52 protein-coding genes (1 of these 52 running past the window's edge) are annotated in these 56,885 nt (G+C 61.1%); 21 read left to right on the forward strand and 31 right to left on the reverse strand.

The features are described from left to right. Positions 1–133: 133 nt before the first annotated feature. Both AC1D1Z_RS11700 and AC1D1Z_RS11705 read right to left on the reverse strand, forming a co-directional pair. Positions 134–691 carry an RNA polymerase sigma factor gene (locus AC1D1Z_RS11700; RefSeq protein ID WP_003542247.1) on the reverse strand — a complete coding sequence of 186 codons (558 nt, stop codon included), beginning with the start codon at positions 689–691 and terminating at the stop codon, positions 134–136. 10 nt (positions 692–701) lie between these two features. Beyond that, a complete protein-coding gene (locus AC1D1Z_RS11705) occupies positions 702–908 on the reverse strand; it encodes a NepR family anti-sigma factor (protein WP_024319398.1) in 207 nt (68 codons plus the stop codon). Between the two features lie 256 nt (positions 909–1,164). Here AC1D1Z_RS11705 and AC1D1Z_RS11710 point away from each other — a divergent pair, with 256 nt between their 5' ends. The 4 genes from AC1D1Z_RS11710 (at position 1,165) to preA (ending at position 6,245) form a co-directional block, all read left to right on the forward strand. Then, entirely contained in the window at positions 1,165–1,959 is a 795-nt protein-coding gene (locus AC1D1Z_RS11710; RefSeq protein ID WP_018243259.1) for a response regulator, read from the forward strand. A 192-nt stretch (positions 1,960–2,151) separates the two neighbouring features. Then, positions 2,152–3,147 carry a sensor histidine kinase gene (locus AC1D1Z_RS11715; protein ID WP_018243260.1) on the forward strand — a complete coding sequence of 332 codons (996 nt, stop codon included), beginning with the start codon at positions 2,152–2,154 and terminating at the stop codon, positions 3,145–3,147. A gap of 407 nt (positions 3,148–3,554) precedes the next feature. Then, complete coding sequence (locus AC1D1Z_RS11720; RefSeq protein ID WP_477850582.1) at positions 3,555–4,916, forward strand: NAD(P)-dependent oxidoreductase; 1,362 nt, start codon at positions 3,555–3,557, stop codon at positions 4,914–4,916. 15 nt (positions 4,917–4,931) lie between these two features. Beyond that, entirely contained in the window at positions 4,932–6,245 is a 1,314-nt protein-coding gene (gene preA, locus AC1D1Z_RS11725) for an NAD-dependent dihydropyrimidine dehydrogenase subunit PreA (RefSeq protein ID WP_018243262.1), read from the forward strand. Positions 6,246–6,322: 77 nt separating this feature from the next. Here preA and ftrA read toward each other — a convergent pair whose 3' ends face one another. Continuing rightward, positions 6,323–7,324 carry a transcriptional regulator FtrA gene (ftrA, locus tag AC1D1Z_RS11730; protein ID WP_130652926.1) on the reverse strand — a complete coding sequence of 334 codons (1,002 nt, stop codon included), beginning with the start codon at positions 7,322–7,324 and terminating at the stop codon, positions 6,323–6,325. Between the two features lie 70 nt (positions 7,325–7,394). Here ftrA and AC1D1Z_RS11735 point away from each other — a divergent pair, with 70 nt between their 5' ends. Next, positions 7,395–7,805, forward strand: coding sequence for a rhodanese-like domain-containing protein (locus AC1D1Z_RS11735; RefSeq protein ID WP_130652927.1), 411 nt, complete (start codon positions 7,395–7,397; stop codon positions 7,803–7,805). Between the two features lie 113 nt (positions 7,806–7,918). Here the strand turns inward: AC1D1Z_RS11735 and AC1D1Z_RS11740 are convergent, their stop codons facing one another. Further along, positions 7,919–8,941 (reverse strand): zinc-dependent alcohol dehydrogenase family protein, encoded by a 1,023-nt coding sequence (locus AC1D1Z_RS11740; RefSeq protein WP_130652928.1) that lies wholly within the window; start codon positions 8,939–8,941, stop codon positions 7,919–7,921. A 102-nt stretch (positions 8,942–9,043) separates the two neighbouring features. On the opposite strand from AC1D1Z_RS11740, the gene AC1D1Z_RS11745 reads away from it, so the two are divergent. From AC1D1Z_RS11745 to AC1D1Z_RS11755, 3 genes are all read left to right on the forward strand, one after another. Then, on the forward strand, positions 9,044–9,943 hold the full coding sequence (locus AC1D1Z_RS11745) for a LysR family transcriptional regulator (protein ID WP_018243266.1): 900 nt from the start codon (positions 9,044–9,046) through the stop codon (positions 9,941–9,943). A gap of 141 nt (positions 9,944–10,084) precedes the next feature. Continuing rightward, positions 10,085–10,621: a biliverdin-producing heme oxygenase gene (locus AC1D1Z_RS11750; protein ID WP_130652929.1), complete on the forward strand. Its 537-nt coding sequence runs from the start codon at positions 10,085–10,087 to the stop codon at positions 10,619–10,621. Beyond that, on the forward strand, positions 10,618–13,185 hold the full coding sequence (locus AC1D1Z_RS11755; protein WP_130652930.1) for an HWE histidine kinase domain-containing protein: 2,568 nt from the start codon (positions 10,618–10,620) through the stop codon (positions 13,183–13,185). The genes AC1D1Z_RS11750 and AC1D1Z_RS11755 overlap by 4 nt, the downstream gene beginning before the upstream one ends. Before the next feature lie 5 nt (positions 13,186–13,190). On the opposite strand, the gene AC1D1Z_RS11760 is transcribed toward AC1D1Z_RS11755, so the two are convergent. Next, the gene (locus AC1D1Z_RS11760) at positions 13,191–13,868 is read right to left on the reverse strand and encodes a TetR family transcriptional regulator C-terminal domain-containing protein (RefSeq protein WP_018243269.1); all 678 of its coding nucleotides are present in this window, start codon (positions 13,866–13,868) and stop codon (positions 13,191–13,193) included. A gap of 276 nt (positions 13,869–14,144) precedes the next feature. On the opposite strand from AC1D1Z_RS11760, the gene AC1D1Z_RS11765 reads away from it, so the two are divergent. Genes AC1D1Z_RS11765 through hydA form a run of 3 tightly spaced genes read left to right on the forward strand, consistent with a single transcriptional unit; the run spans position 14,145 to position 17,439 of the window. Further along, positions 14,145–15,398: a Zn-dependent hydrolase gene (locus AC1D1Z_RS11765; RefSeq protein ID WP_130652931.1), complete on the forward strand. Its 1,254-nt coding sequence runs from the start codon at positions 14,145–14,147 to the stop codon at positions 15,396–15,398. Further along, complete coding sequence (locus AC1D1Z_RS11770; protein ID WP_130652932.1) at positions 15,398–15,982, forward strand: endonuclease domain-containing protein; 585 nt, start codon at positions 15,398–15,400, stop codon at positions 15,980–15,982. Before AC1D1Z_RS11765 ends, AC1D1Z_RS11770 begins: the two co-directional genes overlap by 1 nt. 2 nt (positions 15,983–15,984) lie before the next feature. Then, positions 15,985–17,439 carry a dihydropyrimidinase gene (gene hydA, locus AC1D1Z_RS11775; RefSeq protein WP_130652933.1) on the forward strand — a complete coding sequence of 485 codons (1,455 nt, stop codon included), beginning with the start codon at positions 15,985–15,987 and terminating at the stop codon, positions 17,437–17,439. A gap of 58 nt (positions 17,440–17,497) precedes the next feature. Here the strand turns inward: hydA and AC1D1Z_RS11780 are convergent, their stop codons facing one another. Continuing rightward, positions 17,498–17,911 (reverse strand): cupin domain-containing protein, encoded by a 414-nt coding sequence (locus AC1D1Z_RS11780; RefSeq protein ID WP_130652934.1) that lies wholly within the window; start codon positions 17,909–17,911, stop codon positions 17,498–17,500. Positions 17,912–18,005: 94 nt separating this feature from the next. On the opposite strand from AC1D1Z_RS11780, the gene AC1D1Z_RS11785 reads away from it, so the two are divergent. From AC1D1Z_RS11785 to AC1D1Z_RS11815, 7 genes are all read left to right on the forward strand, one after another. Further along, positions 18,006–18,782: an ABC transporter ATP-binding protein gene (locus AC1D1Z_RS11785; RefSeq protein WP_018446866.1), complete on the forward strand. Its 777-nt coding sequence runs from the start codon at positions 18,006–18,008 to the stop codon at positions 18,780–18,782. 58 nt (positions 18,783–18,840) lie between these two features. Then, a complete protein-coding gene (locus tag AC1D1Z_RS11790; protein ID WP_027683377.1) occupies positions 18,841–19,770 on the forward strand; it encodes an ABC transporter permease in 930 nt (309 codons plus the stop codon). After that, positions 19,767–20,894 carry an ABC transporter permease gene (locus AC1D1Z_RS11795; RefSeq protein ID WP_477850589.1) on the forward strand — a complete coding sequence of 376 codons (1,128 nt, stop codon included), beginning with the start codon at positions 19,767–19,769 and terminating at the stop codon, positions 20,892–20,894. Before AC1D1Z_RS11790 ends, AC1D1Z_RS11795 begins: the two co-directional genes overlap by 4 nt. A 58-nt stretch (positions 20,895–20,952) precedes the next feature. Then, on the forward strand, positions 20,953–21,924 hold the full coding sequence (locus tag AC1D1Z_RS11800) for an ABC transporter substrate-binding protein (RefSeq protein WP_018243277.1): 972 nt from the start codon (positions 20,953–20,955) through the stop codon (positions 21,922–21,924). 613 nt (positions 21,925–22,537) lie between these two features. After that, positions 22,538–23,728 carry an efflux RND transporter periplasmic adaptor subunit gene (locus AC1D1Z_RS11805; protein ID WP_018243278.1) on the forward strand — a complete coding sequence of 397 codons (1,191 nt, stop codon included), beginning with the start codon at positions 22,538–22,540 and terminating at the stop codon, positions 23,726–23,728. 12 nt (positions 23,729–23,740) lie between these two features. Then, complete coding sequence (locus tag AC1D1Z_RS11810) at positions 23,741–27,067, forward strand: efflux RND transporter permease subunit (RefSeq protein WP_130652935.1); 3,327 nt, start codon at positions 23,741–23,743, stop codon at positions 27,065–27,067. Between the two features lie 167 nt (positions 27,068–27,234). Beyond that, on the forward strand, positions 27,235–27,918 hold the full coding sequence (locus AC1D1Z_RS11815) for a Crp/Fnr family transcriptional regulator (protein WP_130652936.1): 684 nt from the start codon (positions 27,235–27,237) through the stop codon (positions 27,916–27,918). Positions 27,919–28,008: 90 nt separating this feature from the next. On the opposite strand, the gene ureG is transcribed toward AC1D1Z_RS11815, so the two are convergent. The 18 genes from ureG to AC1D1Z_RS11905 all read right to left on the reverse strand — a co-directional run bounded on the left by ureG (position 28,009) and on the right by AC1D1Z_RS11905 (position 44,557). Next, positions 28,009–28,620, reverse strand: coding sequence for an urease accessory protein UreG (gene ureG / locus AC1D1Z_RS11820; RefSeq protein ID WP_003590582.1), 612 nt, complete (start codon positions 28,618–28,620; stop codon positions 28,009–28,011). A 90-nt stretch (positions 28,621–28,710) separates the two neighbouring features. Next, positions 28,711–29,382, reverse strand: a complete 672-nt coding sequence (locus AC1D1Z_RS11825; RefSeq protein ID WP_130652937.1) for an urease accessory protein UreF — start codon at positions 29,380–29,382, stop codon at positions 28,711–28,713. Positions 29,383–29,388: 6 nt separating this feature from the next. Beyond that, complete coding sequence (locus tag AC1D1Z_RS11830) at positions 29,389–29,997, reverse strand: urease accessory protein UreE (protein WP_130652938.1); 609 nt, start codon at positions 29,995–29,997, stop codon at positions 29,389–29,391. Positions 29,998–30,083: 86 nt separating this feature from the next. Beyond that, complete coding sequence (locus tag AC1D1Z_RS11835; RefSeq protein WP_018243283.1) at positions 30,084–30,947, reverse strand: GGDEF domain-containing protein; 864 nt, start codon at positions 30,945–30,947, stop codon at positions 30,084–30,086. Between the two features lie 331 nt (positions 30,948–31,278). Beyond that, entirely contained in the window at positions 31,279–31,950 is a 672-nt protein-coding gene (locus AC1D1Z_RS11840) for a TIGR02117 family protein (protein WP_130652939.1), read from the reverse strand. Positions 31,951–31,981: 31 nt separating this feature from the next. After that, complete coding sequence (ureC, locus tag AC1D1Z_RS11845) at positions 31,982–33,694, reverse strand: urease subunit alpha (protein ID WP_018243285.1); 1,713 nt, start codon at positions 33,692–33,694, stop codon at positions 31,982–31,984. Between the two features lie 3 nt (positions 33,695–33,697). Further along, positions 33,698–34,321 carry a Urease operon accessory protein gene (locus AC1D1Z_RS11850; RefSeq protein ID WP_130653563.1) on the reverse strand — a complete coding sequence of 208 codons (624 nt, stop codon included), beginning with the start codon at positions 34,319–34,321 and terminating at the stop codon, positions 33,698–33,700. A 16-nt stretch (positions 34,322–34,337) separates the two neighbouring features. Then, complete coding sequence (locus tag AC1D1Z_RS11855) at positions 34,338–34,745, reverse strand: lysozyme inhibitor LprI family protein (protein ID WP_130652940.1); 408 nt, start codon at positions 34,743–34,745, stop codon at positions 34,338–34,340. Between the two features lie 22 nt (positions 34,746–34,767). Continuing rightward, complete coding sequence (locus AC1D1Z_RS11860) at positions 34,768–35,073, reverse strand: urease subunit beta (protein ID WP_018243288.1); 306 nt, start codon at positions 35,071–35,073, stop codon at positions 34,768–34,770. A 10-nt stretch (positions 35,074–35,083) separates the two neighbouring features. After that, positions 35,084–35,335 carry a DUF1272 domain-containing protein gene (locus tag AC1D1Z_RS11865; protein WP_018446878.1) on the reverse strand — a complete coding sequence of 84 codons (252 nt, stop codon included), beginning with the start codon at positions 35,333–35,335 and terminating at the stop codon, positions 35,084–35,086. 10 nt (positions 35,336–35,345) lie between these two features. Then, the gene (locus AC1D1Z_RS11870; RefSeq protein ID WP_018243290.1) at positions 35,346–35,648 is read right to left on the reverse strand and encodes an urease subunit gamma; all 303 of its coding nucleotides are present in this window, start codon (positions 35,646–35,648) and stop codon (positions 35,346–35,348) included. Positions 35,649–35,760: 112 nt separating this feature from the next. Further along, entirely contained in the window at positions 35,761–36,582 is an 822-nt protein-coding gene (locus tag AC1D1Z_RS11875) for an urease accessory protein UreD (protein ID WP_028733281.1), read from the reverse strand. A gap of 150 nt (positions 36,583–36,732) precedes the next feature. Then, the gene (urtE, locus tag AC1D1Z_RS11880) at positions 36,733–37,428 is read right to left on the reverse strand and encodes an urea ABC transporter ATP-binding subunit UrtE (RefSeq protein WP_003581844.1); all 696 of its coding nucleotides are present in this window, start codon (positions 37,426–37,428) and stop codon (positions 36,733–36,735) included. A 70-nt stretch (positions 37,429–37,498) separates the two neighbouring features. Further along, positions 37,499–38,254 carry an urea ABC transporter ATP-binding protein UrtD gene (urtD, locus tag AC1D1Z_RS11885; RefSeq protein WP_018446880.1) on the reverse strand — a complete coding sequence of 252 codons (756 nt, stop codon included), beginning with the start codon at positions 38,252–38,254 and terminating at the stop codon, positions 37,499–37,501. A gap of 5 nt (positions 38,255–38,259) precedes the next feature. After that, positions 38,260–39,423 (reverse strand): urea ABC transporter permease subunit UrtC, encoded by a 1,164-nt coding sequence (gene urtC / locus AC1D1Z_RS11890; protein ID WP_028733279.1) that lies wholly within the window; start codon positions 39,421–39,423, stop codon positions 38,260–38,262. Next, the gene (gene urtB / locus AC1D1Z_RS11895) at positions 39,420–41,057 is read right to left on the reverse strand and encodes an urea ABC transporter permease subunit UrtB (protein WP_130652942.1); all 1,638 of its coding nucleotides are present in this window, start codon (positions 41,055–41,057) and stop codon (positions 39,420–39,422) included. Before urtB ends, urtC begins: the two co-directional genes overlap by 4 nt. Before the next feature lie 115 nt (positions 41,058–41,172). Then, on the reverse strand, positions 41,173–42,465 hold the full coding sequence (gene urtA / locus AC1D1Z_RS11900) for an urea ABC transporter substrate-binding protein (RefSeq protein ID WP_026230747.1): 1,293 nt from the start codon (positions 42,463–42,465) through the stop codon (positions 41,173–41,175). A gap of 187 nt (positions 42,466–42,652) precedes the next feature. Next, positions 42,653–44,557, reverse strand: a complete 1,905-nt coding sequence (locus AC1D1Z_RS11905) for an acid phosphatase (protein ID WP_130652943.1) — start codon at positions 44,555–44,557, stop codon at positions 42,653–42,655. A gap of 179 nt (positions 44,558–44,736) precedes the next feature. On the opposite strand from AC1D1Z_RS11905, the gene AC1D1Z_RS11910 reads away from it, so the two are divergent. After that, positions 44,737–48,123, forward strand: a complete 3,387-nt coding sequence (locus AC1D1Z_RS11910; RefSeq protein ID WP_130652944.1) for a hybrid sensor histidine kinase/response regulator — start codon at positions 44,737–44,739, stop codon at positions 48,121–48,123. Beyond that, positions 48,116–49,033, forward strand: a complete 918-nt coding sequence (locus tag AC1D1Z_RS11915) for a response regulator (protein WP_477850599.1) — start codon at positions 48,116–48,118, stop codon at positions 49,031–49,033. Before AC1D1Z_RS11910 ends, AC1D1Z_RS11915 begins: the two co-directional genes overlap by 8 nt. Before the next feature lie 21 nt (positions 49,034–49,054). Here AC1D1Z_RS11915 and AC1D1Z_RS11920 read toward each other — a convergent pair whose 3' ends face one another. The 7 genes from AC1D1Z_RS11920 to AC1D1Z_RS11950 form a co-directional block, all read right to left on the reverse strand. Then, complete coding sequence (locus tag AC1D1Z_RS11920; protein ID WP_130652945.1) at positions 49,055–50,026, reverse strand: 2-hydroxyacid dehydrogenase; 972 nt, start codon at positions 50,024–50,026, stop codon at positions 49,055–49,057. A 135-nt stretch (positions 50,027–50,161) separates the two neighbouring features. Then, positions 50,162–51,283, reverse strand: a complete 1,122-nt coding sequence (locus AC1D1Z_RS11925; RefSeq protein ID WP_018243302.1) for a branched-chain amino acid ABC transporter substrate-binding protein — start codon at positions 51,281–51,283, stop codon at positions 50,162–50,164. Positions 51,284–51,403: 120 nt separating this feature from the next. Continuing rightward, entirely contained in the window at positions 51,404–51,757 is a 354-nt protein-coding gene (locus AC1D1Z_RS11930; protein WP_018243303.1) for a DUF6867 family protein, read from the reverse strand. A gap of 19 nt (positions 51,758–51,776) precedes the next feature. Beyond that, on the reverse strand, positions 51,777–52,520 hold the full coding sequence (locus AC1D1Z_RS11935) for an ABC transporter ATP-binding protein (RefSeq protein ID WP_018243304.1): 744 nt from the start codon (positions 52,518–52,520) through the stop codon (positions 51,777–51,779). Next, positions 52,520–53,395, reverse strand: a complete 876-nt coding sequence (locus AC1D1Z_RS11940) for an ABC transporter ATP-binding protein (protein WP_018446887.1) — start codon at positions 53,393–53,395, stop codon at positions 52,520–52,522. The genes AC1D1Z_RS11935 and AC1D1Z_RS11940 overlap by 1 nt, the downstream gene beginning before the upstream one ends. Beyond that, the gene (livM, locus tag AC1D1Z_RS11945; RefSeq protein WP_018243306.1) at positions 53,395–54,786 is read right to left on the reverse strand and encodes a high-affinity branched-chain amino acid ABC transporter permease LivM; all 1,392 of its coding nucleotides are present in this window, start codon (positions 54,784–54,786) and stop codon (positions 53,395–53,397) included. Before livM ends, AC1D1Z_RS11940 begins: the two co-directional genes overlap by 1 nt. 4 nt (positions 54,787–54,790) lie before the next feature. Next, positions 54,791–55,693 (reverse strand): branched-chain amino acid ABC transporter permease, encoded by a 903-nt coding sequence (locus AC1D1Z_RS11950; RefSeq protein WP_017965841.1) that lies wholly within the window; start codon positions 55,691–55,693, stop codon positions 54,791–54,793. A 542-nt stretch (positions 55,694–56,235) separates the two neighbouring features. Here AC1D1Z_RS11950 and cysQ point away from each other — a divergent pair. Continuing rightward, positions 56,236–56,885 carry the 5' portion of a 3'(2'),5'-bisphosphate nucleotidase CysQ gene (cysQ, locus tag AC1D1Z_RS11955; RefSeq protein WP_018446888.1) on the forward strand. The gene runs 148 nt beyond the window's last position, so only the first 650 of its 798 coding nucleotides appear in the window; it begins with the start codon at positions 56,236–56,238; its stop codon lies off the right edge, out of view.

The raw sequence follows: 56,885 nt of genomic DNA on the forward strand, positions 1-56,885 counted from the left end.
TGTCACAGGAATGAGGGAGCGTGAGGTAGTTGCCTTGAACAGCTATCCACGACTTGGATACGCGCCCTTCTCCCAAAACAAAAAAGCCGGCGCCCCGAGGGGCGACCGGCTTTCCTCCCAAATATAACTCTTGTCAGAACGCGAAGGCCTTCGACGTTAGCGGCGCCGAGGTGGCGTCGGGGCCAAAATCAGCCTCGCCTGATATCTGCAGCAACTCCTGCAGCCGCTGGCGGGCCCGGTTGACGCGGCTCTTGATGGTGCCCACGGCACAGCCACAGATTTCGGCCGCCTCCTCGTAGGAAAAACCCGAGGCGCCGACGAGGATGATCGCCTCGCGTTGATCCGGCGGCAGCTGGTCGAGCGCCTTCTTGAAGTCCTGCAGATCGAGAGCGCCATATTGCGAGGGGTGCATCGCCATCGATTCAGTGAACAGCCCGTCGCTGTCCTGCACTTCGCGGCCGCTCTTGCGCATCTGGCTGTAGAGTTCGTTGCGCAGGATCGTAAAGAGCCAGGCCTTCATATTGGTGCCCATCTCGAAATGATCCTGTTTGGCCCAGGCTTTCATGATGGTGTCCTGGACGAGATCGTCGGCACGGTCGTGCCGCCCGATGAGCGAGATTGCGAAAGCGCGAAGACTTGGGAGTGCCGCCAGCAATTCCCGCTTGAAGCTGGGTTGCGATTTATCTTCCATGCGGGCGATCCTATTCGGCCATCTTGGCAGAAGCCATCATTTCAGCATGGTCGAGCTTTTCGAGAAGGTCGAGAAAACGATCGGGGATCGCCTCATCCTGTGCGGCCGCATAAAGCGACCTCAGCCTGACGCCGATCTGATTGTTCGGGTCCAAGATGTCGCTTGCCCGCAGCTCCAGCTTTCGCTGATCGGCTGCTTCTTTCTTGCGTGTAGTCATCAATTCGTCTTCTCGCCGGTTGTCTGTTCGCGGGGCGTGGATGGGATCAATCACAATTTCAACCATCGACATCGAACGTTCGATTGTCGATGTCGCTGGTATTTGCCGCTGCATGGGTCAAAACGCTACGCCCTTTCTTCGTCGGCTGGAATAATGCGGCGCGACGAAAAAAGTTCCTGCGATTCCGGAACTTTTTTACCAAGGCGGCGTTAACCGCTCATTGAAGCCAATGCCGGCCTGTATGCAGGAGCCATGAATGACACTTTCTACTCGGATTGCGCCGCACCTTCCTTATCTGCGCCGCTATTCCCGCGCCCTTACCGGCACTCAGACTTCGGGCGACGCTTACGTCGCCGCCGTTCTCGAAGCCATCATCGCCGATCTGTCGATTTTCCCGGATACGGCGAATGACCGGGTCGCACTCTACAAACTGTTCACGCAACTGTTTGGTTCCACCGCAGTCCAGATTCCAGAGCCGACCTCGCCCTATGCCTGGGAGCAACGTGCCACGCTGAACCTTGCCAAGGTTTCGCCGCGCGCCCGTCAGGCCTTCCTGCTCGCCTCCGTAGAGAATTTCCGCGTCGCTGAAATCGCCGAAATCCTGGAAACCGAAGAACAGGATGTCATGCATCTGCTCGACGTGGCGTCGCAGGAGATTTCCCGTCAGGTCGCAACCGATATCATGATCATCGAGGACGAACCGCTGATCGCCATGGATATCGAGCAGATGGTCGAGAGCCTCGGCCATCGCGTCACCGGCATTGCCCGTACGCATGCCGAGGCCGTGGCGCTCTACAACAAGACCAAGCCGAGCATGGTGCTGGCCGACATCCAGCTTGCCGACGGCAGCTCCGGTATCGACGCAGTCAACGACATCCTCAAGACGTCGAGCGTGCCGGTGATCTTCATCACCGCTTTCCCGGAACGGCTTCTGACCGGCGAGCGCCCGGAACCGACTTTCCTTGTCACCAAGCCGTTCAATCCCGACATGGTCAAGGCACTGATCAGCCAAGCGCTTTTCTTCAATGAATCGACCAGAGTAGCCGCCTGAGACGCAATTTTCCGGCCTTCGGAACCAAATCGCCAAAGCAGGCGTTCCGGTGCTACCGGGACGCTCCGGTGGCTTTAACGGTTTTTGCAGCGCTTTGTTCTAGAGTTGGCAGGCGGTGTCTGTAAGGGCGCTCCCTTCAGCGACGTTCAAGATGTCACAAGGAAAGGCGGCCGCGTGAATACGACTGAACCATTGTCCGGCATGCCTTTCACCTTCGAAGGCAAAGCCGCAATGATGGAACGCGCGCTCGGCAGCGCCGGGATTTCGATCCTCTGCCAGGACGCCCGGCTGTCGATCTTCTACGCCGAAAATCTGCCGCCGCATTTCGCAGCGCTCTTTATGCCCGGCGGCAGCGACGCCGCCCTTTTCGGCGACGCCCATGGGCGATATCTGACCGCGCTGAAACACAAGGTGCTGGAAACCGGCATCCCCAACAATGCCGAAGTTGAGATCGACGTCGACGGCGAAAGGCGCACGTATGAACTGAAGATCCAACGCACCGGCGAACGCGGCGTACATGGACTTCTGTCCGTCATGACTGAAGTCACCGAAAGCCGGCATCGCGAAAAAGTTCTGAAATCACTGCTGCGCGAACTCTCTCATCGCTCGAAAAACCTTCTCGCCATCATCCAGGGCATTGCCACGCAGACGGCGCGCAACACGCTCTCTCTCGACAGCTTCCTCCTCAAGTTCCGCGGGCGGCTGCAATCACTTTCCAACTCGCAGGACCTGATCACGGATTCCAGCTGGCGCGGCGCCTACCTCTTCGAACTCGCCGAAAAGCAGTTCGCCCCCTATTGGCCGGAGACGGCCGGCTCCATGCCGATCTATGGCATCAACGCTCACCTGACACCGAATGCCGCCGTGCATCTCGGGCTCGCCCTTCACGAACTCATCGTCAACTCCGCCTCCTTTGGCGCGATATCAGGCGGCGCCGCCTCCATCACGCTGAATTGCCGCGAAGCCATGATCAACGACAGGAAGGCAATCGAAGTCGCCTGGGCGGAAGTTCTGCACGATCAGTCGGAAGTCCACGAATTCAGCGACAACAGCTTCGGCCGCACCGTGCTGGAGCGTGTCGTGCCATCGTCGGTCAATGGCAAAGCGGAGTTGAACCTCGTTCCCGGCCGCATTGAATATCGTCTGACCATTCCGGAAACCGAATTCGAGATCTTCAAGCGAGTGTGAAAGCCCTGGAGACAATCGAGAACGAAAAACAGCCGGTGCGAGGGCGGCGCACCGGCTGTCTTCACTCACCGGGAGGGGACCGTGAGTACGTCCGGATAGTGGGTTGGGGGCGCGCATGTTGGGTCGATGCGATCACCATCCGGATATCGCAATAACGACGACATCAAACTTTGGTTCCCTGCCATCCGAAAAAAATTCGACTTTTTTGAATCTTTTTTCGGATGCCCTTCCCTCGTCGCGCGTTCAGCCGTTTTACCGATGCAGGCCGAATAAATTCTTCTAGCAAAAACAGCGGATTACTGGCGTGACAGCGAGAGAAAATCGTCAAAATTTTACCGTTTGATAAATTTTTAAACCTGAGTTACGCTTTCCCTCACAGGCCGTTTACCAATAATGAGGGAACTTCAATGGAACGACTGGAAACTGGGATTCATGCCGGCCGGCTTTCGCCCGCCGAGTATGAGGCTAATTTTTCCGATCTTCATCCGCGCCTCGACAATCACGAGGCGCTGGTCGCCGCCGACCGCTGTTATTTCTGTTATGACGCGCCGTGCATGACGGCCTGTCCCACCTCGATCGACATTCCGCTGTTCATCCGCCAGATTTCGACCGGCAATCCGATCGGCTCGGCAAAGACGATCTTCGACCAGAACATCCTCGGCGGCATGTGCGCCCGCGTCTGTCCCACCGAAGAACTCTGCGAACAGGCCTGTGTGCGCAACACGGCCGAGGAGCGGCCCGTCGAGATCGGTCGCCTGCAGCGTTATGCGACCGATGCCGCCATGCAGGCCGGCAAGCAGTTCTATGCCCGGGCCGAACCGACCGGAAAGACGATCGCCGTTGTCGGCGCAGGCCCAGCCGGCCTTGYCGCCGCCCATCGCCTGGCCGTCAAGGGCCATTCCGTCACTATCTATGATGCCAGGGAAAAATCCGGCGGCCTCAACGAATACGGCATCGCCACTTACAAGACCGTCGACGACTTCGCCCAGAAGGAAGTCGATTACGTCCTCTCGATCGGCGGCATCGAGGTCCGGCATGGGCAGCGTCTCGGCCGCGATTTCTCGCTTTCCGATCTGGAAGCGCAATATGATGGCGTCTTCCTCGGTATCGGCCTTGCCGGCGTCAACGCGCTGCGCATCGAGGGCGAGAACCTCGCAGGCGTCGACGACGCCGTTGATTTCATCGCGGCTCTCCGTCAGGCCGAAAACAAGAGCGAAATCGCCGTCGGCCGCCGCGTCGTCGTCCTTGGCGGCGGCATGACGGCGATCGACGCCGCCGTGCAGGCAAAGCTGCTCGGCGCCGAGGAGGTGACGATCTGTTACCGCCGTGGCAAGGAACACATGAACGCCTCCGAATTCGAGCAGGATCTGGCTAGCTCTAAGGGTGTCATCATCCGCCACTGGCTGGCGCCGAAATCGATCCTGTCACAGGACGGCAAAGTCGCCGCCATCGAGGTGGAATATACGAGGATTCTCGAAGGCCGCCTGGTCGGCACCGGCGAAACCGGTGTCATTGCCGCCGACCAGATCTTCAAGGCGATCGGTCAGACCTTTGACGCCTCTGGACTCGGTTCGTTGCGCATGGAATCCGGCCGCATCGCCGTCGATGGCGACGGCCATACCTCGCTCGACCGCGTCTGGGCGGGCGGCGACTGCGTCTTCGGCGGTGAAGATCTCACGGTTTCCGCCGTCGCCCACGGTCGCGACGCGGCTGAATCCATCCATCGTGCCCTGTCCGCAGCAGCCGCTCCGGCTGTCGCGGTTGCTTGAAGGGGAGAATGAACAATGGCTGATCTCCGCAATAATTTCGTCGGCATCAAATCCCCGAACCCGTTCTGGCTGGCGTCTGCGCCGCCGACCGACAAGGCCTACAATGTCGAGCGCGCCTTCAAGGCCGGCTGGGGCGGCGTGGTCTGGAAGACGCTGGGCGAGGAAGGCCCGCCCGTCGTCAACGTCAACGGCCCGCGCTACGGCGCGATCTGGGGCGCCGACCGCCGCCTGCTCGGTCTGAACAATATCGAGCTCATCACCGACCGCGACCTCTACACCAACCTTCGCGAAATGAAGCAGGTGAAGATGAACTGGCCGGACCGGGCACTGATCGCCTCGATCATGGTACCCTGCGAGGAGCAGGCCTGGAAGGCGATCCTACCCTTGGTCGAAGAGACCGGCGCCGACGGCATCGAGCTCAATTTCGGGTGTCCGCACGGCATGTCGGAGCGCGGCATGGGGTCGGCGGTCGGGCAGGTGCCGGAATACATCGAGATGGTCGTGCGCTGGTGCAAGCAGTACACCCGCATGCCCGTCATCACCAAGCTGACTCCCAACATCACCGATGTCCGCCGTCCCGCCCGCGCCGCCAAGGCCGGCGGCACCGATGCCGTGTCGCTGATCAACACGATCAATTCGATCGTCTCCGTCGATCTCGACAACTTCGCCCCCAACCCGACGGTCGGCGGCAAGGGCAGCCATGGTGGTTATTGCGGCCCGGCGGTAAAGCCGATCGCGCTCAACATGGTGGCCGAGATCGCCCGTGATCCCGAAACCTACGGCCTGCCGATCTCGGGCATCGGCGGCATCACCACCTGGCGGGACGCGGCCGAATTCCTCGTGCTCGGGGCCGGCAACGTTCAGGTCTGCACGGCGGCGATGACCTACGGCTTCAAGATCGTCCAGGAGATGATCACTGGCCTCTCCGACTGGATGGACGAAAAAGGCCATCGCAGCCTCGACGACATTACCGGGCGCGCCGTGCCGAACGTCACCGACTGGCAGTATCTGAACCTCAACTACATCGCCAAGGCGAAGATCGACCAGGACGCCTGCATCAAATGCGGCCGCTGCTACATCGCCTGCGAGGATACCTCGCACCAGGCGATCACCAACTTCGTCGATGGCGCGCGTCATTTCGAGGTGATGGACGAGGAATGCGTCGGCTGCAATCTCTGCGTCAGCGTCTGTCCGGTCGAGAACTGCATCACCATGGAACAGCTTCCCGCCGGCACTCTCGACAAGCGCACCGGCCGCGTCGTCGACCCCAACTACGCCAACTGGACGACGCACCCGAACAACCCGATGGCGCGCCAGGCGGCGGAGTAAGGATCTGCAACGCCGCGGAAAAGATCGATCCGCGGCGTTGCAATCTAGCCGGCAACGTTCGAAAGCGTCAGGCCAGTCTAACCGCCGAATGACTTCCGATAGGCATTGGGGCTCGTCCCCAGTCGCCTGCGGAAATGATGGCGCATCGTCGCCAGTGTTCCAAAGCCGCTGGCGGCAGCGATATCGTCGAGCGAAACGGCAAGTTCCCTCTCCAGCAGATCGCGGGCATGCCGCAGCCGCTCCGTGAGCAGCCATTCGCCGACGCTGACACCCGTTGTCGCTTCGAAGCGCCGCTGGAACGTGCGCATGCTCATGCCGGCTCTTTTGGCAAGCAGGCTGATCGGCTGGTCCTCGGACAGGCTTTCGCGCATCCATTCGATCAGCGGCCCCAAGCGGATGCCCTCGCGCTCCTCGGGAACCGGCGCGTGAATGAACTGCGCCTGTCCGCCTTCGCGGTGCGGCGGCACGACGAGCCGTCTTGCCACGCTGTTTGCGGCCTCCGAACCGAAATCGCCGCGCACCACATGCAGGCAAAGATCAATGCCGGCAGCACTGCCCGCAGCCGTCAGCAGGCTGCCTTCATCCATATAGAGAACGTCGGCATCAAGCCTGATGTCGGGATAACGTGCGGCGATCGAGGCGACATAGCGCCAATGTGTCGTCGCCCTGCGGTTGGCAAGCAGCCCCGATCCGGCAAGAACCGCAACGCCCGAGCAGAGCGACATGATGCGCGCGCCGCGCTGATGCGCTGCCCTGAGCGCTGCGCCGAGTGGTGCCGGTATCGGCGCATCGATTGCCCGCCAGCCGGGCACGACGATCAGGTCCGCCTCATCGAGCACCTCCAGACCCTTGTCGACCGCGACCGTCAGTCCTCCCGCGGCGCGAAGCGGCCCCGGCTCGATGGCGCAGACGGAGAAGCGATACCAATCCTCACCCATCTCCGGGCGCGGCAGGCCGAAGACCTCGTAGGCGATGCCGAATTCGAAGGTGCAGAGCCCGTCATAGGCAAGCGCTGCGACCAGCGGTCCTTTCGTCTGCTGCGGCGATGAGTTTGGCATGATCTTTACGCTGTCAGTCATGATGGCCAATTTCGCAAAGCTTTAGCATCGGCGATACCAGGCGGCAATTCGAACCCAAAAGGAAATCGCAATGCCAAGCCCCGTCGCAGAAATCCCCGCCGCCGCCGCTGAAATCGCCGCCGCCCATTTTGGAGCCAAGCTTGCCTTCGAGACCGATTGCTCCGATGTCCACGCCACCTTTGCATCGGGCAAGGTCGATTTCGTTCTCCTCGACGCGCGCTCGCCGACGCTCTTTGCACAGTCCCACATTCCCGGCGCCATCAACCTGCCGCATGGGAAGATCACTGCGCATCGCATGTCGGCATGGCCCTCCGATACGCTTTTCGTCGTCTATTGCGCCGGCCCGCATTGCAACGGCGCTGATAAGGCCGCACTTCGCCTCTCCCGCCTCGGCCTGTCGGTGAAACTGATGATCGGCGGCGTGACCGGCTGGGCCGATGAAGGCTTCGCCTTCGAAGAGGGCGTTCCCGCTGCCGCCTGAGCAGCCTCCCTTCTCCGCCGACAGCGCCGCGCATCTTTTCAGACGCGCGGTGCTGTCGCACTTTGAATTGCGGCATAATTTTATGCAGCAGGGAGAAGGGAAAATCGCGACCGTCAGAACTCGATGACCACCTTGCCGAAAGGCCCGCGATAGAGATGATCGAGCGCCTCAGGGAATTCGTCGAAGGCATAGCGCTTGTCGATCACGGGCTTCAGCCCGGTCTGGTCGATTGCCTGCACCAGGTCTTCGAGCGCACGGCGATGGCCGACAGAAATGCCCTGGACAACAGGCGCCTTGAGCAGCAGCGGGCCGGCCGGGCCGGAAACCTCGAACCCCTCGAGCACGCCGATAACGGAAATACGGCCATTGATCGCCACCGCCTTCAGCGCCTGGCCGAGATGCGGGCCGCCGACGATCTCAAGCACGTGATCGGCGCCATAGCCGCCGGTTAACTGATAGAGTTGCTCAACCCAGTCGCCCTCATGGCGGTTGATCACGTGATCTGCGCCGAGGGCAGCGGCGCGCCCGAGCTTCTCGGCGCTGCCTGATGTGATGAAGACCACCGCGCCGTGCGCCTTGGCGATCTGCAGACCGAAGAGCGCTACGCCGCCGGTGCCTTGCACCAGCACCTTGTCGCCGGCCTTCAGACCGCCGCGTTCGATCAGTGCGAACCAGGCAGTCAGCCCGGCGCAGGGCAAGGTGCTTGCCTGCGCCGCATCGAGCGTCTCAGGCGCGCGTGAATACCATTCCTCCGACAGCACGGTATATTGCGAGAGCACGCCAGGATAGAAGCCGCCGCGTGTCTTGTAGGGTGGCGTGCGCGCATCGCCCAACCCGCGTCCGTCGATCCAGTCGGGCGAAAACGTCGAAATGACCCGATCGCCCGGCTTGAAACGGCTGACTTCGGGTCCGACCGCCTCGACGACCCCCGCCATATCGGAAGCCGGGACGAAGGGAAATTGCAGCGGCAACCCCATGCCGCTCTCCAGCACCAGCCGGTCGCGGAAATTGAGCGAGACGGCTTCCGTCCGGACCAGAACTTTGTTTCCCGAAATCGGCTCGAGCCTCCGCTCGCCGATCGTCACCTGGCGCTCCGGTCCGATCGTGTCGATCTGCCATTGCCGTGTTGTCTGCATTGTCTTGCTCCTTGTCCATTGCAGGGAGCCGAAACCATATCGTTGAATATTTTGCACCAGTTGCGATATTAATTCTCCAGAATGGTTCCAAGAAGGAAACAAATGGAACAGTTGAAGGGTATCTCGATCTTTGTCGAAGCCGTCGAGGCAGGTGGCTTTTCGGCCGCTGCCGAGCGGCTTCATCTCACGCGTTCGGCGGTCGGCAAGACCATCGCACGGCTGGAACAGCGTCTCGGCGTGCGGCTTTTCAACCGTACGACGCGCATGCAGAGCCTGACCGAGGAAGGCCGCTTCTTCTACGAGCGCTGCCTGCGGGCGGTCGAGGAAATCCGCCTGGGCGAAGCCATGTTGGAATCCGGCCGGCGCGATGTGCGCGGCCGATTGCGCATCTCGATGCCCGTGCTCTTCGGCCGCCATTGCATCTCGCCGATTCTCGCACGCCTGCTCGATGAACATCCGAACCTCGAACTCGACCTTTCCTTCAACGACCGCATCGTCGACCTGCTCGAGGACGGCTTCGATCTTGTGATCCGCAACGGACCGCTGAAGGACAATCCGGATCTGATGGCCCGGGCGATCGCCCGCCAGCGCATGACCGTCTGCGCATCGCCCGCCTATCTGGAAAAACATGGCGCACCGCAGACAGTCTTCGATATTCCCCAGCATGAAGGCATCGTCTACAGGCGGGGCGACGATGACAAGGGTTGGATCTTTCCGACTGCAGCCGATCCCGGGCGGCGGCTGGCGCCAAAGGCGCGACTGCGGCTCGACGACCTCGCTTCGATTTCCGATGCGGCCGTCGCCGGGCGCGGTCTTGCCTGGCTGCCCTGCTGGCTGGTCCGCGAGGAGGTGCTGGCGGGCCGGCTCATTCAGGTGTTGAAGCATGAACCGGCCAATGTCTTCGATGCCCATGCCGTTTGGCTGCGCTCCCCGGTGATGCTGCCGAAGGTGCGGCTCGCGATTGATACGCTCGCCGCGGGGCTGCCGGCAATGATGGGCTGAAGCGCTCGCCGCGCGTCTGCGAGCGGCGAGAAACCCATGTTATTCCTAGGCGTTTCTCTGGAAATAACGCGATGCCGCAGTATATCCGCTAGTTCGTCGTCCCTTTTGGGCGGCGGCCATATCACTCGGAAAAACGTCAGCATGTCACTTCGCAGCGCCCTCCGCGCACAAACTGCAGATTGCCACGCCGCGGTCGACACCCTCTTCGGCAGTTTCAACCTCTCACGCACCCAGGATTACAAAGCGTTCCTGCGCGCGCACGCCCGGGTCGTACCATCAGTCGAACATGCGCTTGAGGAAGCCGGAATCAACAGCCTGCTGCCGGACTGGCCGGAACGAAGACGCGCGCATCTGCTGGCCGCCGATATAAGGGAACTCGATGATCGATTGCCCGTACCGCTTCCGCGACCGGCATTGCGCTGCGAAGCGGCAGTCTGGGGTGCCGCCTATGTCCTTGAGGGCTCCAAGCTCGGCGGCGCGCTGCTCGCCAAGGCCGTGCCTGACCACTTGCCCAGCAGCTACTTGAGCCCGCAAGGGCCGAAGGGCGCCATGCGGCTTTTCATGGATCGTCTTGACGCGAGCAAGGTGGACGATCCCGGTGCTGCTGTCGCCGCAGCCCGCGATGTCTTCGATCTCTTCCTCAATGCGGGGCAAGTCGAACTGGAAGCCGTCCCATGAGCGGCACGCACGAACCCGTCGATCTCACCAATTGCGACCGTGAGCCGATCCACCAGCTCGGCTCGGTCCAGCCCTTCGGCTTTCTCTTGGCGGTATCCTCAGACTGGATTGTCATCCGCGCCTCCGCAAATCTGGCGGAGTTTCTCGGAGTGACAGAGGCCAATGCGCTCGGCCGTCCCGTTATCTCTCTGATCAGCCCCGAAGCACTCCACGCAATCCGCAACAAACTTACCACGCTGCGCGGTTCCGACGTCGTCGAGCGTATTTTCGGCATTGCTCTGACGCCCGATCAAAACAGGTTCGACCTTGCCGTGCATCTGAACGAAGGTCAGGTCATCATCGAAGGCGAGCGCTGCCAGGAAGACCGGCACGACGCTGCGTCGCTCTCCATGCGCAGCATGATGTCCCGCCTCGATCACACGGAAACACTGGAAGCTTTCTTCCGCGAAGGCGCAAGACAGGCGCGGGCGCTCACCGGCTTCGATCGGGTCATGGTCTACCGTTTCGACGAAAGCGGTTCCGGCGAAGTGGTGGCGGAAGCCGCCCGGGCCGGCATCGGATCGTTCCTCGGGCTGCACTATCCGGCTTCCGACATTCCGGTTCAGGCGCGCGCGCTTTATCTGCGCAACCTGTTCCGCATCATTGCCGATGTCGACTCCGTCCCGGTCCCGATCCTGCCGCCGCTCGACGAGCACGGCGAGCCGCTCGACCTCTCCATGTCGGTCTTGCGTTCAGTCTCGCCGATCCATATCGAATATCTGAAAAACATGGGCGTTGGCGCCTCGCTTTCCATATCGATCGTCGTCGACGGCAAGCTCTGGGGCCTATTTGCCTGCCACCACTACGGTCCACGACTGCCTTCGGCCCAAAGCCGTTCCACCGCCGAACTCTTCGGCCAGATGTTTGCCTCGCGCCTTGAAAGCCGCGAACGGCGACTGGCTCTCGATTACGAGACCAAGGCGCGCCGCATCGCCGACCGGCTCCTCACCTCCGTCGCAGACAATGCCAGCCTGCTCGACGATCCGGCTTGGCTGATCGAGGCGCTCGCCGACGCCATTCCTGCCGACGGGATCGGCGTCTGGATCAACGGCCGGCTGGCACTTGCCGGCATCGGGCCGGATGAGAGAAGTTTCGCAGCCCTCGTCCGACACCTCAACCGCAACGCCGCCGGCCGCATCTACGCCGTGGACAGGCTCGCGGAAACCTATCCGGATCTTGAGGTCGACGATGCGGTGGCAGGCATGCTTGCCATCCCGATCTCACGATCGCCGCGCGATTATGTCGTGCTTTTCCGTCAGGAATTGGTGCGCACCGTTCGCTGGGGCGGCGACCCGCACAAGCCGGTGGAATACGGGCCCAATGGCCCGCGGCTGACACCGCGCAAGAGTTTCCAGGCGTGGTCGGAACTGGTGCGTGGCCGCTCCCTCCCCTTCACGGAAGCAGAGCGCCGTGTCGCCGAAACCATCCGCGTCACATTGATCGAGGTGGTGTTGCGCCTCACCGACGAGGTCAGCATGGCGCGCCAGACGGCAAACGAGCGTCAGGAATTGCTGATCGCCGAGCTGAACCACCGCGTCCGCAACATATTGAGCCTCATCACCGGCATCATTCGGCAGTCGCAGGCAACGTCGGTCAGCCTTGGCGATTACATTCGCCAGCTCGAGGGCCGCATCCAGTCGCTCGCCCGCGCCCATGACCAGATCACCCGCGATCATTGGGCGCCCGCTTCGCTCCGGCAATTGCTGCTGGCAGAGACCGCCGCCTATCTGGGGAAAAATGCGCAACGCATTCAGATGGGCGGCGAGGACGTGCTGCTGGAACCGCAGGCTTTTTCCACCGCCGCCCTTGTCTTCCATGAGCTGATGACCAACAGCGCCAAATATGGCAGCCTTTCCGGTACCGGCAGCGGCACGGTCCAACTCCGCTGGCATCGCGACGACGAGGGTAATCTGCGCATTGGCTGGCGCGAAAAGGATGGCCCGCCCGTCGTCGAACCCAAACGTCATGGCTTCGGTTCGACCATCATCCGCCGCTCGATCCCCTATGACCTTGGCGGCAAGGCGGAGGTCCGCTACGTCGAGGATGGGCTCGAGGCCGATTTCTCTATTCCGGCGCGACATGTCGTCGGCCCGACGAGCGAACGGTCAAATCCGCTTCCGGTCGGAGCGACCGGACGCCAGACGATTCCCGACGATCAGCCGCTCTCCGGCCTGAACGTGCTACTGGTGGAAAATAATCTGATCATCGCCATGGATGGCGAAGATATCCTGCGCCGCCTGGGCGCCGACGTAGCAACGGCACCAAGTGTCACTGAGGCGATGGAAATTCTCGCCGGCCAGTCCTTCGATCTGGCGCTTCTCGATGTCAATCTTGGCGATGAGACGAGTTTCGGGATTGCCGACCGGCTGGCAGCCGATGGCGTGCCCTTCGTTTTTGCCACGGGGTATGGGGAAGGCATCGCCCAGGCAAACAGCCACTCGGACGCGCCTGTGCTACAGAAGCCTTATACGATGGAAGGCGTGACGGATATTCTTGCCCGGGTGCCGCTTCCGAGGAGAGGGTAAAACTCTCAGCCGCCAAGGGGATCCGGTCGCAGCCCGCCGATGAAGAGCTGTTCCAGAAACCGCGCCGCATCCTCGAAACGCCCTTCGCCGGAATGTTCCTGCCCCAGCACGGCACGCACCTGGACGTCGAAATCGGCGTAATGTTGCGTCGTCGACCAGATGGAGAAGATCAGGTGGTAGGGATCGCATTTGACGATCTTGCCGGCTTTCGCCCAGGCGCGGATGACCTCGGCTTTCTCATCGACCAACTCCTTCAGCGGCCCCTTCAGCTCGTCCTCGATATGCGGCGCGCCCTGCAGCACCTCATTGGCGAAGAGCCGGCTTTCGCGCGGAAAGTCGCGCGCCATTTCCAGCTTGCGACGGATGTAGCTACGGATTTCCGCTTCGGGATTGCCCTCGGCGTCGAAGGCCCGTAACGGCTCCAGCCAGGTGTAGAGCACCCGGTCGATCAGCGCCCGGTGCATGGCTTCCTTGGTGCGGAAGTAATAGAGCAGGTTGGGTTTCGACATGCCGGCCACTTCGGCGATCTGGTCGATGGTCGAGCCGCGGAAGCCGCTTGCCGAAAACACGTCGAGCGCCGCTTCCAGGATCTGCTCTTCCTTCTCCTCCTGGATTCGCGTCCGCCTCAGGGTTTTCGCTGCTCTCGGTATGGTCACRGGCTGTCGTTTCCCCTTGAAATTCAACTTCTTCGCTCAAATTTGGGTTGGGGACGACCCTCGCCGCGTCCTTGAGCAACTGCCCGCATTTTTATCAGCAATTTTCGTGATTTTCGTCTTGAGCCCGGCGGTGGAAGTTGTAATGTTTACCAATCGGTCAAATTATCCGTCAGATGCAAAACAAAGGCAACTGGCGATTTTCCGGCGCTCGACAAAACCAATAAGGGGGCGCAGGAAAGGACCACGGGAACAGGCGGGCATGCCTCTTTGCATGACTGCCGCAAACAGGTGAGGGCATAAAGAATGGTGGCAGCACCAGGCGAGAACATGCGCGTCAATGGCGACCGTCTCTGGGACAGTCTCATGGACATGGCGAAGATCGGCCCCGGCATCGCTGGCGGCAACAATCGCCAGACGCTGACGGATGCCGATGCGCAGGGCCGCAGCCTTTTCAAAAAATGGTGTGACGATGCCGGTTTGACCATGGGTATCGACCGCATGGGCACGATGTTCGCCACCCGCCCGGGCACCGATCCCGATGCCCTGCCCGTCTATGTCGGTTCGCATCTCGACACCCAGCCGACCGGCGGCAAATATGACGGTGTGCTCGGCGTCCTTGCGGCCCTCGAAGTCGTCCGCACCATGAACGATCTCGGCATCAAGACCAAACATCCGATCGTCGTTACCAACTGGACGAATGAGGAAGGCGCGCGTTTTGCCCCTGCCATGCTGGCGTCAGGCGTTTTCGCCGGGGTGCACAGCCTGGACTTTGCCTATAACCGCAGGGACCCCGACGGCAATCTGTTCGGCGACGAACTGAAGCGCATCGGCTGGGTCGGCGATGAAGAAGTGGGCGCCCGCAAGATGCACGCCTATTTCGAATATCACATCGAGCAGGGGCCGATTCTCGAAGCCGAGGAAAAGCAGATCGGCGTCGTCACCCATTGCCAGGGCCTCTGGTGGCTGGAATTCACGCTGACCGGCAAGGAAGCCCATACCGGTTCGACACCGATGAACCTGCGCGTCAATGCCGGTCTCGCCATGGCCCGCATTCTGGAAATGGTCCAGGACGTGGCGATGGGCGAACAGCCAGGCGCCGTCGGCGGCGTTGGACAGGTATTCTTCTCGCCGAATTCGCGCAACGTGCTGCCCGGCAAAGTGGTCTTCACCGTCGACATCCGCTCGCCTGACAAGGAGAAGCTTGATCGCATGCGGGCAAAGATCGAGGCGAAGGCGCCTGAGATCACCGATGCGCTCGGTGTCGGCTGTTCCATCGAAGCGATCGGCCACTTCGAGCCGATCACCTTCGATCCGAAACTGGTCACGTCGGTGCGCGAAGCCGCCGAGCGGCTCGGCTATAGCCACATGAACATCATCTCCGGCGCCGGCCACGACGCCTGCTGGGCCGCCAAGGTGGCCCCTGCGACGATGGTCATGTGCCCCTGCGTCGGCGGGCTCTCGCACAACGAGGCGGAGGAAATCTCCAAGGAATGGGCGACGGCCGGAGCCGATGTGCTGTTCCATGCGGTGGTGGAAACGGCGGAGATCGTCGTGTGATGGCTTATGTAGCGCCCGGAGCCCCCTCATCCGACCCTTCGGGCCACCTTCTCCCCGCTGGGGAGAAGGGATCGGTAGACGTCGCGGTCTCCCCCTTCTCCCCTCGGGGAGAAGGTGCCCGAAGGGCGGATGAGGGGGCCCCGGGCGCAACGAAAATTATCAAGCAGGATATCCGGAAGCATCGCACCAACAAGACCGACCAGGCGAGAACTCTTCACCGCAACGAAACTGAAGAGGAATACCACCTCTGGAGCGACCTGCGCGCCCGCCGCTTGAACGGCTATAAGTTTGCGAGGCAAGTTCCCCTCGGCCCATTTATAGTCGATTTCCTCTGTCGTGAAAAACAATTGATCGTCGAAGTCGACGGCTTCCAGCATGCCGATAGCGCCTCCGATCAACGCCGAACCGAATGGCTCAATGTGAATGGCTATTCCGTCCTGCGCTTCTGGAATCGGGAAATCTCGCGCGAACGCCGCTCAGTACTCGAAACGATTCTAGCGGCCTTGCAGGGCCGGATCGAGGTCAGCTCAGAACTGCCCGGCTTCTATTCGCCAGCCGAATGTGCAGACAAGAACGGGGAATAATCATGACCACAGTCATCAAAAATGGCACCATCGTCACTGCCGACCTCACTTACAAGGCTGACGTGAAAATCGACGGCGGCAAGATCATCGGGATTGGTCCGGACCTCTCGGGCGACGAGACGCTGGATGCGACCGGCTGTTACGTCATGCCGGGCGGCATCGATCCGCACACCCATCTCGAAATGCCCTTCATGGGCACCTATTCCTCCGACGATTTCGAAAGCGGCACGCGCGCCGCCCTTTCCGGCGGCACGACGATGGTGGTCGATTTCGCCCTGCCCGCCCCCGGCCAGTCGCTGCTCGAGGCGCTGACCATGTGGGACAACAAATCGACCCGCGCCAATTGCGATTATTCCTTCCACATGGCGGTCACCTGGTGGAGCGAGCAGGTCTTCAAGGAGATGGAGACCATCGTCCGCGACAAGGGCATCAACACCTTCAAGCACTTCATGGCCTACAAGGGCGCGCTGATGGTGGACGATGATGAGATGTTCGCGTCGTTCCAGCGCTGCGCCGAACTCGGCGCTCTGCCGCTGGTGCACGCCGAAAACGGCGACGTCGTCGCCTCGATGTCGGCAAAGCTGCTCGCCGAGGGCAATAACGGCCCCGAGGCGCATGCCTATTCCCGCCCGGCCGAAGTGGAAGGTGAAGCCACCAACCGCGCCATCATGATCGCCGACATGGCCGGCTGCCCGGTTTATATCGTCCACACCTCCTGCGAACAGGCACACGAGGCGATCCGCCGCGCCCGCGCCAAAGGCATGCGTGTCTATGGCGAACCGCTGATCCAGCACCTGACGCTCGACGAGAGCGAATATTCCAATCCCGACTGGGATCATGCGGCCCGCCGGGTGATGTCGCCGCCCTTCCGCAACAAGCAGCATCAGGACTCGCTTTGGGCAGGCCTTGCCTCCGGCTCGCTGCAGGTGGTCGCCACCGACCATTGCGCCTTCACCACGGCGCAGAAGCGCTTCGGCGTCGGCGATTTCACCAAGATCCCGAACGGCACCGGCGGCCTCGAAGACCGCATGCCGATGCTCTGGACGCATGGCGTCAACACTGGCCGGCTGACGATGAACGAATTCGTCGCGGTCACCTCGACCAACATCGCCAAGATCCTCAACATCTATCCGAAGAAGGGCGCGATCCTTGTCGGCGCCGATGCCGACATCGTCGTCTGGGACCCGAAACGTTCCAAGACCATTTCGTCCAAGGCCCAGCAGTCGGCGATCGACTACAACGTCTTCGAAGGCAAGGAAGTAACCGGCCTGCCCCGCTACACGCTGACACGCGGCGTCGTCGCGATCGAGGAAGGCGCGATCAAGACCCGCGAGGGCCACGGCGAATTCGTCAGGCGCGAGCCGGTCACGGCTGTCAGCAAGGCGCTTTCCCAGTGGAAGGACATCACCGCGCCGCGCAAGGTGACGCGCAGCGGCATTCCGGCAAGCGGCGTATGACGATGGCGCATGACGATACGGCCATCAACCGGGGACTGCTGCCTCTATGCCAATGAACTCACGCCGGCACCAAAGCGTCCAATTCCGGCAGAAGCACGACACTTTCCTGCTCGTTCGGATCGGTGCGGGCGATGATCGCCGTGCACGGCGTGCTGCTGAGGTTCGCCGGCAGGTGCGGCACACCGGCCGGGATATAGAAAAGTTCGCCGGCATGGACGATGACATGATGCTCAAGTTCGTCTCCGTACCAGGTATGGGCCTCGCCGGAGAGCATGTAGATCGCCGTCTCGTGCGCCTCGTGCAGATGCGCCTTGGCGCGCACGCCAGGCGGGATCGTCAGAAGGTGCATGCAGATACCCTTGGCGCCGACCGTCTCGGCGGCGATGCCTGCGAAATAGCTGAGCCCCTGCTTGCCGTCATAGGTATGATTGGGGCGAACGATGTGGCAGGTGGGCTTTGATGTCGCGTCCATCCTCATCCTCCATGGAGTGTGTCGTCGATAAAACCGGCGGTAATGATAACATGCAAACCGCGCTCCCGCGGGGAAAACAAGACTGGTCGCATTGATGCAAGCACCCTCCGTCGTATCCGCCAAGGATCTCTGTCTCACCTACCAGGCGAATGACGGCCCGGTGCGTGCACTGAGCAATGTCAATCTCGACGTCCGCAAGGGCGATTTCGTTTCTTTCATCGGTCCATCGGGCTGCGGCAAGACCACTTTCCTGCGTGTCATCGCCGATCTCGAAAAGAGCACGTCGGGCGAGATTTCGATCAATGGCATGACGCCGGAGGAAGCCCGCAAGGCCCGTGCCTATGGCTATGTCTTCCAGGCGCCGGCGCTCTATCCCTGGCGCACCATCGAAAACAACATCGCCCTGCCGCTGGAGATCATGGGCTATTCCAGCGCCGACCGGACGAGGCGCGTCGCCGAAGCGCTCGATCTCGTCAGTCTTTCGGGCTTCGAGAAGAAATTCCCCTGGCAGCTTTCCGGCGGCATGCAGCAGCGCGCCTCGATCGCCCGCGCGCTCGCCTTTGACGCCGACCTGCTGTTGATGGACGAGCCCTTCGGCGCCCTGGACGAGATCGTCCGCGACCATCTGAACGAAGAGCTGCTGAAACTCTGGACCCGCACCAACAAGACGATCTGCTTCGTCACTCATTCCATTCCCGAGGCGGTGTATCTCTCGACCAAGATCGTGGTAATGTCTCCGCGCCCGGGCCGCGTGACCGATATCATCGACTCGACCCTGCCGGCCGAGCGCCCGCTCGACATCCGCGAAACTCCCGAGTTCCTGGAAATTGCCCACCGCGTCCGCGAAGGGCTGAGGACGGGGCACGCATGAGGAATAGGGGTTTGATTTCCGGGCTCTGCAGGCTCAACACCACATGGGAGCGAATCCCATGAAACCCGACACACTCAAGGACAAGATCGTCCCCGTCACCACCATCCTGCTGGCGCTCGTCGTCATCTGGTATGTCGCCGCCATCCTCATGAACGCGCCGTTCCAGCGCGACATGGACGGCCGCGCCGGCGCCACACCTTCGACCCTCGAATTCATCGGCAAGACGCTCGCCCAGCCGAAGCCGATCCTGCCGGCGCCGCATCAGGTGGCGCAGAACGTCTACGAGAACACCTTCCTGCGCAGCCTTTCGAGCAACCGCAGCCTCGTCTATCACAGCTGGGTAACGCTCTCCTCCACTCTGCTCGGCTTCGGCTTCGGCATGCTGCTCGGCATCCTTCTTGCCGTATTGATCGTCCATAACCGCGCCATGGACCGCTCGCTGATGCCCTGGCTGGTGGCGAGCCAGACCATACCGATCCTCGCCATCGCGCCGATGATCGTCATCATCTCTTATAACGTGCTGACCGGCGACAATGCCGTTGCACATCTCCTCAATCTCGATTCCGACGCCTCCCGCCTCGTCTCGAAGGCGCTGATCTCCACCTACCTCTCCTTCTTTCCGGTCGCCGTCGGCATGGTGAAGGGTCTGCGTTCGCCCGAGATCATGCATCTCGACCTGATGCGCACCTACTATGCCAGCCCGATGCAGACCTTCTGGAAGCTGCGCGTTCCCGCGTCGATCCCTTTCCTCTTCACCTCGATGAAGGTTGCGATCGCCGCCAGCCTCGTCGGCGCCATCGTCGGGGAGTTGCCGACGGGTGCTGTCGCCGGCATCGGCTCGAAGCTGCTCGCCGGCTCCTATTACAGCCAGACCATCGATATCTGGGCGGCGCTTGTCGCCGGATCGCTGCTGGCCGGCATCCTGGTTGCGATTGTCGGCGTTGCGGCGAAAATCGTCGACCGCGCCATGGGCGGGAGGCCGGCATGAGACATCTGACCTTCTCCTGGCAAGGCGTGGTTGCTCTCCTCCTCTGCATCGGGGCACTGACGGCCCTGCCGCTCCTGGCCGAGGGCGCGACGCGACCCCTCACCGACGGCACGGCAAGCCTCATCTTCATCATCGTCATCGCGGCTGCCCTGTTGTCCCTAGCGCCGCAACCGCCGGCCTATCGAGCCACCGTGCTGTTTATCGGCGCGCATGGCGCCGCCTGGATGCTGCTTTCCGCTCTTTCCGGCAACGAGGGCGCAGGGACGCGGGCTTTCTTCCTACTGCTCTTCGCCTGCTGGCTGCTTGCCTGGCGATGCGTCACCGAGCTGTCGAAACTGCAGCCCGTCACCACTTTCGGCAAGTCGACACTGCAGCTGCTGATCCCGGCGATCTTCGGCGCCTGGATCCTCATTCTCTGGGAGGCGGTCACGCGTGGCGCCGGCGTTCCCTTCATCCTGCTGCCGCCACCGAGCGCCATCGGCGCGCGGTTCATGGCGTCGCTGCCGATCCTCGGCGCGGACGTCAGGCAGACGATCTTCAAGGCGGTGCTGATCGGTTATATCGTCGGCTGCCTCAGTGGCTTCGTCGTCGCGGTGCTCGCCGACCGCATCGCCTTCTTGCGCCGCGGCCTTCTGCCGATCGGCAACATGGTTTCGGCCCTGCCGATCATCGGCGTCGCCCCTGTCATGGTCATGTGGTTCGGCTTCGACTGGCCGTCGAAGGCCGCCGTCGTCATCATCATGACCTTCTTCCCGATGCTGGTGAATACCGTCGCCGGCCTTGCCGCCTCCGGCAGCATGGAGCGCGACCTGATGCGCACCTATGCCTCAGGCTATTGGCAGACGCTGCTGAAGCTCAGGCTTCCAGCGGCAATGCCCTTCATTTTCAACGCACTGAAGATCAACTCGACGCTGGCGCTGATTGGTGCCATCGTTGCGGAATTCTTCGGAACGCCGATCGTCGGCATGGGCTTCCGCATCTCCACCGAGATCRGCCKCATGAATGTCGACATGGTCTGGGCGGAAATCGCCGTCGCGGCGCTGGCCGGCTCGATCTTCTATGGCATCATCGCCCTGACCGAACGGGCGGTGACGTTCTGGCATCCGTCTATCCGTGGTGGCTAGGCGCGCACGGACTCCAGAAACGGGTCCGGGCATAACTTCAGAGGATAAGGATAAGAAAATGAGAAAGTTGATGGTTGCAATGATGGCGAGCGCGATGTCGCTTGCATCGGCCCATGCCATGGCCGCCGACAAGGTGGTGCTGCAGCTGAAATGGGTCACGCAGAGCCAGTTCGGCGGTTACTACGTCGCCAAGGACAAGGGCTTCTATAAGGAGGAAGGCCTCGACGTCGACATCAAGCCAGGCGGCCCCGATATCGCCCCCGAGCAGGTGATCGCCGGCGGCGGCGCCGATGTCATCGTCGACTGGATGGGCGGCGCCCTGGTTGCCCGCGAAAAGGGCGTTCCGCTCGTCAACATCGCCCAGCCCTACCAGAAGGCGGGCCTGGAAATGGTCTGCCGCAAGGACGGCCCGATCAAGACCGAAGCCGACTTCAAGGGCCACACGCTCGGCGTCTGGTTCTTCGGCAACGAATATCCCTTCTTCGCCTGGATGAACAAGCTCGGCCTGTCCACAGAAGGCGGTCCGAACGGCGTCACCGTGCTGAAGCAGAGCTTCGATGTGCAGCCGCTTGTCCAGAAGCAGGCCGACTGCATCTCTGTCATGACCTATAACGAATACTGGCAGGCGATCGATGCCGGCTTCAAGCCGGAAGAACTGACGGTCTTCAATTACACGGAAATGGGCAACGACCTTCTTGAAGACGGCCTCTATGCCATGGAAGACAAGCTGAAAGACCCGGCCTTCAAGGAGAAGATGGTCAAGTTCGTCCGCGCTTCGATGAAGGGCTGGAAATATGCCACCGAGAATCCCGACGAAGCCGCCGAGATCGTCATGGACAATGGCGGCCAGGACGACAACCATCAGAAGCGCATGATGGGTGAAGTCGCCAAGCTGGTCGGCGACAGCTCCGGCAAGCTGGATGAGGCGCTCTATGCCCGCACGGCAAAGGCGCTGCTCGACCAGAAGATCATCAGCAAGGAGCCATCAGGCGCCTGGACGCACGACATCACCGACGCCGCTTCCAAGTAGTTTCGGCAAGATGCTAAGCGAAACGCGCGGGAGTTTTCCCGCGCGTTTTATCTTTTTCTAAAGCGCGTCGCGATATTTCAGATTCGCTTGTCGCGCTTTAGCTCTTTGTTTTTACGCATGTCGTTATCGCAAAACCGCTGCACACTCTTGCGCGACATGCTCTGGAGCATGATGCCGAAAAGTGTACGCGGGTTTCGGACGACATCGTGCTCTATTTATTTGATTTGGATGGTGATTCAGATTTGAGGCTGGCCGGCCTAAATCATCAGCAGCCAGCAACCGAAAAAAATCCCTTGCAACTGTCGCATTTATCGGGCGTCAAACGTCTTAGAGATAGAGGCGCGATCAATCTTCGTAATGTTGACATAACCTTGCGGTGATTGATTGACGTCAGAATGGTAATTATTATCGCCTAATGGGGAATTGTTTTCTGCCGGACTTGTAGATCGAGCAAATCGATACCACCTACAAGCCGAATTTGCCGACGAGGGATGAAGACGGCAAAGGATCGGCGGATACCTCTGAGAATGCAGGAAGGGCAGTGGCCTGATCGCGCGCTGAGTGGCAGACGCTCGAGTTCGGCCAACCTTATCATAAGATTGGACGAAGACGCATGGCACGCAAGCCGATTGGAATTCTAGGGGCCTTTACTCTTTTTGCAGCGGTACTTGCTGCATCTACCGCATTATCGCAGGAAGCGCCGGTCGCAAAACCGCAGCAGAACCTGCCGGCGATCGTCGTCACCACGGCGGTGAACCGCACCCTCGTCGACCGTGTCATCGGCACAGGAACGGTCAAGCCCGTCGAGGAAGTCTATATCCAGCCGCAGGTCGAAGGCCTCTCGATTCGCACGCTGAAAGCCGATGTCGGCGACAAGGTTCAGGCGGAAAGCACGCTGGCGACGCTCAACGATGACGCACTGGTCTTGGAAAAGAGCCAGATGATGGCGACGAAGGCCAAGGGCGAGGCAAGCCTCGCCCAGCTGCGCGCCCAGCTCATCGAGGCGCAGGCCAATGCCGAACAGGCAAGGCAGCAGCAGGCCCGCGCTCAGGAAATGGGCAAGAAGGGCACCGTTTCCACCGCCCAGGTCGAACAGGCCGATGCGACTGCCGCCGCAGCCAATGCCCGCGTCGTCTCCGCCGAACAGGCGATCGAGGTCTCCGAAGCGGATCTCAAGGTCTTCGACAGCCAGATCGCCGATGCAGATTTGAAGCTGGCGCGCACCGATGTGAAGACGCCGGTCGCCGGCACGGTCTCGGCAAAGAACGCCAAGGTCGGCGCCATTGCCGCCGGCAATGGCGATCCGCTGTTCACCATCATCCGCGACGGCGATATCGAGCTTGTCGCTGAGGTCGCCGAAAGCGATGTTGTCAGGATCATGGCCGGCCAAAAGGCAACGATTTCGCTTTCCGGCAGCCGCGACAAGCTTTCCGGCGCCGTCCGCCTGGTTTCGCCGACTGTCGATCCGGTTACCCGCCTTGGCCTCGTCCATATCTCCATCGATGATGACAGCAAGGCGCGTTCCGGCATGTATGGCAGCGCCGAGATCATCGTGCGCGAGACGCAAGGCGTAGCGCTTCCCCTGACCGCGGTACTCACCGGCAACGAAGGTTCCTCCGCCCGCAAAGTCGAGGACGGCGTGGTGAAATTCGCCAAGATCGAGACCGGCATCCAGGACGGCGCCTATGTCGAGGTCATCAATGGATTGAAGACCGGCGACGAGGTCGTGGCCAAGGCGGGCGCTTACGTCCGCGACGGCGACCACATCACGCCGGTGCGTGAACAGCTCCCGGCTTCCAACTAAAGAGACCATCCGATGAATTTTTCAGCCTGGTCCATTCGAAATCCCATTGCGCCGCTGCTGGCCTTCTGCCTGCTGGTGTTCATCGGCATGCAGTCCTTTAATTCGCTGCCGATCACGCGTTTTCCAAATATCGACGTGCCGCTCGTCTCGATCAGCGTGACGCAGAGCGGCGCTTCGCCGGCTGAACTCGAAATGCAGGTGACGAAGGAGATCGAAGACGCGGTCGCCTCCATCACCGGTATCGACGAAATCCAGTCGACGGTAACCGACGGCAGCTCGCAAACCAACGTCATGTTCCGGATGGAAGTGCCGACCGAACAGGCCGTACAGGACACCAAGGATGCGATCGACCGCATCCGCAGCGATCTGCCGGCGACGGCCGAAGCACCGATCGTCTCCAAGGTCGATGTCGAGGGACAGGCGATCCAGACCTTCGCCGTTTCCTCGCCTGCCATGTCGCTGGAAGAACTTTCCTGGTTCGTCGACGATACGATCAAGCGTTCACTGCAGGGCCAGGCCGGCATCGGCCGTGTCGACCGTTACGGCGGTGCAGAGCGCGAAGTACGCATCGAACTCACCCCTGACAAGCTCAATGCCTACGGCATCACCGCCGCGAGCGTGAACCAGCAGCTGCGCGGCACCAACATCGACCTCGGCTCAGGCCGTGGCCAGGTGGCGGGCAGCGAACAGGCGATCCGTGTTCTCGGCGACGCCCGCAACGTCGCCGACCTCGCCAACACGACGATCGGCCTGCCGAACGGCCGCTTCGTCAAACTGTCCGATCTCGGCGTCATCAAGGACACCTATGAGGAGCCGAAATCCTTCTCGCGCTTCAACGATACGCCGGTCGTTACCTTCGGCGTTTTCCGCTCCAAGGGCGCCAGTGAGGTCAGCGTCGCCGAAACCGTGGCGCAGAACCTCGACAAGGTGCGGGCCGAAAACCCCAATGTGAAGATCGAACTGATCGACGATTCGGTCTATTTCACCTACGGCAACTATGAAGCCGCCATTCATACGCTCCTTGAAGGTGCGCTGCTCGCCGTCATCGTCGTCCTCCTGTTCCTCAGGAACTGGCGTGCGACCCTGATCTCTGCAATCGCCCTTCCGCTGTCTGCGATCCCGACCTTCTGGGTCATGGACATGATGGGCTTCTCACTGAACCTCGTCAGCTTCCTCGCTCTGACGCTGGCCACCGGTATCCTTGTCGACGATGCGATCGTCGAAATCGAAAACATTGCCCGCCACATCAAGATGGGCAAAACGCCCTATCGAGCGGCGATCGAGGCGGCTGACGAAATCGGCCTTGCCGTCATCGCCACCACCTTCACCATCATCGCCGTTTTCGTGCCTGTTTCCTTCATGCCGGGCATTCCGGGCCAGTACTTCATCCAGTTCGGTCTGACCGTCGCCTTCTCCGTCTTCTTCTCGCTGATGGTTGCGCGACTGATCACCCCGATGATGGCCGCTTATCTGATGCGCGCCGAAGACGGCATGGAAGACCATCACGACAATGACGGCCTGCTGATGCGGGGATACACCCGTCTCATACGTGGCACGACTGGACGCTGGTACACGCGGTATGCGACGCTGATCGTCGCGTTCGCCTTCCTGGTCGGCTCCGTTTTGTTGCTGATGCAGGTTCCCGGCAGCTTCCTGCCGCCGGAAGATGCCTCACGCATCGTTCTCTCCGTCGAGCTGCCGCCCAATGCGCGCCTTGACGACACCGAGAAGACGACGGATGCGATCTACGACAGGGTCAAGGACATCAACGGCGTCGAAAGCGTCTTCGTCCTCGGCGGCGCGTCGCCGAAGGGTGATCTCGAACTGCGCCGTGCGACCATCACGTTGGCACTCGACAAGCTCGACCAATCGCTGGTCAAGAAGATGGTCAACGACGTGCTCGGCCATATCCCCGTCATTGGCCCGAAACTGCCGAAGGTGGAGGTCCACGGCCGTGAACGCCCGCAATGGGATATCGAAAAGGAAGTCTTCGCCAAGCTGCGCGATATTCCCGACGTCCGGATCCTGAAGCTCAATGACCGCGGCGAACGCGACCTCTCCTTCAACTTCCTTTCCAAGAACGACAAGGACCTGAACGACGCCGTAGGCATTCTGGAATCCAAGCTGCGCGCCGATCCGCTGCTTGCCAATGTCAGCGCCGACGGCTCCCTGCCCCGTCCGGAGCTGCAGGTTCACCCGCGCATGGATGAGGCTGCCCGCCTCGGCATTACGCCGCAGCAGATCTCCGAGACGATCCGCGTCGCCACCATCGGCGATGTCGATGCCGCCCTTGCCAAGATCTCGCTCGACGATCGCCAGATCCCGATCCGCGTTCAGGCCGCACTCGACATGCGTCGCGATCTCGCGGCCATCCGGACATTGAAGATCCAGACCGCCAGCGGCGGCACCGTTCCGCTCGCGAGCGTCGCCAATATCGACTATTCGGAAGGCGTAAGCTCGATCAAGCGCAACAACCGCAACCGCGTCGTCTCGATCGGCTCCGACCTGCCGCAGGGCGTAGCACTCGACACGGCTTCGGCCCGCTTCCGTCAGATCGTCAACGACGCCAATATCCCGGCCACGGTGCACCTTGCCGAAAGCGGCGACACCAAGGTGCAGACCGAGATGCAGCAGAGTTTCGTCAACGCCATGTTGATGGGCCTGCTGCTGGTGCTGACGGTGCTGATCCTGCTCTTCAAGGACGTGATCCAGCCCTTCACCATCCTGTTCTCACTGCCGCTCGCCATTGGCGGCGTCGCAGCCGGCCTGATCCTCACCAGCAATCCGCTGTCGATGCCTGTCATGATCGGCATCCTGATGCTGATGGGTGTCGTCACCAAGAACGCCATCCTGCTGGTCGATTTCGCAATCGAGATGCGCCATCAGGGCATGCCTCGTGTCGAGGCCATGGTCGAAGCCGGCCGCAAGCGCGCCCGGCCGATCATCATGACCTCGATCGCCATGTCGGCGGGCATGCTGCCTTCCGCGCTTGGTGTCGGCGAAGGCGGCTCGTTCCGCGCGCCGATGGCAATTGCAGTGATCGGCGGCATCATCGTTTCGACCGTACTCTCGCTCGTCGTCGTGCCCTCCTTCTTCCTGATCATGGACGACCTGTCCCGCCTGCTCGGCTGGGCTTTCGGCCGCCTGGTCGGCAGGAAGGACGAGGAGGAGCTGCCGCTGTCGCGCGAGGATCTCACCCGCGTCACCCGCGAGAACCGCAGCGAAATCGACTCGCTGGAGGAGCGTCTGACCGCAATCGAAAAGCCGGAAGGCAAGCGCAAGAGCGCCAAGGGCAACGACACCAACGTGCTGCGCCTGCCGCCCTTCGCGGCGGAATAGGCAAAGCCCAGGAAATGAACGGGCCGGGAGCGATCTCCCGGCCCGTTTCGTTTTTGCTGTTCACTTCTGGCGATTGACCGAAATCAAATCCACCGCCATCTCCTTCCCGTATTTTGCCCGGCATGCACATGGAATTGGAAAGACCGGCCATATCAGGAGACCGGGAGATGAACAGGACGCTGACATTCAACGGCCAAGAGGCCGCTGTGCTCGCCAAGGCCGCCCTCATGGCCGGGCTCGACCACAACGAGGCTGAAGCCCTGCGCGCCTGCGCCACCGTTCGCCTCTGCGACCCGCATGACGTTCTCATCGAGGAGGCCGACAAGGCGGCCTATTTCTATTGCGTGCTGAGCGGTTATGTCAGGCTCTATCGTCGCAACGGCGATGGCAGGCAGGCCGATATCCGCATCTGCGAGCCCGGCGACAGTTTCGCGGAATGCCTGATCCACGCCGACGAAACCTATCACTACGGCGCGCAAGCAATGGATCATGCCGTGCTGGCGTGCTTTGATATCGCAAAGGTTCGGCTGTTGCTGGAGGAGCGGCCGCGGATCGGCAGGGCGATCACGCGCAGCCTGTCACTGCATCTGATCTCGATGATGGAATGCCTGGCAAGCGACCGCATGCAGACCGCGCCGCAGCGCGTGGCGCATTATCTGCTGACCCACTGCGCCGAGAACGGTGCGGCCGCTTCGCTGCGGCTGCCCTTTCCGAAAAACCTGCTCGCCCGCAAGCTTGGCCTCGCACCGGAGGCGCTCTCGCGCGCCTTCTCGACGTTAAAGACGAAAGGTGTCACGGTGCGCGGCCGGGCGATCGCCATCAGCGACGTCAACCTGCTCCGACGGATCTAACCGTCAGAGCATGATGCCGAAAAGTGTGAGCGGTTTTCGGACGATATCATCCTCTAATTCTTCGACTTTGATCCGGTCTAAAATCTGGATCTAGAGACCGCCCTGCTCCCTGAGGAAGCTGACGATCGAGCTGACACCGTCGCCGCGCTTCATGTCGGAGAAGACGAAGGGGCGCGAAGCGCGCATGCGCGTCGCATCCCGGTCCATCACCTCGAGATCGGCGCCGACATAAGGCGCCAGATCCTTCTTGTTGATGACGAGCAGGTCCGACCGGGTGATACCAGGCCCGCCCTTGCGCGGGATTTCCTCGCCCTGGCAAACGGAAATGACATAGATGGTGATATCGGCAAGATCGGGCGAAAAGGTCGCCGCCAGATTGTCGCCGCCGGATTCGATGAAGACGACGTCGAGATCGGGAATCCGCTGGTTCAGGCCGGCGATCGCCTGCAAATTGATCGTCGCATCCTCGCGAATGGCTGTATGCGGGCAGCCGCCCGTTTCGACACCGACGATACGGTCCGAAGGCAATGCCTGCATCCGCACCAGCGCCTCGGCATCCTCTGTCGTGTAGATATCGTTGGTGACGACGGCGACAGAATAGTCGTCGCGCATCGCCTTGCAGAGCTTTTCGGTCAGCGCCGTCTTGCCCGAGCCGACCGGCCCGCCGATGCCGACACGCAAAGGTCCGTTTCTTGATTTCATGTACCTTACTCCAATCGAACCTTGATGATAGCGAAGCCGCCCGCCGGCGCCACCGTCAAATGACGCAGCCACAGCGATAATTTCAGACAATCACGAACGGAACAGCCGCGTCGCCTGCGTCTCGTGGCGCAGGCTGGCAATATCGGCCTGCACCGTCGCCGAACCCAGATCGTCAAACGCCGAGGCTGCCGCCCGCCGGGCGACCTCCGCGATATGGTCTTCCAGACCGGCAAGAACGGCGAGGCCATCCCTTTGCCCGGCGACACCGAGGCGGATGCTGGATGAAACCGCTTGTGAGACATAGGCATGCAGGAAAACGGCAAGCGCCTTCTCGGGCATTATGCCATGGGCGCCTGTAACCGCCCCGACCGCAATGGGATAAGCGACCTTGTCAGGTAGCCGCTCGAACACCCCGTCCGGCCAGGCCCGCGCCGCTGCGAGGAAAGCCTCGCCGAGCAGCATCGTTTCCTGATGCCGCTCGCGTGATCCGGCCAGCGCCTCGGCGAGTGCAGCGACTTCGGCAAGGCGTGCGGACTGTGCCTGTTGCCTATGGCTTTCGGCCAGAAGCACCGCATCGTTCCAGGCCGAACCATTGCCGACCAGCGTGCCGATCCAGGCCGCAAGCGAGGCCGCATCCGTAACGAGCCCATCGGCCACCGCTCGCTCCAGCCCGCCCGAATAGGCAAAGCCACCGATCGGAAAGGCTGGTGACAGCCATGCCGTCAGGCGCAGCAATGCCTGCAGCTCGCGATCCCTGGTCATCAAGGCTCAGTCGTGCTTGTGGTCATGATCATGGCCGCGATCGTGGCGGTGCTCATGCTCATGCTCGTAGCCATGTTCGTGATCATGGTCATGGCTGTGACTATGATCATGCCCGTGGTCATGCCCGTGGTCATCCCCGTGGTCATGATTGTGATCGTGATCATGCCCATGCGAATGCCCGCCTTGGGAATGATAGGCGCCCCGCGCCGGCTGGAACGGCTCGTCGATCTCGAGGACGACGGCGCCGAGGCCCTGCAGCATTGTGCGGATGACATGATCGCGGAGGATGACGATGCGGTCTTCCTCGATCTGAGCGGCAAGATGCCGGTTGCCGAGATGCCAGGCGAGCTCGACCAGATGGGTGCGGTCGCGACCGCGGATTTCGAAAAGTTTCTCGTCGGCGGCGAGGATCTCGATCAGTTCGCCGTCGTCGCGCACCAGCAGGTCGCCATTGGCGAAAAGCACCGGATCCTTGAGATCGAGCATGACCATCTCGCCATTTTCCAGATGCAGCAGCTTGCGGCGAAGATGGCGCAGATCATGCGGCAGCTTGACCTGGGCGATGGGGTGAGAGGAAGGGGTTCCGGCGGGAAGATAGGAGGTGACGCGCTGCATGACATGTCCGTTTTTCTGAGAGGACGACAATGCAAAATAGCTCTTCCCGATGCAAGCACCAATGGCCTTTCGTCCGGCTTCGGCTTTTATATTCCGTAAGCCTGCATCACGTTGTCGCTCTCCGGGCCTCTTTTCTCGCCATCGACGCCGTTATCGACGAGCCCGTGCCAGGCGTGATGAAGACCTTCCCGTTCATGTACGACGCGATTGCGCCCGAGCGCCTTGGCGAGATAGAGCGCCCGGTCGGCGGAGGCATAGACCGCCTGCTTGTGGCGCCCGGTGACCAGATCGGCAACACCGCCGGAAACGGTGATGCGGATCTCGTGCCCCTCGGCCTTAATGGCGCCGCTAGCGATCCGAGCCCGGACACCCTCGATCCGCTCCATCCGCGCCTCCAGAGGTTCGCCAGAGACGATGACGCCGAACTCCTCGCCCCCCAGGCGTGCGACGACGGCCATCTCATCGAAGGCGGATGTCAGCATGGCCGAAACCGCGATGATGACGGCATCGCCGCAACCGTGGCCAAAGCGGTCGTTGATCGCCTTGAAACGATCGACGTCGAAAATTACCAGCGACGCGTTGCTATCGACGTTATCGAGTGCCTCAGTAAAGGCACGCCGGTTGAGTAGTCCCGAAAGCGTATCCGTGCGGCTCAGCTTTTCGAATTCCGCCCGCGAGAGCGCAAGATCGCGCATGGCAAAGCCGGCAAACAGCGACAGCATGCCGGAAACCGTGCCGCCGATCAGCCAGGAAAAGATCGCACTGAAGCCAATTGCATGTGCGAGCGTCACCGGCAAAAGTCCGAGAAGATCGAGCGACGGCATCGTCAGCGCAATAATGACGCCGGAGAGAATGACGGCAAGAAAGCTCATCTTCAGGGCGAAGACATAGACGTTCCTGCGGTATTGAAGATCGCCAAAATCGGCCTGCAGCGAAATCCAGTTTCTCATGAGAATCAACCTTCTTGCCCGGCGTTTCAAGGCATTGATAAGAGCCCAATTGCTGCGGGGTTCTTAATCAACTCGTTAAAATTCGAGCCACTTTGGACGATTCGGTGGACAGAATTTTTCTAGCAGTGGATGCAGCTTTCCAATCCCTGAATCGAACACTATAGAAATACATTTAAACTATTGATATTAAACGGATTTATCCAATTGTGCAGTGCCGTTGTTCCAGAATGGTTTAACTGGGGAAAATAGCGATTTTTTCACCGATTTTTACAACCAGATGGAGAGTGCTGTTCACAATTCACTTTAAGAGCGGGATGGCCCGACGGTTGCTTCAATTGTAGACAGCAACAGACAATCGCAATGCTTGTGGAAACGGGTTCCATAAGCCGGTTCGAAGCCCGGCCGAGCGGAGGGCAGCGGCAGTCCAGGTATTGCAGCCGAAGAGCGCATTGAAGTATCCCTTGGCCTCGAAGAACCGATCGATCTCGCCGTAGCCCGCATTCGGGATCGGCACGACCGCGCCCGCGTCGCGCACGAAACTGTCCGAGATAAAGTCGCGCAACTTCGCCAATTGATCCTCACTGACATCGAATGCCGCGACGTTGGACTGCGGTTCGGTGATATGACCGGCAAGGTCCACATGCAGCACTGAACGGTCGATCGTCAGCGCGCGCAGCACCGGCAGTGCTTTCAGTTCCGCCCATGTGGGCGTTTCCAGATAGAAAGCACGACCGCCCCAGCCGATAATGAGCCACTCCGCATTCGGATGGGCGAGCGGAAAATCGGTATTACCGAGGAAGGAAAAGGCAGCCCGCGTCTCCTCGTCGAGCGGAATGGCAATATCGGTATGGATTGGTCCCGACAGCAGAAGAATCCGATGTGTCACTGCGACGGACGACGCCTTGACCGGCGCAATCAGCGGCCGGGGAATGAAGGTTCCGCAGGCCACCAAAAGCACAAGCAGGAATACGATCCGCAACAACCAGCGGATACCTGTCCTCATCGGAACCGCCCGTTGCACATCGGACGTGGGTCTAGAACAGGAAATAGCGCTGCGCCATCGGCAGCACCGTCGCCGGCTCGCAAGTCAGCAATTCCCCGTTCGCCCTGACCTCATAGGTTTCCGGATCGACCTCGATCTCGGGTGTAAGGTCGTTGTGGATCATCGATGCCTTGGAGATGCCGCCGCGCGTATTTTTCACCGCGACCAGTTCCTTGGCGACGCCGAGCCGGCCCTTCAGGCCGGCATCGAGCGACGCCTGGCTGACGAAGGTGACGGAGGAATTGGTGAGGCTCTTGCCATAGGAGGCAAACATCGGCCGGTAGTGCACCGGTTGCGGCGTCGGGATCGAAGCGTTCGGATCGCCCATCGGCGCGGCCGCGATCGAGCCCCCGAGCAGCACCATATCGGGCTTCACCCCGAAGAAGGCCGGATTCCACAGCACGAGGTCGGCACGTTTGCCGACTTCGACCGAGCCGATCTCACGGCTGAGGCCATGGGCGATCGCCGGGTTGATCGTGTATTTGGCGATATAGCGGCGGACGCGGAAATTGTCGTTGTCGCCCTTTTCCTCCTTCAACCGGCCGCGCTGGCGCTTCATCTTGTCGGCCGTCTGCCAGGTGCGGATCGCCACTTCGCCGACGCGGCCCATCGCCTGGCTGTCGGACGAAATGATCGAGAAGGCGCCGATATCGTGCAGAATATCTTCGGCAGCGATTGTTTCCTTGCGGATGCGGCTTTCGGCAAAGGCGATGTCTTCGGGAATCGACGGCGACAGATGGTGGCAGACCATCAGCATGTCGAGATGCTCGGCGATCGTATTGACCGTATAGGGACGCGTCGGATTGGTCGACGACGGAATGACGTTCGGCTGGCCGCAGATCTTGATGATGTCAGGCGCGTGGCCGCCRCCCGCCCCTTCCGTGTGGAAGGCATGGATGGTGCGGCCCTTGATGGCGCCGATCGTATCCTCGACGAAGCCGCTTTCGTTCAGCGTATCGGTGTGGATCATCACCTGTACGTCGTATTCGTCGGCAACCGACAGGCAGCAGTCGATGGCGCCTGGCGTCGTGCCCCAATCCTCGTGCAGCTTCAGCGAGGTGGCGCCGGCCAGCACCATTTCAGTCAGCGCCCCCGGCAGCGAGGCATTGCCCTTGCCGGCAAAGGCCAGGTTCATCGGAAAGGCATCGGCCGCCTCGATCATGCGCGCGAGATGCCAGGGACCGGGCGTGCAGGTGGTGGCAAGCGTGCCGTGCGCCGGTCCCGTGCCGCCGCCGAGCATGCAGGTCATGCCGCTCATCAGCGCTTCCTCGATCTGCTGCGGCGCGATGAAATGGATATGGCTGTCCATGCCGCCTGCGGTGATAATTTTGCCTTCGGCGGCGATCGCCTCCGTGCCCGGGCCGACGATGATATTGACGCCAGGCTGCATGTCGGGATTGCCCGCCTTGCCGATCGCAACGATGCGCCCGTCCTTGAGCCCGATATCGGCTTTGTAGATGCCCGAATGATCAACGATCACCGCATTGGTGATGACCGTGTCGACCGCGCCATCCGCCCGCGTTACCTGGCTCTGGCCCATGCCGTCGCGGATCACCTTGCCGCCGCCGAACTTCACCTCCTCGCCATAGGTGGTGAAATCCTTCTCGATCTCGATGAAAAGCTCCGTATCGGCAAGGCGCACCTTGTCGCCGGTGGTCGGTCCGAACATGCCGGCATAGGCGGCGCGCGAGATCTTATAGGGCATCCATCAGGCTCCTTGGGAGGAAGAAACAGGTGTTTCTCCGCCAAGCCGCGTGAGGCGGCCGGCGGCAATATAACTATCGACAAGCTGTCGTTCAGCCGCGAATGGGTGCCATTCCCAGCCTGAGTGGCCGAAGCCGGCAAGCGTCACCTCGGCCTCGGCATATGTGTTCAAAACCTCGGCAATGACGATCATGCCACTGCTCGGCACGACATAGGGCGCCGGAGCAAAGGCCGAAAGCGAGGCATCGACGGCCTCGTGAACCGATTTGCCGATGACGATGTGCGCCTTGTCGGTGTCGACGCAGAAGGCGCTGAACTCATCGGTGTAGTCGTCGCAGAAATCGTCGAGTTCCGGATGCGAGACGGCAAGCGGCGCCCGCATCGCCGCGAATTTTTCCGGGTCGCGCACGCTCCAGATTTCGCCAGCCGAAACGACGCCGGGATGGGCGCGCCACTCAAGCGAACCAAGCATCGCCTTCGCCGGACGGCCGGTATTGCAGACCGCGACGGCATCCGTGCGCCGGCCGCCGGTGTCATAGGAGCGGCAATCGTTGAAGCGGACGACGAAATCGGCGGCATCGATGATGCCTGCCTCTGCCTCCGCGATCTCACCATTGCCGACGATCATGATCTTCCTGATCACCTTAATTGCTCATCGTGTCTTCGAGCTCTTTCAGCTCTTTTGTACGTTTGTCCGTGATGTTGGCGAGACATCCGGCGACCAGCATCGGCTCCATCGTGCCGCCGCGGGCCTGAAAGCCGAAGGCGTCGCATTCGGCGTCCCGATAATCGATCCAGGCGCGCTGCGCCTTGACCAGCGCCTGCTCTGCGCCCTTCATATCGCCGTCGAGATCCTTGTCGATCGCCACCATGGCGGCCCGGGTCTTCTTGTATTGCGCATTCAGCGCCTTGTCGGCGGCCTCATGGCGCGCCGCCTCGCAGCCAGTCATGTCCGATTGCGTCTTGGGATTGTTGCAATCGATATTCTGAGCGGAGGCAGCACCTGCCGTCAGCAGCATCGCCGCCCCGACGAGGCAGACATTCAAACGCATGCATTCCTCCAGCCTATTGTTTTTAAAGCTTACCCATCACCAGCTGACGGAAGCCATAGACCTCGCGCTTGCCGGAAAGTGGGATCAGCGTCACCGAGCGCGTTTGCCCCGGCTCGAAGCGCACGGCCGTTCCCGCCGGAATATCGAGCCGCTTGCCATGCGCCGCCGCGCGATCGAAGGAAAGCCCGGCATTGGTCTCGGCGAAATGATAGTGGCTGCCGACCTGCACCGGTCGGTCGCCTGTATTGGAAACCTCCAGCGTCACCGTCTGCGCGCCGGCATTCAGTTCGATGTCGCCGCTTGCGGCAATGATCTCACCTGGAATCATTTCGTCCTCCTTAAGCCGCCTTGGGCGCACAGCCCTCGGCCTTCAGCACACGCTTCCTCGAAGCCGGATTTTTAGCAAGCATGGCCGCCGGCCGAATAGGTCTCGCGACGAGATTACCGCCGCAGTTCGGGCAGACACCCTTCAACACACCGTCCACGCAATCCGCGCAGAAAGTGCATTCATAGGTGCAGATCCGTGCCTCAGTGCTATCAGGCAGCAGATCCTTGTCGCAGCATTCGCAATTGGGCCTGAGCTCGAGCATTCCTATCTCCTCACCGGATCGGCTCGTGCACGGTGACGAGCTTGGTTCCATCCGGGAACGTCGCCTCCACCTGCACGTCGTGGATCATCTCGGCAACGCCCTCCATCACCTGGGAGCGGCCGATCACATGGGCGCCGGCTTCCATCAGCTCGGCAACCGGGCGACCGTCGCGAGCGCCTTCGACGACGAAATCGCTGATCAACGCGATCGCTTCGGGATAGTTCAGCTTGACGCCGCGCTCCAGCCGCCGGCGTGCCACCATCGCCGCCATTGATATCAACAGCTTGTCTTTTTCTCTCGGAGTGAGGTTCATTGCTTGCCCATCTGCTTCATGCCTGGAACAGGATGATCCTGTTCTACATTAAAGAGTTAGAGTATGACGTCGCCTGAAAACCGCTCACACTTTTCGGCATCATGCTCCAGATTCATAGATTCCAGACTTTCGGCACAGGCGCACCATTTCGCAAGGCGGAAATGACCGGGATCAGGATTTTTCTGAGTGAGAAGCCGTCGGCTGCTGCAAGGCGAACAACGAGCTTGCCGTCCCAGGCGCTTGCACCGCCCATCGATCCTTCGACGAGCGGCCGGACTTTGCCAAGATAGGCTTCCGAAAGCGGCCCGGCATAAAGCAGCGTCGCAAACGCCACCTGCCCGCCGAGCACGGCCTGGCGCGCGGCAAGGGCCGCTACGCCGTCGGACAACCTCAGTTCTTCGGCATGGATCAACCGCCCCGAGCGGCGGATGCGCCAGCGGTCGCGAAACAACCCGGTCTCCACCGTCTCACCCATTGCCTTGCGGCCGAGCAGCACGGCTTCGACGGCCAGAAATTCGGAGTCTTCGTCAAGATCGACATCCAAGCGGCGGGAAAGCGCTGCCCGGTCGAAGAGGATCGTTTCCTGCGGCAGCCAGTCGACACGGGCTTGAGCTCCAACCTTGATGCTGGTCGTCACCTCGGCGGTACCGGCCAATGCCTTGTAGATCTTCTCGCAAGCCTGGGTGGTAACGTCGATGCGCGTGCCGGCGCCGGCATCAACGCTCCAGTCCATCCGGTCGCCGCCCGTCAGTCCGCCTGCTGTGTTGATGATGACTGCTTCCATCGAGGCATCGAAGGTATCCGGCAGGCGGATCTTCGCCGCCCCTTCCTGATAGAGTTCACGAATGCGCGTGCGGCCATCGAACAGCTTCGCCGCCAGATGCCCGCGCCCTTCCGCTCTCTGCGGTCTCGTACTCGCCGCCACGGTCGTCATATCGTCCCTTTCGGTCGCGCCACCGTTTTCATTCAATCGCGCGGATGACGGAAAGCAAGCAATTCCTATGCCGTCTGGAGCAGACCAGCAGAGGCAGAGGAAGATTTTCCAGGCTCCGTGTCCCTTGCTGCAAAATGCGGCATTTGCCGGTCAGACAGTCAGGTGGCGGCGGGCCTCCGGTGTATCCAGCGTTTCGGCAAGCCCTTCATGGACGATCTCGCCGCGATCCATGATGTAGACGTAGTCGGCGAGCTCTCGGCAGAAATCCAGATATTGTTCGACGAGAAGGATCGCCATGCCGGTGGAGTCACGCAAGTAGCGGATCGCCCGGCCGATGTCCTTGATAATCGAGGGCTGAATGCCCTCGGTCGGTTCGTCGAGCACGAGAATCCTAGGCCGCGTCACCATGGCGCGCCCAATCGCCAACTGCTGCTGCTGCCCGCCGGAAAGATCGCCGCCGCGACGTGACAACATCGACTTCAGCACCGGGAAGAGACTGAAGATATCATCGGGGATGTTGCGGTCGCGGCGGCCAAGCGGGGCAAAGCCGGTTTCGAGGTTTTCCTTGACGGTGAGCAGCGGGAAGATTTCGCGCCCCTGCGGCACATAACCGATACCCTGCTTGGCGCGGGCAAAGGGCGGCAAGCCGTTGAGCCTGGTGTCGTTGAAGGTGACCGTGCCCGCCGACAGCGGATGCTGGCCGGTAACGGCGCGCAGAAGAGAACTCTTCCCCACGCCGTTACGCCCCAGCACGCAGGTGATCTTGCCCATCTCAGCCTTGATCGAGATGCCGCGCAGCGCCTGAGCGGCGCCATAATGCAGGTTTGCGTTTTCAACTGTCAGCATGATGCCGTCTCCTGAATCTTTGTGGGTCCGCAATAGACCCCTCCCCAACATTCAATGGACCCATCATCCCTCACCGCCCCAGATAGTTCTCGATCACCTTCGGATCGGAGCTGACGAAATCGATCGACCCTTCCGCCAGCACCGAGCCTTCCGCGAGGCAGGTCACCTTGACGCCGAGATCGCGGATGAAGCCCATGTCGTGCTCGACGACGACGACCGACCGGGTCTTGGCGATATCCTTGAGCAGGATTGCGGTTTCTGCAGTCTCCGCATCGGTCATGCCGGCCACCGGTTCGTCGACGAGCAGAAGCTTCGGCTCCTGCGCCAACAACATGCCGATCTCCAGCCACTGCTTCTGCCCGTGCGAGAGATTGGCGGCGAATTCGTCGCGGCGGTGCGTCAGCCGCACCGTGTCGAGGATTTCCTCGATGCGTGCCTTGTCCTCGCCCGAAAGCCGGTAGAACAGCGTCGAGAACACACCACGACGTCGGTTCAGCGCCAGCTCCAGATTGTCCCACACCGTATGGCTCTCGAAGACTGTCGGCTTCTGAAACTTGCGGCCGATGCCGAGCTGAGCGATATCGGCTTCATCCTTCTTGGTGAGATCAATCGTACCGTTGAAGAACACCTCACCCTCATCGGGCCGGGTCTTGCCGGTGATGATATCCATCATCGTCGTCTTGCCGGCGCCGTTCGGGCCGATGATGGCGCGGAGTTCACCGGGCTCGATGACGATCGACAGCGAATTCAGCGCCTTGAAGCCGTCGAAAGAAACCGAAACGCCGTTAAGATAAAGCACGCTATTGGGTTTGACGTCGGGAATCATGGCGCTCACTCCGCTGCCTGGATTTTCGGCTCGATACCGTCTTCCTCGGCCGCCGGTGGGGCCGCCTTGGAGACAAACTTCCGCTTGCCGAGATATTGCGAAATCGTGCCGACGACGCCCTTCGGCAGGAACAGCGTGACGGCGACGAAGAGACCGCCGAGTGCAAACAGCCAGAACTCCGGGAAGAGGCCGGTGAAGATCGTCTTGCCGCCGTTGACGAGGATCGCGCCGATGATCGGCCCGATCAGCGTCGCCCGCCCGCCGACCGCGGTCCAGATGACGACTTCGATCGAATTGGCAGGGGCGAATTCGCCTGGATTGATGATGCCCACCTGCGGCACGTAGAGCGCGCCGGCAATGCCCGCCATCATCGCCGAGACGACGAAGGTGAAGAGCTTGAAATGCTCAACGCGGTAGCCGAGGAAGCGCGTGCGGCTTTCGGCGTCGCGCACGCCGACCAGCACCTTGCCGAACTTCGAGCGTACGATCGCCGAGGCGATCATCAGCGATAGAGCGAGGAAAATCGCGGTTGCGGCAAAGAGGGCCGCACGCGTGCCGTCAGCCTGTACGTTGAAACCGATAATGTCCTTGAAATCAGTAAGGCCGTTATTGCCGCCGAAGCCCATGTCGTTGCGGAAGAAGGCCAGCAGCAGCGCGTAGGTCATCGCCTGGGTGATGATCGAGAGATAAACGCCGTTGACGCGTGAGCGGAAGGCAAACCAGCCGAAGACGAAGGCGAGCAGACCGGGTACGACGAGCACCATCAGCGCCGCAAACCAGAAATGGTTGAAGCCGTACCAGAACCAAGGCAGATCCTTCCAGTTCAGGAACACCATGAAGTCGGGCAGAACAGGATCTCCGTAGCTGCCGCGCGTGCCGATCTGGCGCATCAGATACATGCCCATCGCATAGCCGCCGAGCGCAAAGAAGGCACCGTGGCCGAGGGAGAGGATGCCGCAGAAGCCCCAGACGAGGTCGAGCGCCAGCGCCAGCAGCGCATAGGTCAGATACTTGCCGAACAGCGACATGATATAAGTCGGCACGTGTAGCGGATTGGTCGGTCCCGTCATCAGGTTCAGGACCGGCACGAGGACCGCGACCAGAAGCAGGAGGGCGATGGCAATGACGATCTTGCGATCGAGTGATCGGAGAAGGAAGGCCGTAATCATGCTTCCACCGCCCTTCCTTTGAGTGCGAAGAGCCCGCGGGGACGCTTCTGGATGAAGAGAATGATGAGGACGAGCACCAGGATCTTGCCGAGCACGGCGCCGGCAAAGGGCTCGAGGAACTTGTTGACGACGCCGAGCGAGAGGGCACCGACCAGCGTGCCCCAGAGATTGCCGACACCGCCGAAGACGACGACCATGAAGCTGTCGATGATGTAGGATTGACCGAGGTTCGGCGAGACGTTGTCAATCTGGCTGAGCGCCACGCCGGCGATACCGGCAATGCCCGAGCCGAGCGCGAAGGTGAAGGCATCGACCCAACCGGTGCGGATGCCCATCGACGACGCCATGCGGCGGTTCTGCGTAACGGCGCGCATCTGCAGGCCAAAGGCGGACCGTTTGAGCAGCAGGAGCAGCGCCACAAAGACCACCATCGAAAAGACGATGATCCACAGTCGGTTCCAGGTGATGGAGAGCCCGCCGAGATCGAAGACGCCGGACATCCAGGTCGGATTGCGGACCTCGCGGTTGGTCGGGCCGAAGATGCTGCGCACCGCCTGCTGCAGGATCAGCGACACCCCCCAGGTGGCGAGCAGCGTTTCGAGCGGCCGACCGTAGAGATAGCGGATCACGGCGCGCTCGATCAACAGACCGACGAAGCCGGTAAAGACGAAGGCCGCAGGCACAGCAAAGGCCAGCGAATAATCGGCAAGCTCAGGAAAGGCGGAGGTTATGTATTCCTGCACGACATAGGTCGTATAGGCACCGATCATCACCATTTCGCCATGCGCCATGTTGATGACGCCCATGACGCCGAAGGTGATGGCAAGGCCGATCGCGGCAAGCAGCAGCACCGAGCCGAGAGACAATCCGTACCAGATGTTCTGGACGATGTCCCACAGCGCCAGGCTGCGATTGATGGAACTGATATCCGCCTGGATCGCCGGCTTCAGATCTTCAGGCGCGGTTTCGAGGGTGGTCGTGAGGATGGTCAGCGCATCGCGATTGCCGCGCGCCGCGATCGTATCGATCGCAGCCTTCTTGTCTTCGACGCTCGCATCCGTCTTGAGCAGCAGCACTGCGCGCGCCGCTTCCATCGTATTCTTGATCTCTGCATCCTTTTCGGCCGCCAGCGCCGAGTTCAGCAGGTCGAGATTGGCGGGATCGGCATCTTTCAGGAGGCCCTGCGCCGCGGCAAGCCGCGCGGAACGGTCCGGGCTCATCAGCGTCAGTTGGCTGGTGGCGGCGCTGATGACGCCGCGAAGCGCGTTGTTGATCTTGACCTTCGTCATCAGATCCGGATCGACATCTGCAGCGGGTTCGCCGGTGATCGGATCGGAATAGGTCGGTTCGTCATCGGTACCCCCCTGGAGAAGAACCGGGCCGCCATCAGAATTGACGTAGAGAAGGCCGTCGCTCAACTGCTGCAGGATCTGGCTGACATGCTGGTCCTTGGAGGCGACCAGCGCTTTGATGGCCGCTTCGCGTTCCGGGAAGTCGCCGACGCCGAGCGCGTCGATGAGCACATGGATATCGTCCTGAGCCTGGGCTTCGCTCGAGATTATCGCGCCCGAAAGTGTCAGGCCCGAAAATGTCAGGCAAACCGTGATGAGGAAAATCTTTATGGCGCGATACATCGGCTTTCTCGCCCTTGATAGTGTTGGCCTGGCGGCGCAATCGCTGGGACGGAGCTTCCGCCCGGGATCAAACCCGGACGGAAGCCTTCAGGCAATCATTGGATCGGGGCCGTACTCAGGAACCCTTGCCACCGCACTTGCCCGTAGCAACGTTGAAGTTGCCGCAGGACATCGGCTTGCGCCAATCGGAGATCAGGTCCTTGGAATCAGGTAGGTAATCCGACCATTCGTCACCGACGACGGCAGGTGTCTGCTGGACGATTTCGAACTGGCCGTCGGCCTGGATTTCACCGATCAGCACCGGTTTGGTGATGTGGTGGTTCGGCATGACGGTCGCATAACCGCCGGAGAGGTTCGGAACGCTGACGCCGATGATGGTGTCGAGAACCTTGTCGGTGTCGGTCGTGCCGGCAGCCTGGACGGCCTTAACCCATGCGTTGAAACCGATATAGGCGGCTTCCATCGGGTCGTTCGTCACGCGCTTGTCGTTCTTGGTGAAAGCGTGCCAGTCCTTGATGAACTTCTTGTTGGCAGGGCTTTCGACCGACTCGAAGTAGTTCCAGGCAGCGAGATGGCCGACGAGCGGCTTGGTGTCGAGACCGGCAAGCTCTTCTTCGCCGACCGAGAAGGCGACGACGGGAATGTCGGTTGCCTTGATGCCCTTGTTCCCCAGTTCCTTGTAGAAGGGAACGTTGGCATCGCCGTTGATCGTCGAGACGACGGCGGTCTTCTTGCCGGCCGAACCGAATTCCTTGATCTTGGAAACTTCGGTCTGCCAGTCGGAGAAGCCGAACGGCGTGTAGTTGGTCATGATATCTTCTTTCGGAATACCCTTCGAAATCAGATATGCCTCGAGAATCTTGTTGGTCGTGCGCGGATAAACGTAGTCCGTACCTTCGAGAACGAAGCGCTTGACGCCCTCTTTTTCCATCAGGTAGTCGACAGCAGGAATGGCCTGCTGGTTCGGAGCAGCGCCGGTGTAGAAGATGTTGCGCGAGGACTCTTCGCCTTCATACTGGACCGGGTAGAAGAGGATCGAGTTGGTCTCTTCGAAAACCGGCAGAACGGACTTGCGCGACGAGGACGTCCAGCAACCGAAGACGGCCGCAACCTTGTCCTTCTGGATCAACTCACGTGCCTTTTCGGCAAACAGCGGCCAGTCGGAAGCCGGGTCGACGACGACGGCCTCAAGCTTCTTGCCGAGAAGGCCGCCCTTCTTGTTCTGCTCGTCGATGAGCATCAGCATGGCGTCCTTGAGCGTGGTCTCGGAGATGGCCATGGTGCCGGAAAGCGAGTGCAGAATGCCGACCTTGATCGTGTCGTCGGCGGCAACCGCACCGCTGAAGGCAGCCGAGGCCGCCATGACGGCGCCGAGTGCAGCGCCAGTAATAGTAGTTCTGAGATTCATCTGGTTGAGCCCCTCTTCTTGTTCCGCAACAGGCCGGAAACGGAGATTAACTGTTGCTTAAGGGACTATCGGGCGCTGCAGCGCAAAAACACATACGCAAAATGACGTAGGCGCGGGGGTCAAACAGGCAGACCAGGGAAGGAAGGGCATCCCCCGCAGCAGGGATGCCCTATCTCGATACCGGAATTTATCCGTCGATCGTCAAGGTAACTGAGGTCGGGCCGTAGGATAGGCTCGCCTTGTGGCCGGAAACCGTGACCTTGCCGAAGGTGCCAGTCACGGCACTCGCCTTCAGGATTTCGATCTTCGTTCCAGGCGTTGGGGCATAGCCATCGGCAATCGTCACGTCGAGGTCGCCGGCCAGCACTGCCTTGCCTTCGACAACCAGCGTGCCCGCGCCGTTTTCGCCGAGCGCCGACTTCGTCATGGCATTGGCGACCTGCTGATAGTCACCGCTCACGGTCAAAGGCTTGTCGGCCGCCAGAACGAGCGAGCCGCCATTGAGCGTCAGCCCGCCACGACCGAAGGCCGACGGCGACAAGGCCACCAGCGCGCCCTCTTCCAGCACGGTGCCGCCGGAATAGCTGTTGGCGCCTGAAAGCCCGAGGATGCCGTTGCCGCGCTTCACCAGCCTGCCCTTGCCGGTAATGTCGTTCCGCCAGGTGTCGATCGAATTGAACCCGCCCTTTGCCGCGTCCATCGTCACGGTCACCTCCTGTTCGAACGCAGCGTAACCGTCGGCGGCGGCAAACAGGTTGAGACGGCCGTAACCTTCCGCATCGTCGAGGAGCGGGTAGCCGGAGGCGATCTCCGTCGTCTTCAGCACGTCGCGGCGCTGCTCGCCGTCCAGATAGGGCAGACGCGTTTCGAGAAGCGCTTCGGCGCCCTGCGGCACCCGCGCCGGCTGATCGGTCGCATGGATCGTCGGCAGGCCGTAGCTTAGGCGCTGCAGCACGTAGGCGCGATTGGCGTCATGATCGGCGAAACGGTCTGCGGCAAGCGGTGCCGCGTGGGCAGCGACTTCCAGCGCTCCTGCATCCGCAACGCCTGACTTGGCGATAAGCCATGCCTGCGCTTGGGCGTAAGCATCGCTCTTCAGCGCCGCATTGTCGGCCTTGTTCAGATTGTAGACGACCGTAGCGGTGCCGAGCATCCGGCCGCCCATCACGTCGAGAGGAGAATGCATGCCGGCGAGGATGCGGTCTTCACCCAGCTCGCTGGCGCGCGTGATCATTTCCTGAAAACGCTGCGGCACGAGGTAGGCCATGGCCAGCGCATCCCGCCAGGCTTCCGCCGTATGCCCGCTGGGGAAGCCGCCGTCCTCGACCGGCTTGCCGCTCTTGGCGGGCTCCAGCGTCGGGACGACCGATACGTCCTGGCTCCAGCGATAGGGACGGCCATATTTGAAATAGCGCTTGGCCGGTTCCGTCGAACCGTCACCGCTTGCGGCGTTGATGAAGTCGATTGCAAGGCCCATGTCGGGGTTGGCATCGGTCTTGTTTTCCGTATCCGGCTTGCTGCCGGCGCCGCGATTGTTGCCCTTGTCATCGTATTTGACCGTCGTCGCATCGACCGCCACCGCGGTGATCGTGGTGTTCTGCTTCGAGCCGGCCTTCCAGGCAGCCGTCAGCGGGCCGAGGCCGTCGACGATACTGGCATTCTTGCCGCGCCGATCGTCGAGATAGGCGGCCACCGCTTGATCGGCCGTCCGCGCCCGCGTCGCATTGACGACATAGGCGATGTTCGCATCATGGACGGCCTGGTTGACGATATGGCCGTCGGTCTTGCTGGCGGGAATACCGTCCCAATCCGTCTTGGCGACAGCCGGGCAATTGTCCTTGGCCGGGGCCTCGACACCCGCATCGACGAAAGGCGTGCGCGGAGTCCAGATTTCGAGGAAGCCGGAGAGAAGGTGAACGGCGGCGTTGGTGTCTGCCGTCGAGAAGCAGGCGTCACCGCGCTTGTTGGTGTTTCCGGCCTCCACATAAGGAACTTTGGCCGCCGTGGCCTGCTCGGCGCTGGCAAGCGATGGCACGATCGAAAGAAGGCAGACGAGGGCGGTGCTCCGGCGGCAGAGGCTTAAAACAGACATGGTGATACCCGAAATGGTTGAACGAACGCCGGGAGAGTTAGAGCTCTTATGTGACGGATCAATTGCAAATATATTGCCATTCTGTGAACCAGTCGGTGCCCGCCTCTTGCCTTTCCCAACCATCCCGCCAAAACTGCCAGAGAGACGATGAGCCCAACCGGAATGCCGGAAAGGAAGACATGGCAGCGCGCCAACGCATCATTCCGGTGAGACGCGAATACAATCGCTGGGTCGCCAACCAGACGCTGGAAGATTACGCGTTGCGCTTCACCGCAAAGAGCGCTCGCCATTTCTCCTCGCAGCGCATCTCGCAGACGGCGATCGGCGCGATCTCCTTCCTGGCGCTGGAGGCGATTGGCGGCGCGATCACCCTCTCCTACGGCACCACCAACGCCTTTTACGCCATTATCGTCGCCTCGGTCGCCATGCTGGCGATCGGCCTGCCGATCAGCCGCTACGCCATCCGCCACGGCGTCGACATCGATCTTCTGACGCGCGGCGCGGGCTTCGGCTATATCGGCTCGACCATCACCTCGCTGATCTATGCAAGCTTCACCTTCATGCTGTTTGCGATCGAGGCATCGATCATGTCCGGAGCGCTGGAGCTCACTCTCGGCATCCCGCTCTGGATCGGCTACATCATCAGCGCCGTCATGGTCATCCCGCTGGTGACGCACGGCGTGCGGCTGATCAGCAAGTTTCAGCTGATGACCCAGCCCTTCTGGATCGTGCTGAATATCCTACCCTTCATCTTCATCGCCTTGCTGGACTGGGAAAAATTCGATCTCTGGCGCGCCTTTGCCGGCATCCGCCATGCCTCCGGTCCGCCCGGCACCATCGCCGAATTCGATCTGGTGGAGTTCGGCGCTGCTTCTGCCGTCATCCTGGCGCTGATGTCGCAGATCGGCGAACAGGCCGACTTCCTGCGCTTCCTGCCGCCGGATCCACAGCGCAAGTGGCGCCATCGCCTGGCGATCTTTCTCGCCGGGCCCGGCTGGGTCATCATCGGCGCCCCGAAGCTGCTTGCCGGTTCATTCCTGGTCGTGCTGACCTTCGCCTCGGGTGTCCCCCTCGATCGCGCCGCCGACCCGGCGCAGATGTATCTGACCGCCTTCGGCTACATGGTCCCCTGGCACAATGCGGCGCTGCTGTTGATGGCCGCCTTCGTCGTCGTCTCGCAGCTGAAGATCAACGTGATGAACGCCTATGCAGGCTCCCTCGCCTGGTCGAACTTCTTCTCGCGGCTGACCCACAGCCATCCCGGCCGCGTCATCTGGTTGGTCTTCAACGTCGCAATTGCCCTGCTTTTGATGGAACTCGGCATTTACCGGCTGCTGGAGGAGACGCTCGGCATCTTCTCGATCATCGCAATGGCCTGGCTCTGCACGATCTCCGCCGATCTCTTCATCAACAAGCCGCTGGGTCTTGCTCCCCCCGGCATCGAGTTCAAGCGCGCCCACCTCTACGATATCAACCCGGTCGGCCTCGGCGCCATGACGCTGTCGGCGACGGTGTCGCTGATTGCCCATTTCGGTGCCTTCGGCGACATCGCCGCCTCGCTCGCCCCCTACATCACCCTCGTCATCGCCCTAATCGCCTCGCCTGTCATCGCCTGGGCGACGAAGGGCAAGTTCTACCTCGCCCGCAAGCCGCGCCAGAGCTGGAAGAACCTGACGAGCATTACCTGCTCGGTCTGCGAACACCCGTTCGAGCCAGAGGACATGGCCTGGTGCCCGGCCTACGCCGCGCCGATCTGCTCGCTCTGCTGTTCGCTCGACAGCCGCTGCCACGACATGTGCAAGCCCGCCGCCCGTTTCAACGCGCAGGTCGGCACCGTCGCCAAGGCGCTGCTGCCGGAAGCCATTCTGGGGAAGCTGGCGACGCGCCTCGGCCGCTACGGCATCGCCGTCGTGCTGGCATTGACCGCCATCGGCGCGATCCTGGCGATGATCGCCCATCAGGTCGCCTCCGCCTCACCCGCGACCGCCGAAGTCGTCAACCGCACCATCTTCATCGTCTTCTTCGTCTTCTCGGTAATTTCAGGCGTTGTCTGCTGGTTCTATGTGCTCGCCCATGACAGCCGCGTCGTTGCCGAGGAGGAATCCTCGCGCCAGAACACACTGCTGCTCAAGGAAATCGCCGCCCACAAGAAGACCGACGCCGCCCTGCAGAACGCCAAAGAGACGGCCGAGGCCGCCAACCGCGCCAAGAGCCGCTACGTCGTCGGGCTCAGCCATGAGCTGCGCACGCCGCTGAACGCCGTACTCGGCTATGCCCAGATCCTCGAACGCGACGAGACCATCCCGGCGCCGCGCCAATCCTCGATCAAGGTCATTCGCCGCAGCGCCGAACACCTCTCCGGGCTGATCGACGGCCTGCTCGATATTTCCAAGATCGAGGCCGGCCGCCTTCAGGTCTATTCCAACGAGATCAACATCCAGGACTTTCTCGACCAGATCGTCGATATGTTCCGCCCGCAGGCGCAGGCAAAGGGGCTTACCTTCATCCATGAGCGCTCGCCGGCCTTACCGCAATTCGTCCGCACCGACGAAAAGCGCCTGCGCCAGATCCTGGTCAACCTGCTCTCCAATGCCATCAAGTTCACCGACGAAGGCAGCGTCATCTTCGATGTCGGCTATCGCAGCCAGGTCGCGACCTTCACCGTCACTGACACCGGCCGCGGCATCACGGAGAAAGACCTGACCCGCATCTACGAACCCTTCCAGCGCGGCGAGGCTGAAAGCGTGCGGCCAATGCCGGGGCTTGGCCTCGGCCTCACCATCACCCGGCTTCTGACCAACACGCTCGGCGGCGAGATTTCGGTCTCGAGCGTGAAGGACGAAGGCTCGACCTTCCGGGTCCGGCTGATGCTGTCCGCCGTCATGCGCGCCGTGGCCGCCGCACCGCAAGAAAAGCGCATTGTCGGTTACGACGGCCCGCGCCGCACGGTCGTGGTCGTCGACGATAACGAGGACCACCGCGAGATGATGCGCGAAATCCTGGCGCCGCTCGATTTCATCGTGCTGACGGCGGCAGGCGGCGGCGAATGCGTGACGCTGATCGAGGGCATCATACCGGACCTCTTCCTTGTCGATATCCTGATGCCCGGCATGAACGGCTGGCAGCTCGTCTCGCGTCTGCGCGAGGCCGGTCAGACGGCGCCAGTGCTGATGCTTTCGGCCAATATTGGTGATGCAGCGGTTCTCAGCGACAGTGACGACAGCCATAACGATGCGATCGGCAAACCGGTCGACATCCGCCAGCTGCGCGACAAGCTCGCCCTGCATCTTGGCCTGAAATGGATCTTTGCCGATGCCGCGCCAGCCGTTCCTGTTAAGATCGAAGCGCCGATGCTGAGCCCAGGCGCTGCCCATATCCAGGAATTGCTGCGGCTCGGCGAGATCGGCTATATCAGAGGTATCGAAGCCAAGCTTTCCGACCTTGCCAAGGTGGAGGCAAATCAGCCATTCACAGAGGAACTTCGCGCCTATGTCGCCGCCTTCGATCTCGCCGGCTTCATGACCTTCCTGCACGACTTCGACGAAAAGGTGGAACCCATTGCCTGAGCCGGCCCTCCCCCGCGACATCGTTCTGCTCGTCGACGACTCGGCCGAAGCACTCGGCTTCTTGACCGACGCACTCGAACAATCCGGCTTCTCGGTGCTGATCGCCACGTCGGGCACGGCCGCACTTGGTATCGTCGAGCGCATCACGCCCGATATCATCCTGCTCGACGCGGTGATGCCCGCCATGGACGGCTTCGAGACCTGCCGTCGGCTGAAGGCGAATGCCGCGGTGGCACAGGTGCCTGTCATCTTCATGACCGGCCTGACCGRGACCGAGCATGTCGTGCACGCGCTGGAATCCGGCGGCGTCGATTATCTCAGCAAGCCAATCAACATCGATGAACTGCGCGCCCGCATCCGTGTCCATCTGCGCAACGCTCGCTCGGCCCAAAGCGCCCGCATCGCACTGGACGCGGCCGGCCGCCATCTGCTGGCTGTCAAGGGCGACGGTGCCATCCACTGGTCAACGCCGCAAGCCACACGGCTGGTCAATGCGGCCATGGGCAGCGACGACGGCATGGAAATCGTCGTCCACCATATCGCCGACTGGATGCGCGACCGCGTCGCCGCGGTGCGCGACGGCATCATCTCCGTTGCCCATGCCGGCCAAGCGGCGCTGCAGCTCGCCTTCCTCGGCGCAATCGGCCCTGACGAATATCTCTTCCGCCTCACTGCCGCCAATCAGCGCAGCGACGACGCGGTGCTGCGCCAGCGGTTTTCGCTCACCCAGCGCGAATCCGAAGTGCTGCTCTGGATTGCCAAGGGCAAGGCCAACCGCGACATCGGCGAAATATTGGGACTGTCGGCGCGGACGGTGAACAAGCACCTCGAACAGATTTATGTGAAGCTCGGCGTCGAGAACCGTGCATCAGCCGCCGTGAAGGCCACGCATGTGCTGCACGAGATGTGAGATGGCGTTGGCGGCTGGTCGCTAAACCACCCGATCCGGCACATCCCTGCCCTCGAAAAACGCCGCCACGTTGTCGACCACCTTCATGCCCATGGCGGTCCGCGTCTCTTCCGTGGCGCTGCCGAGATGCGGCAGCACCATGACGTTCTCCATCCGCCGCAGCGCCTCCGGGACATCAGGTTCCGCCTCGTAGACGTCAAGCCCGGCGCCGCGGATCGTGCCCGCCTTGAGCGCTGCAATCAGCGCCGCCTCATCCACCACGTCGCCACGCGCCGTATTGATGAGAAAGGCGCCCGGCTTCATCGCCGTAAGCCGTGCCGCATTTATCAGGTGTCGGTTCTCTGCTCCACCGGGGCAATGCAGCGAGACGAAATCGGCCACCGCCAGCACGGCCTCGATGGTTGGCAGTTGCCGCGCGCCGTAACGCGCCGCCTCCGCCGGATCGATCGGTGAACGGTTGAAGAACACCACATCCATGCCGAAGCCGAAATGGCAGCGTTGCGCGAAGGCCTTGCCGATTCGGCCGAAACCGATGATGCCGACCGTCTTCCGGGTCACCTTGGTGCCGACCATATGCGTCGGGCACCAGCCCTTCCATTCACCAGCGCGTACCTGCCGCTCGCCCTCGCTGCCGCGCCGGGCAACGGAGAGCAGCAGCAACATGGCGATATCGGCCGTGCAGTCGGTCAGCACGCCCGGCGTGTTTGTGACCGCAATGCCTCTGTCCCTGGCAGCGGATATATCGATGTGATTGTAGCCGACGCCGAAATTGCCGAGGATCTTGGTGACAACAGACAGGCCGTCGAAGACAGCGGCGGGCAACCGATCGGAAACCGTCGGCAGTACGGCATCATAAGTCGAGAGCGCCAGCCTTAGCTCGTTTTCACCGAGCGGAATATCGTCAGGATTGAACGTCACGTCGAAACGTTCGGCAAGGACGGCTTCCACCGTGGCTGGCCAGCGCCGGGTGACGAGAATGCGGGGTTTGGACATGGACGGTTCCACTCAACGCTTCAAAACGATGCCAAGAGTTAGACCAGCCAGGCGAAAATTGAAACGTCCGCAAAAAGAAAGAAGCCCGGTCGGAACCGGGCTTCGATAATCATGTCCCATAAAGGGGAACGAAGCTTACATGCCCTGCGGGAAGTAGCTGTACTTGCCGTCCGGACCCTTCTTCCATTCGTACATGATGTAGCCGGGGATCTTCGGATCGCCCTTTTCATCGAACGAAATATCGCCGAGAACGGTCGGGAACGGGCCCTTTTCCTTCATAGCCTTGGCAACGGCCTCAGGATCCAGCGAGCCGGCAGCCTTGGCGGCCCCGGCAATCGTCTGCATCGCAGCGTAGGAATAGAGCGTGTAGGCTTCCGGATTGAAACCAGCGGCCTTGAACTTTTCGACGAGTTCCTTGTTCGCAGGGTTCGCCGTCGGATCGGGGCCGAAGGTGTTCAGCGTACCGGCGACGGCGTCGCCAGCGATCGAGGCCAGTTCGTTCGAAACGATACCGTCGCCCGAAACCAGCGTCGCCTTCAGGCCCTGGTCAGCCGCCTGACGGATGATGAGACCGGCTTCGGTGTGCAGACCACCCCAATAGATGATCGAGACGCCGGCTTCCTTCATCTTGGCGATGAGGGCCGAGAAGTCCTTGTCGCCGACATTGATGCCTTCGTAAATGACTTCCGTCACGCCTGCGGCGTTCATAGCCTTCTTGGTTTCGTCGGCAAGGCCCTGACCGTAGGGGGTCTTGTCGTGAACGACAGCGATCTTCGCGTCCTTGAAGTGATCGGCAAGATACTTGCCGGCGATGGCACCCTGCTGGTCGTCACGGCCGCAGGTGCGGAACGTGTTCCAGAGGCCCCGTTCCGTGAAGGTCGGGTTCGTCGCGGCCGGGGTGATTTCGAGGATGCCGTTTTCGGCATAGACTTCCGAAGCCGGAATCGAAACGCCCGAGTTGAAGTGGCCGATGACGAACTTGACGCCGTCAGCAGCGAACTTGTTGGCAACCGAAATGCCCTGCTTCGGGTCGGAGACGTCGTCGCCGAGTTCGATCTTGATCTGCTCGCCGTTAATGCCGCCAGCAGCGTTGATGTCGGCGGCTGCCTGTTCAGCACCCTTCTGGAGCTGAGCGCCGAACGCGGCGTTCGGACCAGTCAGCGGACCAGCGACAGCGATGAGAACGTCGGCCCACGCGTTGCCGCTGAAGGCGAGCATCGCCGTCAGAGCCACTGCCGACAGAAGAGACTTCTTCATATTATTACTCCCAATTTTTGGGCGGGTTCCGGTCCAAGGCCCAGCGCACTACCCACCATTGACTGCGCCAGGAAAGCTGTTCCACTCGGAAGGCAATTCATGCCTAGTTTCAACGGACTGTCAATGTTTGTCCTTCCACGAAAACGCGGAAGTCTTTTCGTACAGCCAGTAATAGTTGTTAACCATCTGATTGGTGCGGCGGTGGCGGAAGCCGGCCGTCGAGAAGACCAGCAGCGTCACGAAATCGAGGATATAGTAGAAGGTGCTAAGCATTGGCCCATTGAACAGGGCATGATGCAGGAACTGCATCGCCCAGGCGAGCAGAAATGTATAGACGATGACCAGCGGATAGTCGCTCCAGCCCTCGGCAACCGCTTTGCCGGCGCGCCAGGCCGTCCAGAAGCCTAAGAGCAAGACGATGACACGGATCGCCACAAGGGGGCCGACATCCGCTTCGAAGAAAAGTCCCTGCATGTCAAACTCTCCTTTCGACCTAGTGTCTTCCGCCTTCGAGATAGGCGGCGCGGACCTCGGGATTGGCAAGAAGCTCCTTGCCGGAGCCGCTCATCGTCACCTTGCCGTTCACCATCACGTAGGCGCGGTGAGAAAGCCTGAGGGCGGCGAACGCGTTCTGCTCGACGAGGAAAACGGTCAGCCCCTCCGCCTCGTTGAGCTTCTTGATCGCCTCGAAGATGCCCTTGACGATCAGCGGCGCAAGACCGAGCGAGGGTTCGTCGAGAAGCAGCAACTTCGGGCGCGCCATCAGCGCGCGGCCGATCGACAGCATCTGCTGCTCACCGCCCGAAAGTGTTCCGCCGCGCTGGGCGTGACGTTCCTTGAGACGCGGGAAGAGCGTGAAGATCTTCTCAACGTCTTCGGCGAAGTGTTTCAGATTGTCGAGGCCTGCGCCCATCTGAAGATTTTCCAGAACCGTCATGCGCGGGAAGATGCGGCGGCCTTCTGGCGACTGTGCAATGCGTAGACGGGCAATTTCATGCGTCGGCATGCGGGTGATGTCGCGGCCCTCGAAGACCACCGAACCGGTGCGGGCCTGCGGGCTGCCGCAGATCGTCATCATCAGTGTCGACTTGCCGGCGCCATTGGCGCCGATCAGGCTGACGATCTCGCCCTTGTTGACGTGGACATCGACGCCGGCCAGCGCGCGGATATTGCCGTAATAGGTTTCGACGCTGTTGACCTGAAGGAGCGGTTGACCGGTCATTACTTCATCGCCCATCAGTTTGCGCCTCCTTCGAGCTGCTCGACGGCTGCGATCACCTCTTCCACTTCTTCATCCTCGACACCGAGATAGGCCGCGATAACCCTCGGATCGTTCTTCACGTGATCCGGCGTGCCATCGGAAATCTTCTGACCATATTCGAGGACGACGACGTGGTCGGAGATTTCCATGACCACCGACATGTCGTGCTCGATCAGCAGGATCGACGTTCCTGTTTCGGCGCGAATGCTCTTCAGCAGCGCGTTGAGCGTTGCCGATTCCCGGGGGTTGAGGCCGGCAGCCGGTTCATCCAGGCAAAGCAGCTCGGGGCCAGTGCACATGGCGCGGGCAATTTCGAGACGCCGCTGGGCGCCGTAGGGCAGGTCGCCGGCGGGGTCGTCGGCGCGGTCGATCAGGTCGGCCTTCTCAAGCCAGAAACGGGCAAGCTCGATCGCCCCGGCCGCTTCCCGCTTATAGGGGCCGACACCGATGAGGCCGAGGATCGTATAACCTGATGCCTTCATCAGCTTGTTGTGCTGGGCAACCAGCAGGTTTTCTAGAACGGTCAGGCCGGAGAACAGCCGGATGTTCTGGAAGGTACGTGCGACCTTGGCTTCCCTGGTGATGCGAAAGTCCGGAAGGCGCTCCAGCAGGTATTGCTTGCCGCTCTTCTGGTTGAACGTGATCATGCCCATCGTCGGCTTGTAGAAGCCGGTGATGCAGTTGAAGACGGTGGTCTTGCCGGCGCCGTTCGGCCCGATCAGCGCGGTGATATCGCCGCGCTTGGCTTCGAAGGAGAAGTCGTTGATGGCCATAAGGCCGCCGAACTTCATCGACAGGTGTTCGACCTTGAGAAGAGTGTCGTCAGACATCGTATTCGTTACGGGGCTCATCAACCATGGCCCTCCTTGATGAAGCTTCCGGATATCGCCTTGCGCTCTCGGAGGAAGGCTGTCGGCTCACGCGAGCCGACGAAGCCGCGCGGCTTGAACAACATGACGACGACCATGGCGAGGCCGAAGATCAACATGCGGTAGAGTTCCGGCGTAAAATCGGGTCCGAAGATGAGTTTTAGGAAGTCCATGCTGCGCAACAACTCGGTGCCGCCGACCATGACGATGGCGGCGATCGCRATGCCGGTCAACGAGCCCATGCCGCCGAGAACGACGATAGCGAGAATGACGGCCGATTCCAGGAAGACGAAGGATTCCGGCGAAACGAAGCCCTGGCGGGCGGCGAAGAACGAGCCGGCGAAACCGGCAAACATCGCGCCCGTCGCAAAGGCGGTGAGTTTGGTCGTCACCGTATTGATACCGAGCGAACGGCAGGCGATCTCGTCTTCGCGCAAGGCTTCCCAGGCGCGTCCGATCGGCATGCGGCGCAGCCGGATGGTGACATAGGCCGTCAGCATGCAGAGCGCCAGGATCAGGTAAAAGAGGAAGATCTTGTAATAGGCCGAGGAGATCGGCAGGTGAAAGAGCTTGGCAAAGCCGCCGGCCGTCGCATCGAAGGGAATGCCGAAGAGTGTTGCCTTCGGGATGCTCGAGATACCGAAAGTGCCCTTCGTCACTTCAGTCCAGTTGATGAGGACGAGACGAATGATTTCACCGAAGGCAAGCGTCACGATGGCCAGGTAATCGCCGCGCAGGCGCAGCACCGGGAAGCCGAGAATGACGCCCCAGAGTGCCGCGAAGATGCCCGAAAGCGGCAGCAGTACCCAGAAGGACAGGCCGAAATAGCTCGAAAGCAGCGCGTAGGAATAAGCGCCAACAGCATAGAAGGCGACATAGCCGAGGTCGAGCAGGCCGGCGAGGCCGACGACGATGTTCAGCCCCCAGGCGAGCATTACATAGATCAGGATCTGGATGCCGAAATTGTCGACATATGTCAGCGAGCCCTGAGGGCCTTTGAACGCCACCACCACCATGGGATAAAGCAGCAGCGCGATCAGCGCGATCTTCAGGAAATGCCGGTGGAAGAAGCTCTTCTCGGTTGAGATGTCGAGTTCGCCCTGTCTCGACTTTGCCAGCTTGCGGCTATCGAGATGCGGCCGCAGGAAAACCACCGTGGCGAAGCGGCCGATGGCGGCGACCGCGACGAAGATCGCAAGCAGGCCCCAGCGCTGGACAATGATCAGCTCGTTGCTGATGTTCTGGTCGGTCTTGAGGCCGACATAGAGAACGAACATGCCGAACGACAGGACGGCGGCGAAAAGAGCTTCGGTAAGGCCTTTGCGGACAAGTCCGGCATCGGGCTTGCCTGCAGAATTTTCGATGTTTGCCATGACGTTATACCTTCTCGACTTCCGGCCGCCCGAGGATGCCGGTCGGCTTGAAGATCAACACGAAAGCCAGGATCGCAAAGGTCGCGACGTCCTTATAGGCGATGGTGAAGTATGCCGACCACAGCGACTCGATAAGGCCGATAAGGAGGCCGCCGAAGACGGCGCCGGGTAACGAACCGATACCGCCGAGAACGGCTGCCGTGAAGGCCTTCACACCGGGCGTGAAGCCGTCGTTAAACGAGGCGACGCCATAATACATCAGGTACATCGTGCCGGCGACGGCTGCGAGTGCCGCACCCATAACGAAAGTGATCGAGATCGTCTGGTCGACGTTGACGCCGAGCAGCGCTGCCATCTTGCGATCCTGCTCAGTGGCGCGCTGGGCACGGCCGAGTGCGGTACGATTGACGATGTACCAGAAGATCGTGAGCAGCACTGCCGTGATCACGATGATGATGATCTGTTTCAGCGACACCGAAATGTTGCCGAACTGGTAGACCGAGCTCACCATCGGCGGAATCGGCTTGTTGCGTGGACCCTGCGTCACCTGGATGAAATTGGACAGCGTGATCGACATGCCGATCGCGGTGATCAGCGGCGCCAGGCGGAAGGAACCGCGCAGGGGACGGTATGCGACGCGCTCAATCGTCCAGTTCCACAAGCTCGTCATCAACATCGCGACGACAAGCATCGCCAGCAGCAGAACTGCCACCGGGAGACCTGCGAAGATGGATGTGAGGACGAGGAAGACGATAAGAGCGGCGAAACCACCGAGCATGAAGATGTCGCCATGGGCGAAATTGATCATGCCGATAATGCCGTAAACCATCGTATAGCCAATAGCCACAAGGCCATAGATGGATCCGAGCGTCAGCCCATTTAAGAGCTGCTGGACGAAATACTCCATATGTCGTTTTCCCCTGGATGCGAGCGAAACACGCTGCATCTCTTTTTGGTTCTTCAGTTCTCCGTTTCAGAGAACCTCATAGGCCGAATGCATAGCGGTTTCGTTGGAAATGTGAAGACAAAAAGGATTTACTCCGACAGATTCTTGTCAGAACAGGCCTAACTGGCGCGTTTTGAACCAAAATCCACAGAAAAACGGCAGAGCAGGGCCTATTTTTAGCCAGAAACTGCCACGGGCTTAACCATGCGGAGATATCGCCGTCGATTTCCTGCCCCGCTTGCTGCGTAAGCTATTCCACAGAATTGGAAGATGGAGCAAATTCAGACCCCAAGGCAGCCTCTCTGACGAATGCCATTTCACGAACAATACCCGATCTTCGTCTGACAAGGCCGAAAACTTATGGTAGCATCATCAAGCTGTGTATTGAGGGATGCAGAGCATGACGGGGAACACCATATAACTTAAGTATCTGGTTGTAATAGGGATGGTTTGCGGACGAGCGACAACGGGGTGCTCGCCGCGTGGCGAACGGCAAAAGGACAATGCTGAGGACATTTGAAAAGGCGGCACTCGAAGCCGGCAGGGCCATCATCACGGTCTTGCGCGAAGGCTTCCCCGTCGCCATGAAGGCGGATGCCAGTCCGGTCACGGTCGCCGACGAGGAGGCTGAACGCATCATCCTCGCTCATCTCGCCAGAGATTATCCCGAAATACCCGTCGTGGCGGAAGAATCGGTCGCCGCCGGAAAAGTGCCCGACATTGCCGGCCGCGGCTTCTTTCTTGTCGACCCTCTCGACGGGACCCGCGAGTTCGTCGACGGACGGCAGGAATTCACCGTCAACATCGCCTATATCGAGAACGGCGCCCCGGTGGCGGGCATCGTCTACGCGCCAGCGCTCGGACTTGCCTTCTCGGGAGAACGCGGCCACGCCGAAAGGCTCGTCGTCGCGGACGATTTCACGGTTGGCGCACGCAGCACAATCACTGTGCGCGAGCAGCCTGACGACAGGCTGGCGCTTGCAAGCCTTCGCCACAACAGCCCGGAGACCGGAAGCTTCCTCGCCGACCACGCGATCTTCAAATGCACCAATATCGGCTCCTCGCTGAAATTCTGCCTGCTGGCCGAAGGCAAGGCCGACGTCTACCCGCGTTTCACCCGCACGATGGAATGGGACACCGCGGCCGGCGATGC

This window comes from Rhizobium sp. P1_E1 (assembly GCF_056406015.1).

What these genes read in the sequence shown, in the direction of transcription:
- AC1D1Z_RS11935 (WP_018243304.1), bottom strand. Translation starts at nt 52,520, where the DNA reads ATGGGCGATGAAGTAATGACCGGTCAACCGCTCCTTCAGGTCAACAGC.
- AC1D1Z_RS11920 (WP_130652945.1), bottom strand. Translation starts at nt 50,026, where the DNA reads ATGTCCAAACCCCGCATTCTCGTCACCCGGCGCTGGCCAGCCACGGTG.
- AC1D1Z_RS11740 (WP_130652928.1), bottom strand. Translation starts at nt 8,941, where the DNA reads ATGCAGACAACACGGCAATGGCAGATCGACACGATCGGACCGGAGCGC.
- AC1D1Z_RS11745 (WP_018243266.1), top strand. Translation starts at nt 9,044, where the DNA reads ATGGAACAGTTGAAGGGTATCTCGATCTTTGTCGAAGCCGTCGAGGCA.
- AC1D1Z_RS11785 (WP_018446866.1), top strand. Translation starts at nt 18,006, where the DNA reads ATGCAAGCACCCTCCGTCGTATCCGCCAAGGATCTCTGTCTCACCTAC.
- AC1D1Z_RS11825 (WP_130652937.1), bottom strand. Translation starts at nt 29,382, where the DNA reads ATGACCAGGGATCGCGAGCTGCAGGCATTGCTGCGCCTGACGGCATGG.
- AC1D1Z_RS11950 (WP_017965841.1), bottom strand. Translation starts at nt 55,693, where the DNA reads ATGGAGTATTTCGTCCAGCAGCTCTTAAATGGGCTGACGCTCGGATCC.
- AC1D1Z_RS11810 (WP_130652935.1), top strand. Translation starts at nt 23,741, where the DNA reads ATGAATTTTTCAGCCTGGTCCATTCGAAATCCCATTGCGCCGCTGCTG.
- AC1D1Z_RS11750 (WP_130652929.1), top strand. Translation starts at nt 10,085, where the DNA reads ATGTCACTTCGCAGCGCCCTCCGCGCACAAACTGCAGATTGCCACGCC.
- AC1D1Z_RS11700 (WP_003542247.1), bottom strand. Translation starts at nt 691, where the DNA reads ATGGAAGATAAATCGCAACCCAGCTTCAAGCGGGAATTGCTGGCGGCA.
- AC1D1Z_RS11830 (WP_130652938.1), bottom strand. Translation starts at nt 29,997, where the DNA reads ATGCAGCGCGTCACCTCCTATCTTCCCGCCGGAACCCCTTCCTCTCAC.
- AC1D1Z_RS11705 (WP_024319398.1), bottom strand. Translation starts at nt 908, where the DNA reads ATGACTACACGCAAGAAAGAAGCAGCCGATCAGCGAAAGCTGGAGCTG.
- AC1D1Z_RS11805 (WP_018243278.1), top strand. Translation starts at nt 22,538, where the DNA reads ATGGCACGCAAGCCGATTGGAATTCTAGGGGCCTTTACTCTTTTTGCA.
- AC1D1Z_RS11865 (WP_018446878.1), bottom strand. Translation starts at nt 35,335, where the DNA reads ATGCTCGAGCTCAGGCCCAATTGCGAATGCTGCGACAAGGATCTGCTG.
- AC1D1Z_RS11765 (WP_130652931.1), top strand. Translation starts at nt 14,145, where the DNA reads ATGGTGGCAGCACCAGGCGAGAACATGCGCGTCAATGGCGACCGTCTC.
- AC1D1Z_RS11910 (WP_130652944.1), top strand. Translation starts at nt 44,737, where the DNA reads ATGGCAGCGCGCCAACGCATCATTCCGGTGAGACGCGAATACAATCGC.
- AC1D1Z_RS11710 (WP_018243259.1), top strand. Translation starts at nt 1,165, where the DNA reads ATGACACTTTCTACTCGGATTGCGCCGCACCTTCCTTATCTGCGCCGC.
- AC1D1Z_RS11780 (WP_130652934.1), bottom strand. Translation starts at nt 17,911, where the DNA reads ATGGACGCGACATCAAAGCCCACCTGCCACATCGTTCGCCCCAATCAT.
- AC1D1Z_RS11905 (WP_130652943.1), bottom strand. Translation starts at nt 44,557, where the DNA reads ATGTCTGTTTTAAGCCTCTGCCGCCGGAGCACCGCCCTCGTCTGCCTT.
- AC1D1Z_RS11940 (WP_018446887.1), bottom strand. Translation starts at nt 53,395, where the DNA reads ATGAGCCCCGTAACGAATACGATGTCTGACGACACTCTTCTCAAGGTC.
- AC1D1Z_RS11875 (WP_028733281.1), bottom strand. Translation starts at nt 36,582, where the DNA reads ATGACGACCGTGGCGGCGAGTACGAGACCGCAGAGAGCGGAAGGGCGC.
- urtD (WP_018446880.1), bottom strand. Translation starts at nt 38,254, where the DNA reads ATGATTCCCGACGTCAAACCCAATAGCGTGCTTTATCTTAACGGCGTT.
- AC1D1Z_RS11925 (WP_018243302.1), bottom strand. Translation starts at nt 51,283, where the DNA reads ATGAAGAAGTCTCTTCTGTCGGCAGTGGCTCTGACGGCGATGCTCGCC.
- AC1D1Z_RS11800 (WP_018243277.1), top strand. Translation starts at nt 20,953, where the DNA reads ATGAGAAAGTTGATGGTTGCAATGATGGCGAGCGCGATGTCGCTTGCA.
- urtB (WP_130652942.1), bottom strand. Translation starts at nt 41,057, where the DNA reads ATGTATCGCGCCATAAAGATTTTCCTCATCACGGTTTGCCTGACATTT.
- AC1D1Z_RS11770 (WP_130652932.1), top strand. Translation starts at nt 15,398, where the DNA reads ATGGCTTATGTAGCGCCCGGAGCCCCCTCATCCGACCCTTCGGGCCAC.
- urtE (WP_003581844.1), bottom strand. Translation starts at nt 37,428, where the DNA reads ATGCTGACAGTTGAAAACGCAAACCTGCATTATGGCGCCGCTCAGGCG.
- AC1D1Z_RS11835 (WP_018243283.1), bottom strand. Translation starts at nt 30,947, where the DNA reads ATGAGAAACTGGATTTCGCTGCAGGCCGATTTTGGCGATCTTCAATAC.
- AC1D1Z_RS11815 (WP_130652936.1), top strand. Translation starts at nt 27,235, where the DNA reads ATGAACAGGACGCTGACATTCAACGGCCAAGAGGCCGCTGTGCTCGCC.
- AC1D1Z_RS11855 (WP_130652940.1), bottom strand. Translation starts at nt 34,745, where the DNA reads ATGCGTTTGAATGTCTGCCTCGTCGGGGCGGCGATGCTGCTGACGGCA.
- AC1D1Z_RS11840 (WP_130652939.1), bottom strand. Translation starts at nt 31,950, where the DNA reads ATGAGGACAGGTATCCGCTGGTTGTTGCGGATCGTATTCCTGCTTGTG.
- AC1D1Z_RS11860 (WP_018243288.1), bottom strand. Translation starts at nt 35,073, where the DNA reads ATGATTCCAGGTGAGATCATTGCCGCAAGCGGCGACATCGAACTGAAT.
- AC1D1Z_RS11755 (WP_130652930.1), top strand. Translation starts at nt 10,618, where the DNA reads ATGAGCGGCACGCACGAACCCGTCGATCTCACCAATTGCGACCGTGAG.
- ureG (WP_003590582.1), bottom strand. Translation starts at nt 28,620, where the DNA reads ATGAAATCAAGAAACGGACCTTTGCGTGTCGGCATCGGCGGGCCGGTC.
- AC1D1Z_RS11790 (WP_027683377.1), top strand. Translation starts at nt 18,841, where the DNA reads ATGAAACCCGACACACTCAAGGACAAGATCGTCCCCGTCACCACCATC.
- AC1D1Z_RS11870 (WP_018243290.1), bottom strand. Translation starts at nt 35,648, where the DNA reads ATGAACCTCACTCCGAGAGAAAAAGACAAGCTGTTGATATCAATGGCG.
- AC1D1Z_RS11850 (WP_130653563.1), bottom strand. Translation starts at nt 34,321, where the DNA reads ATGATCGTCGGCAATGGTGAGATCGCGGAGGCAGAGGCAGGCATCATC.
- AC1D1Z_RS11735 (WP_130652927.1), top strand. Translation starts at nt 7,395, where the DNA reads ATGCCAAGCCCCGTCGCAGAAATCCCCGCCGCCGCCGCTGAAATCGCC.
- ftrA (WP_130652926.1), bottom strand. Translation starts at nt 7,324, where the DNA reads ATGACTGACAGCGTAAAGATCATGCCAAACTCATCGCCGCAGCAGACG.
- hydA (WP_130652933.1), top strand. Translation starts at nt 15,985, where the DNA reads ATGACCACAGTCATCAAAAATGGCACCATCGTCACTGCCGACCTCACT.
- urtC (WP_028733279.1), bottom strand. Translation starts at nt 39,423, where the DNA reads ATGATTACGGCCTTCCTTCTCCGATCACTCGATCGCAAGATCGTCATT.
- AC1D1Z_RS11930 (WP_018243303.1), bottom strand. Translation starts at nt 51,757, where the DNA reads ATGCAGGGACTTTTCTTCGAAGCGGATGTCGGCCCCCTTGTGGCGATC.
- urtA (WP_026230747.1), bottom strand. Translation starts at nt 42,465, where the DNA reads ATGAATCTCAGAACTACTATTACTGGCGCTGCACTCGGCGCCGTCATG.
- preA (WP_018243262.1), top strand. Translation starts at nt 4,932, where the DNA reads ATGGCTGATCTCCGCAATAATTTCGTCGGCATCAAATCCCCGAACCCG.